Here is a 45,655-nt window from a genome sequence, read left to right as displayed (position 1 = left end):
GTGTGAATACCCATCCCGGAGCGCTAAGCGCTCCGGGATGGGCGCGTGTAACGGTCAGACTTTAGTTGCTGGCGCGTTGGCGGTATGACTCGGCCCTCCCTGACCCGCTCTTTGACAGCGCAGCAAGCGGCGTTCAATTTGCCCCGGCAAATGTGCCGCGTCCCTGGATCACTGATTGACGTCAGCGTCTCGGGGCTCACGCACTTGCAGCCTTCCTGCCATGCGCATATTCAGGGGATAAAAATCGGGGTTCACGCGGTATTTTTTTGTCTCTCGCCTATACTTGCAAAGACGTCAATATTGGGTTTGAACATCAAACAATGATTTATTTTTTACGCCCTACGGCATGATGTCGAATGACTAATTAATAGGTGTGGTTACTCCGGCTGTATATTGTGATTCCATGAAAGTTCAGGAGTGGCGCACATGCATATCACTTTTATCGGGAGCGTATTATGTCTTTCCTAAAAGATATCAGTATACGAACAATGATGTTGATAATATTGATTTTTTTTCTGATTGCATGGGGGGCTGCATCCAGTTATAGCCTTTATTCCTTGAGTAATGTCACGACGCTATTAAATAAAAGTGGTATTCAAAAAAATAGTTACTCCTATTTAGTCTATGGCAATGATCAATATTTCCGCTCGGTAACACGCATGGCGCGGGTAATGGATTATTTGCAATTTAATGATGCCAAAAATGCCCAGACAACACTGGATATGGCGAAGACAGCCATTGTTAATACCAAGGACGCGCTGGAGAAATTCAATAGCGTCGAGCATGTCGGTGTGGATGCGGAAACTGTCAGCGGTATGAGCAATACGTGGTCAGCATTATTGACGACAGCGATAGAGCCCATGTATGCCGCACTGCAACAGAATGATCTGGATAAATTCCGCGATATTTTCCGCAAAATTTATCCGCCCGCGAGTTGGGCGTTTGGCGATGCGGCGCAAAAATACACCAAACAAATCACCAGCACGGACTATGCGTCAGCGGTAACGGTTCAGAACAACTGGAACCGCAACGGTTTGATCGCCGCGATGATTGTCAGCCTGGTGATCTTTGTCATGGTGGAGCTCTACCTCACTCGTTATATGGTGAAACCGGTCAATCAAATCCAGGCGCATATGGCGCTGCTGAGTGCCGGGCGGCTCGATAAGGAACTGGCGACGTTCGGCCGCAATTGTGCCGGACGTATCATTCCGGATATCAATCACCTGCAGCAAAGCTTGAAAAAAACCGTAACATTGATTCGGGGAACGGCGGAAGCCGTTTATCAAGGGGTGACGGAGATTCGAGAAGGCAACAATGACCTTTCCGGCCGAACTGAACAGCAGGCGGCATCGTTGCAGGAAACCGCCGCCAGCATGGAGCAGTTGAGTTCTACCGTGCAGCACAATGCGGCGAATGTGCATCAGGCGACCCGGCTGGCGCAGGAAGCGAGCGAAGCCGCCAAGCAGGGCGGAAAAATTACCGATGATGTGGTGGGCACCATGGACAGTATCAGCGCCAGTTCGCGCAAAATCGCCGACATCACGTCAGTCATCAACAGTATTGCTTTCCAGACCAACATTCTGGCATTGAACGCGGCGGTGGAAGCGGCGCGAGCCGGTGAGCAGGGGAAAGGGTTTGCGGTGGTGGCCAGTGAAGTGCGTAACCTGGCGCAACGCAGTTCCCAGGCCGCCAAAGAGATTGAAACGCTGATTGCCGAGTCGGTATCCCGCGTGAGTACCGGCGCTTCACAGGTGAAACAGGCGGGTGAATCGATGCAGACGATTATTACTACCGTGGCGCATGTCAGCGATCTGATTGCCGAAATTGCTTCGGCCTCGGATGAACAGAGCCGCGGCATTATCCAGATAGGGCAGGCGGTGAATGAGATGGACGGCGTCACGCAGCAGAATGCGTCGTTGGTTCAGCAAGCGATGGCGGCAGCGGCAGCGCTGGAGGATCAGGCGCGGCAGCTGACGGAAGCGGTGGCGGTTTTCCATCTGGACGATGGGCGGGAAAGTCGTCCTTCGACGCCGATGCCCTCGCCGACGCTGCGTCGTCCTGCGCTGGCGGCGACAGCGGCGTTGCCGCCGGCCAAAAAAGCAGGCGGCAGCGACAACTGGGAAAAATTCTGAGATTCACTCCTGTGGAACGGCCGGCATTATGCCGGCCGTTATCTATCCGGCGAGCGTTTTCGCACGCGATAGCGCCCAGTTGAGGCTATTTCATCAGCGATGAAGCACAATCACTGGATAATCGCCGGGCACTTCGCTAGGCTGTGTCCCTTATTCGCGCAGGGGTTGACGCAGGCCGTTACCCGCGCGATAGCGGGTTCGGCGCGGCGCACCGCCAGAGTAGCGTTCAACGTCCGGCCCGGCACTACCGCCTGAAGTCTACAGGCATCTGGTTCGCCTCGCGGCCAGAATGAGTCACACCTGCCGGAGAAAAATAATGTCGTCAATATTGTCAAAAGAAGCAGCCCAGGTTCATGAGGCGCTGCTGGCGCGTGGTCTGGAGACCCCGTTGCGCGGCGAATTACAGGATGCGGAAACTCGCAAACGCCTGATTGCGCAGCATATGACCGAAATCATGAATCTGTTGAGCCTTGATTTGAGTGACGACAGTTTGGCGGAAACGCCGCACCGCATCGCCAAAATGTATGTGGATGAAATCTTCTCCGGGCTGGATTACGCCAACTTCCCCAAAATCACCATTATCGAAAACAAGATGAAGGTCGATGAAATGGTGACGGTACGCGATATCACGCTGACCAGCACCTGTGAGCACCATTTTGTGACCATCGACGGCAAAGCCACGGTGGCCTATATCCCCAAAGAGGGCGTGATTGGTCTGTCCAAGATCAACCGCATTGTTCAGTTTTTCTCGCAGCGGCCGCAGGTGCAGGAGCGTTTGACGCAGCAGATTCTGGTGGCGTTGCAAACCCTGCTGGGTACCAATAACGTGGCGGTCTCCATCGACGCGGTGCACTATTGCGTCAAGGCGCGCGGTATTCGCGATGCGACCAGCGCGACTACCACGACGTCGCTCGGCGGCCTGTTCAAATCCAGCCAGAATACCCGCCAGGAATTCCTGCGCGCGGTGCGCCATCACAGCTACTGAACGCGCGTGTAATGCGCCGGGCATCCGGCGCTCGGGCGGTGCGCAATAGCCCCGCCCGACGCTGAAAGACGTGGGCTTTTGTGCGCACGGTCACTACAATTTCCTCATTGTTCCCCTTTGCCGCAGGACATCATGTCGTCTTATCCGCCGCCTTCCCGTATTCCCATGCTGGATTTTGCCCGTGGGCTGGCCATGCTGGGTATTCTGTTGATGAACATCGTGTCATTCGGTTTACCCAGAGCCGCCTATCTGAACCCCGCCTGGAACGGGCCGCCTTCTACCGCAAACGCCTGGGCCTGGGCGCTGATGGACTTGGTGGCGCAAACCAAATTTCTCACGCTGTTCGCGTTGCTGTTTGGCGCCGGTTTACATCTGCTGATGCGGCGCGGTACCCGCTGGATCAACGCCCGCCTGTTCTGGCTGATGGTGTTTGGTCTGATTCATAGCGTCTTCCTCTGGGAGGGCGATATTCTGCTGGATTACGGGCTGATTGGGCTGGTTGGCTACAGCATGCTGCGTTATGCCGACAGCACCCGGATGCTGGCGCGTACCGGGGGGGTGATTTATGTGATTGGGCTCATGATGTTGGCGGTGCTAAGCCAGATCCTGAGCCCTGTCGGCGGTAATTTTTGGCAACCGGGGGCGGCGGAGGTGAGCTATGAAGCCTGGTGGCTGAGCCAGGGCGGCGCGGAAGCCTGGCTGAATCGCCTATCGCAGCTCAACGAAAACTTGCTGTCGTTGGGGCTGCAATACGGCTGGCTACTGACCGGCGCGATGCTGTTGGGGGCGGCGCTGATGCGCAGCGGATGGCTACGTGGCGCATTCAGCCCGCAGCATTACCGACGTATCGCGCGGTGGTTATTGCCGCTGGCCTTGCTGATCGATGGCGCGGGGGTGGTGGTGCAGTGGCGCTTGCAATGGGATTACCGCTGGTGCGGCTTGCTGCTGCAAATCCCCCGTGAGCTGGGGGCGCCGTTGCAGGCGATCGGCTATCTGGCGCTGTGCTACGGCTACTGGCAAACGCTGGCGCAATGGCGCATTACCCGCTGGATCGCCAATGTCGGCCGGATGGCGTTGAGCAGTTATCTATTGCAGACCGTGATCTGCACCACCGTGTTTTACCGTCTGGGTGGGTTTATGCAGTTTGAACGCTGGCAATTGCTATTACTGGTGCCGCCGATCTGGCTGTGTAATCTGTTGGCGGCGTGTTGGTGGTTACGCTATTTCCGGCAGGGGCCGCTGGAGTGGTTGTGGCGCGTGCTGACCCGTCAGGTGGCGGGCGAGCCGTCCGCCAGGGAGATGGAGTGAGGTATCCGCCGGACTCAGCGTGAGGCGGCGGGCGTTTTCTGGCGTAGCGGCGGTTCCGTGCGGTTGCCGAGATCAGGGATGAGCTCCGGCGGCACCGCCGGGTAGCCCGGCTCGTCGTCCGAAACCTTGTACTCAGTGGGGATGGGGATTTGCGGCCCCAGAAAGCGCGGCTCCCGCTTCAGTACGTACAGGTCGTACAGCATTGCCAGCCGGGCGCCGAATTCCCGCATGCGCACCGGCCAGATATCTTTTGGCGACGGCACGGCGAAGCATTGCGCCTGAATGCCTTTATGCAAGGCGATAAACAGCGCCCGCTCGCAGTGAAAACGCTGGGTGATGATGGTGAAATCATTGGTGTCGAAGACTTTGCGGGTGCGGACGATAGAGTCCAGGGTGCGGAAACCGGCGTAGTCGAGCACGATGTCCACTGGCTGAACCCCGGCGGCGATCAGATCGCGCCGCATGGTCATGGGTTCGTTGTAGCTTTGCAGCGAGTTGTCGCCGCTGAGCAGCAGGTAGCTGATTTTACCGCTGTTATAGGCGTTGAGCGCACCCTGAATCCGAAACAGGTAATACTGGTTGATGACGCCGGCCCGGTAATATTTGGCGGTGCCCAACACCACCCCGACCTGACGCGACGGGAGATCCTGCACGTCGTCGTAAATATAGGGCGCGGTGCGCCAACTGATGCAGCGGTCAAGCAGGAACGCGGTGCACGCCAGCACGAGCAGGCTGGTGAACAGTCCGAAAATCACGCGCTTCCACATGCCTCTGCCTTTGTCCGCTCGAAGGAAATCATCATGAGGCAAGGCTACTTTACCCGCCGTAGTGGTGCAAGGCGAACAGTCCGGAAGTAGCGGCTGTTGATGATTTTTAAACCAGGATGCGGATGCCGTATGGCGGAGGGATCACGGGCTGGGAGGGCCAGCCCGTCAGCAGGAAGGCGGTTATCCGCATCATGCAGGATAACGCTTAGATCAGGCTCCCCCACAAATCGTATTCGTCGGCGTGTTCAATCCTGACCGTCACCAAATCGCCAACGTTCACCCGTTTTTCGCCATTGAGGTAGACCGCGCCGTCGATTTCCGGCGCGTCCGCCATGCTGCGGCCAATCGCGCCTTCTTCATCCACCTCGTCGATCAGCACTTTCAGTTCGCGCCCGACCTTGGCTTGCAAACGCCGGGCGGAAATCTCTTGCTGCAACTGCATGAAGCGGTGGTAGCGATCTTCTTTGACCGCTTCCGGCACCGGATCCGGCAAATCATTGGCGGCGGCGCCGTCTACCGGGCTGAATTTGAAACAGCCGACGCGGTCGAGCTGCGCTTCTGTCAGAAAATCGAGCAGCATTTGGAAGTCTTCTTCCGTTTCACCAGGGAAGCCGACGATAAAGGTCGAGCGTAGCGTCAGTTCCGGGCAGATCTCGCGCCAGCGTTTGATGCGCTCCAGCGTGCGTTCGACCGCGCCGGGACGCTTCATCAGCTTGAGGATTTTCGGGCTGGCGTGCTGCAACGGGATATCCAGATACGGCAGGATTTTGCCCGCCGCCATCAGTGGGATCACCGTATCGACGTGTGGGTACGGATAGACATAATGCAACCGTACCCAGATGCCCAGCGTGGCTAATTGTTCGCACAAATCCACCATGCTGGTTTTGACCGGCTGCCCGTTCCAAAAGCCGGTGCGGTGTTTGACGTCGGCGCCATAGGCAGAGGTGTCCTGGGAGATCACCAGCAGTTCCTTCACGCCGGCGTCTTTCAGGCGCCGGGCTTCGTCCAACACGGCGCCGATAGGGCGGCTGTCCAGATCGCCGCGCATGGACGGGATGATGCAGAAGGTGCAACGGTGATCGCAGCCTTCGGAAATTTTCAGATATGCATAATGGCGCGGCGTCAGTTTCACGCCCTGCGCCGGCGTCAGGCTGGTGAACTGGTTATGTTCCGGCTTCGGTACATAGTGATGCACATGCGACAGCACCTGTTCATAGCTGTGGGGGCCGGTAATTTCCAGCACTTTGGGGTGCACTTCGCGGATCTGGTTTTCTTTGGCGCCCAGACAACCGGTGACGATCACTTTACCGTTTTCGTTCAGGGCTTCGCCGATAGCTTCCAGCGACTCCTGTACGGCGCTGTCGATAAAGCCGCAGGTATTGACGATCACCAGATCGGCGTCGTTGTAGCTGGGCACCACCTGATAACCTTCGGTACGCAGTTCGGTCAGAATACGTTCGGAATCCACCAGATTTTTCGGGCATCCCAGGCTGATAAAACCGATGCGATGGGACAAGGGCATGCCGGTGTCGTCGTTCTGGTCGGCCAGCGCTTTTTGCGGCGCGGACAACGTGGTGGTTTGTGAAGGATCGAAGGTGTTAACTGTCATAGCGTCTCGTACATCGGGTTGTGTAGAACAACATCCTGTTGAAAATGTTGTGCAGGAACAGGTTGAGCAGGAAAAACGCGGCGGATTATACCTGAATCGTCGTTAGGAAACAGTCCTTGCCGACTAAAAAACAACCAGCGGCGGCGGACTGACGGCGGGTTCGCCGGATAAGGGCTAAAAAAATGCAGGGAGAAGCCTCTCTCCCTGCGGTGAATTCAGCCGGTCGACGCCTGACCTGGCGTCTGTCGCCAAGGGTTACTGGCAGCGATAACTGCCGCTGGCCCGCACATCGCCGCTGCCGGTGTAAGCGATGTGTTGAGGGTAGCGACATAACGGCATGTGGATACTGCCGTCGCTGGAGCCGATGCCAATCGTTGAGGGCGAGATGCCTTTTTCAACCCAGTTGCGCAGCGCAGTGAACAGTTGATCCGAGCCGTTCAGGTATTGCGGTAACGGAACCCGCGAACTGACGATATTGCGACCGGTTTCCGGGTCGACCGATGAGCTGGCTTTCAGGGTGCTGTCGTGCGCCAACCCCGGAATCAGGTAAAGCCTGACGAATGGATCGACGGCGGCCTGTCCACCCATGGCGGCAACCACCCGGTGGTAATAGTTGATGGTTCCCTGCGGCATGATTTTTTCATCGGCCAGGCCGTGATAAATCAGTATCTTGCCTTTTACCGCACGTAATCCGCTGAGGTTGGGATCGTCGGTGTTGATGCGGCTGAAGGCTGTTTGTAGCCGTAGACCCTGGTCATAAGCATGCGCCAGTTCGGCATAGCTCAGTGTTTTCCAGCCATTTTTCCCATCGCCGCTCGCATTTTTAAAGCTGTCGCCAGCGATATCGGCGCGTTGCAGTTCCAGCGCCACCAGATCACTGGCGATCGGGAAGGCCTTTTCTCCCGCGAGCGAGGCCGGCAAATTGGTGCCGCGTGTTAATCCCCACCAGAGATGGTCGGGTTTTTTTAACTCGGGCCCGGCGGCATTGTCCCTAGCCGGATCGGGCGATGTGCCGGAGCGGGTTTGCCCGTACCAGATTTTATTGACCGCGGCGGCTTCCCGGCGGGTCAGACAGGCCGGATTCGCGCTGGTTCCCGTCACACCGTTTCCTGCCTCGTGTTGACAGAGTACGTCGGCATCTTTGGTGGGGTCATACCGGCATTGCAGCGGATCCAGTAAAAATCCCAGCCCCAGGGTATCGCAGGCGTTTACCGCCTTTCCGCTGACGTAGTTCAATTTCGCCGCCGCCATCGGCTGGTTCAGATCGCGCTGCATGACGATCTGGGGATAAAGCTCGCCGGTGATAAATTTTGTCCAGTTAATCGCCGGGGCGCCGGCAAGAATGCCGTCGAAATCCCGCGGGTATTTCTGTGCCAGCTTAAGCCCCTGGCGTCCGCCGGTGGAGAAACCGTCCCAGTAGGCATAGCGTTGCGCCGTGCCGTAGTAGGCCCGCACCAGCGCTTTGCTCTTGACCGCCATCTCGTGCAGGCTGCGTTCAGCGAAGTCCTGCCACAGGACGTCGTTGATTTTCCCATCCGGCAACATGGCGAATGAACCGTTATTCAGCAGGGTATGCCCGTGATCGGAGGTGACGACCACGTAACCTTGCTCGATTGCGGGAATATATTGCGGTCGCGTGCCGATTTGGGCGGGATCCGCGTGGACGCCACCGGCCCATCCACCGCTGCCCATCGCACGAATAATCTGGTTCCAGCGCTGCGGCTGCGGCAGCCAAATCTCGATGCCCATGCCGGCGGATGTCGACGGCGCGGCTTTATCTCCGGGCATTCCCGGCCCGATCACCAGTTTGACCAGACACACATCGACCGGCGCGGGCGGATAAGTCTGGGCGGCGGGGGTGTTGATATCGGGTAACGCCGTTGCCGATGATTGATCCAGCTTTAGCGTTTCGCCCTGTTTGAAGGACTTGACTGTAATGACGGACGTTTGCGCATCCGGTTTAAAATGGGTTTTAAGACTGTCATCACAGGCCAGGCCCGTAGCGGCCTGAGCCTGGGACAAACCGGCGGTTATCAGCCAGGCCGAAACGGCGCCAGCGGCTAGCCGGTTTGGATGGTGTCGGAACATAAACCTCTCCTCTTATTTTAGGGTACGTGTCTACCGTGTGAGGTGACGGTTTATTCTCAACATCCGCATGATATGAAACGAATTAAATTGCGCGGCGAGGCATTAGGCTGACTAATGGCTGGATATGCAAAACATGAACTCTCCTCGCAAAAAACGATGACCGGTCAATGCATAATCCCGCTATGTATGTCACGGGAACGAGATGATGCACGAAACCTCCTCCGTATTACTCAACCGGTTACTGGCCTGTGGGAAGTTTCGCCACATCCAGATCCTGCTCAAGCTGGCCGAATTGGGGAGTGTGCAGCGAACCGCCGACGCGATTGGCATCACGCAGTCATCGGTCACGCAGACGCTGGCGTATCTGGAACAACTGCTCGATATCCCGCTGTTTTTACGCCATGCCCGTGGCGTGACGCCCACACCAGCCTGCATGGCGTTTATCCCCGTGGCGCGCCACTTACTGCAGGGGATCAGCGATAGCGCAGAGTGCATTTCCGCTTATCGGCGTATGGGGGAAGGGGTGGTGCGGCTGGCGGCGTCCTCGTCGGCGATCAACGCTCTGCTGACCCCGTCGTTACCGCTGTTTCATGCGCAATACCCCACTATTCAGGTGCAACTGCGTGAAGCCGAGGGCGCGGATCAACTGCTGGCTATCTCCCGGCAAGAGGTGGATCTGGTGATCGGCCGTCGCCCCAGAAAGATGCCGGATGGTTGGTATTTCTCGGCGTTGCGGCCGGACAGGCTTATTGTTGTCGCCAGCGCGCAACACCGGTTGGCCGGCAGAGAGGTGGGCTGGAGCGAACTGGCGGAAGAAACCTGGGTTCTGGCGCCAGCCGGCTCATTGGTGCGCGAAAAGATGGATGAAATCAGCCGTTACTTTCCCTGGCCGCTCAGCGCGTATCCGCTGGTTACTCGCTCTATTTCCCTGTTCAAAACGCTGTTGGTGCAACATGATCTTGTCGCGCTGCTGCCGCTCAGCTTTATCGGCCATGCGATTGCCGCCGGCGAATTCTGCGAGCTGAAAATACCGCTGGTTTTCGATGTGGCGCCGATGGGGTACATGCTGCCCGGAGAAAATGGCCGTGATGCGGCGCGCCAGCTGGCCGATTTTCTGGGCCGCCGTTTTGTGTGCCTGAATGAAGCCGCGATGCCGCAGGCGGTGTGCTGATTTTTCCCGTCCCGGAACAGGGCGAAAAAACGCTGGAAAACGGCAACGGGTGGTGTGTGCGAGTGGTGGGTCTGACCGACGCTCAGCGTTCCGGTGGGGAGGGAGCGCGGCATCATGCGGGGCAGGGCCGGTGCGCCCATGTTGGGCGCACGTAGGGGAAACGATTAGCTCAGCGGCAGCATCACCGTCTGTTGAAAGGCCGGGCGCTCGGTCAACTGCTGGTACCAGCGCTCCAGATGTGGATGCGACTGCCGCGCGATCGGCATGTTGAACCAGGCGTAAGCGAAACACCCCAACGGAATGTCGCCGATGCCGAAATTGTCGCCGGACAACCAGTTCTGCCCGGCCAGTGCCGCATCGGCGACGGACAGCAGTTTTTCACAGTTCGCCTGCCCGTTGGCCACCGCTTGTAGATCGCGGTGTTCCGGCGCGGTGCGAATCAGGTTGATAAACACCTGACGGAATGATTCAGAAAAGCCGATGGCCCAGTCCATCCATTTTTCAGCCGCCGCGCGCGCTTTCGGGTCAGCCAGCCAGAGCGTGCCGGCGCCATATTGCGCCGCCAGATAGCGCACGATGGCATTCGATTCCCACAGCACCAGATCGTCGTCCTGCAGGCAGGGCACCAATCCGTTCGGGTTTAATGCCAGGTAGTCGGCATCACGGTTGCGGCCAAACTGCCCGCCAGCCGGGATCCATTCATAGGGTACATTCAGTTCCGCCGCGCACCAGCGCACTTTCTTCACGTTGGTCGAGTTGTCCCGGCCCCATACTTTCAGCATCACGCCACTCCTTATAACAATGAACGCCGCCGTCTGCCCGGATAGCCGCCGGCGGCACAAATCACGATGACCTACCCGATTAACACCTCACCCCCATCCATGGCTCCGCTTACCTTAGGCGGTGACGCCCCTCCATGCAACGGACGTTTTGGCCGCGGTAGAAAGCTCGGCAGGCGATGCAACCGCAGCATGGGAAATATGGATATAGCTTTTTTATATTTACTTATCCGGCTTATATTCCCAATAATAACCGTGGTTTATTCTTGCAGACAGGACAATATATAAATGATATTCCCCCATTCCTTGCGCGCTGCGCTGGCGGTGACGCTGTTGGCTTCCGGCGTTTCTTTGGCGATGGCGCAGAGCGATCCGCACACGATTATTTTCGGGGTAGCGCCCGGCCCGTATGGCGATATGGTCAAACAGGCGATCAAGCCTGAATTGGTCAAGAAAGGCTACAAGGTGGAAGTGCGCGAGTTCAGTGATTACGTTCAACCTAATTTGGCGCTGTCCAACGGCAGTATCGACGCCAACCTGTTCCAGCACTCGCTGTATCTGGAGAAATTTTCCGCCGACAAAGGGTTGAAGCTGACCCGGCTACTGACGGTGCCGACCGCCAGCATGGGGTTTTATTCCCATAAAATCACGTCGCTTGACCAGCTGAAGAAAGGGGATGTCGTCACCCTGTCGAATGATGCGACCAATCTGGCGCGCGGCCTGCGGTTTTTGCAGTCGCTGGGGTTGATCACCATTAAAGCGGACATTGACCCGACCAAAGCTTCCGAGAAGGATATTCAGGATAACCCGCGCGGGTTGGTGTTCCGTCCGCTGGAGGCGGCACAACTGCCGCGTACCCTGGATAGCGCCACCGCCTCGCTGGTGAACGGTAATTTCGCTATCGCCGCCGGGCTGAAGCTCTCTTCCGCGATCAAGCTGGAGACGCTGGATGAGAACCTGAAAAACGTCATTGCGGTGCGCACCGATGATGTGGACAAACCGTTCGTCAAGGATATCAAGGCGGCGGTGGAGTCCCCGGCGTATGCCGCCGTGATTGACGATCCCGCCAGCATGTTCAGCCAGTTCCAGCGTCCAGATTGGATGAAGGCGAAAACGCCGACACCTGCACAGTAATGGCTCACCCCTCATTGGAGAGGGCGTTGACAAGACAGCCGGTCATGGATCGGCTGTCTGTTTTTTTTCCGATCAGCAGCAGGAGTTTGCGGATAATGATTCAACTAGACAATATCTGCGTGGATTTCCCGCAGGGAAAACAGGCAGGTACGCGGGCGGTGGATAACGTCAGCCTGCATATTCGCCGGGGAGAGGTTTACGGCATCGTAGGCACCAGCGGCGCGGGCAAAAGCACGTTGCTGCGGACGATTAATCTGTTGCAGCGTCCCAGCAGCGGGCGCGTGGTGGTCAACGGCGTGACCATCAGCGATCTCAGTGGGCAGGCATTGCGCAATGAGCGGCAGCGCATCGGGATGATCTTTCAGCATTTCAACCTGATGCAAACCCGGACGGTGGCGCAGAACGTCGCGTTTAGCCTGCGGGCGGCGGGCCAGTCGACGCAGGATATCGCGCAACGGGTGCCGGAGATTTTGGCGCTGGTGGGGTTGAGCGATAAAGCCGGCTCTTATCCGTCGCAGCTTAGCGGTGGGCAGAAGCAGCGCGTGGGGATCGCCCGCGCCATCGCCAACCACCCGGAAGTGTTGCTATGCGATGAACCGACATCGGCGCTTGATCTGGAAACATCGGCGTCGATTTTGTTGTTGTTGAAGGAAATTAATGAAAAGCTCGGTATCACCATCGTGTTGATTTCGCACGAGATGAGCGTCATCAAATCGGTCTGCGACCGTGTGGCGGTGATGACTGGCGGAAAGGTGGTGGAAGAGGGCGATGTGTTCGATATTTTCGCCACGCCGCAGCATGAGTTTACCCGGCAGTTAGTCTCCCATACGTTGAATCTGGAACTGCCTGCGCGCCTGAAAGAGGAGTTGCAGGGGACGTTGCTGAAAATTCTGTTCGTCGGCGAATCGGCAGAGCAGCCGGTGTTATCGGATGTGGCGATGCGTTTCGGCGTTTCCGTCAACATTCTGCATGGCAAGATCGAGTATATCGGGCATCGCGCGCTGGGCATTCTGGTCGCGCTGCTGACCCACCCTTCCGATGCGGCGCTGGTGGCGCAGGCCGTGGAACATATTCGCCACAGAACGGCACAGGTGGAGGTGTTGCATGGCTGAGTTATTGACTGACCTGATTAACGCATTTGGCGAAACCTTTCAAATGGTCGGGATTTCTACGTTGCTGGCGATCCTCGGCGGGTTGCCGCTGGGGTTCCTGATTTATGTCACCGATCGGCATCTGTTTTGGGAAAACCGGTTCTGTTATCTGCTCAGCACGATAACGGTCAATATCATCCGCTCTATTCCGTTCGTCATTCTGCTGGTGTTGCTGCTGCCGCTGACGCAGTTCTTGCTGGGCAGCACGATCGGGCCCGTGGCGGCGGCGGTGCCAATGTCGGTGGCGGCCATTGCGTTTTATGCCCGGTTGGTGGATAGCGCGCTGCGCGAAGTGGATCCCGGTATTGTGGAGGCGGCGGAAGCCTTTGGCGCGAGCCCGATGCGCATCATCTGCACCGTTTTGCTGCCGGAAGCGCGCGCCGGGCTGTTGCGCGGCCTGACGATTACACTGGTCAGCCTGATCGGTTATTCCGCCATGGCCGGGATTGTCGGCGGCGGCGGCGTAGGCGATTTGGCGATCCGCTTCGGCTATTACCGCTATGAAACCCAGGTGATGGTGGTGACGGTTATTGCATTGGTGATTTTGGTGCAGATCGTGCAGACCCTGGGGGATGGGTTGTCAAAGCGGGCGGATAAACGCGAACGTCGTTAATCGTTGGATATAACCAGGCCACCGGAGACAGGTGGCCTGATATACCCGAAATATTGCTGGTTGCCGGTGCGTTGCTCTATTACTCGGTTCCTCTTTGATCCTGTGCTGTGACGCGCAATCCGCTGCATGATTTAACACCTCAGCCGGGTGTTATGCCGTAACCCGAATTATTTTGGTATTGTGAAAACATATATTCCGACAAGCGTGATAATTACTCAAGGAAAGAAATAATAGTATCGGCTACAATCGCTGTTGCTTTTCTGTTTTCCATATCGAGAAAATGGCCGGCATTAGGCACGATGTGAAATTGGCTTTTCGGAATATGGCTACCAATCTGTTTGACATCTTCGGCAGTTGTATATTCGTCCTTTTCTCCATTGAGAAACAGTGTTTCAATTTCTATTTTCTTAAACAGTTCAACATAGTCAGTCTCCTGAATAGGTAATACCTGTTCAATATGGAAACGCACCTGTTTCAACACCTCGCCATGCAGAGATGATAAATATTGGTAATTGAAATGTTTAATTAATGGAGGAAGATATTTCCCAACTTCCAGATTCAGCATTTCGGCGGCTTCACCGTAACGATCCTGTCGCATCAACGCGCGTGCGCCCTCGACATAGGCGCGCATCTTCTCATTGATACGCGGAGAAAACGAAGCCACGATCGCCTTCTTGATGTGGTTTGGATGCTGAGCCAGCGCCAGCAATGTCGCCAGCCCGCCCCAGGAAATCGAATAAATGTAATGCGGTTGGAGCTGCTCGATAATATCCAGCAGGATATCCACCTCATCCTCTTTGGTAATAATTTTGGTTAATTCGTTATGTGGGAGCGATTCGCCAATAAATGGCATATCAAAAAGGATAACGTTAAATTTTCCCGAGAGGCTCTTGACGGTACCACGAAAAGCCGTGGTGGTGGATAGCGCACCATTGACCATAATAATGGTCTCATTAGCTGGGTGGAAATTATGTTTCTCAACATAAACATTCCAGCCATGACAATTAATGATGTTCTTTTCTACACCCATAATCAAACTCCGTTTGTTTTTTCTTCCTGATGGATGACACTATCTGTGTTCAGCAGAATTTGCTCTATAGATAGATTCTTTTCTCTTCCGATGGTGATAAAAAATAAGGAAAAAAAGATATTTTTTTTATCTTTGATTGCGCGCTGATTTTGCCTTTATTTATTAACGACAAATTTATCACACTCTTCAAATTAGATAAATGTCACACAATTTATTCAGACTATTCCTCTTCACAAAATAAAATAATTCACCAAAAAAACTACCCTAAAATGGATGTCGTTGAAATTATGTGGCGCCTAAATAAAACTGGGCGTATTACGGACATGTAGTTAATGAGAGATTGTTTCTGAATGAAATTAGTTTTGGGTATTGGCGTCGTTAAGGCCGTCCGGTGGTTCGGATGGGGAGTTGAGCAGGATCCCTGCGTGGGTGCAGGGTAAATTGGCTGTTTTTTCAGCCTGTTCCGGTGGCGTCAACCGGTTCTACTTTCGTATCATGCTTAATGTTCCGGTCGTTCAACGGTGCGCCTGTGGTGGCGATGTTATGCTGACGGCTTGATGGTGATGTATTTAAGGCGCCGTTGATAATCTTTACAGAAGCGTGCTTTTCTTTCAGCGCGATGACGGGTTACTTTTGAAGCGGCCGGCAATTTTCCCTCATGTTTAATGACTCATGGACAGCGTGCGCATGAAGATAATGACACCATTCTATCGTGTTACTACCGTGGTGATGGCAGCTTCATTTCTGACCCTTTTTTCCCCATCGTCATACGCAGAACAACCCTCCGCACCACCGCAGATTGATGCCAAAGCCTTTATCCTGATGGATGCAACCAGCGGCCGCGTGTTGGCTGAACTGAATGCCGACGAGCGTCTTGATCCGGCCAGTCTGACCAAAATCATGACCAGCTATGTCGTGGGTCAGGCGATTAAAGCGGGCAAGATAAAGCCGGATGATCGCGTCACTGTGGGAAGCGATGCCTGGGCCAACGGCAACCCGTCCTTGCGCGGTTCGTCGCTGATGTTTCTTAAACCGGGCGATCAGATTCTGGTGTCCGATCTGAATAAAGGCATGGTGATTCAGTCTGGCAATGATGCCAGTATCGCGCTGGCCGATTACGTCGCGGGCAGCCAGCAGGCGTTTATTTCATTGATGAATCAATATGCCGCCTCATTGGGGCTGAGTAATAGCCATTTTCTGACGGTGCATGGGCTGGATACGCCCGGCCAGTACAGTACCGCCCGCGATATGTCGCGGTTGACGCAGGCGCTCATTCGCGATCTTCCCGATGAGTATGCGTTACATAGTGAGAAAGCCTTTACATTCAATAAGATTAATCAGCCTAACCGCAATCGCTTACTGTGGAGCGCCACATTACGGGTGGACGGCGTCAAGACCGGTTTTACTCATGGCGCGGGATACAACCTGGTGTCTTCGGCGGTGGAAGGCGGCACGCGGTTGATTGCCGTCGTGCTGGGATCGTCGTCCGATGCGATACGCTTTCGCGAGAGTGAAAAATTGCTGGCTTGGGGATTCCGTTTTTTCGAGACCGTCACGGTCGTGCGTACCGATGAGCCCTTTACCACTCAGCGCGTGTGGTTCGGCGTGGAAAATCGCGTCCGGCTGGGGGTAACGCAGGATGCCGCAGTGACAGTGCCGAAAGGCCAGGTAAAAAATGTGAAGGCCAATTTTACCTTGAATGCCCGGCCGCTACAGGCGCCGCTGAAGCAGGGGCAGGTCGTGGGAAGCCTTGATTTCACACTGGATGGCGTCGTGGTCGGGCAGCGGCCGCTGGTGGTGATGGACGAGGTGCCGGAGGCCGGCCTGTTGGGCCGGTTGTGGGACGCTATTCTGATGAAACTGTCCGGCTGGTTTGGCGGGCTTTTCTCCTGAAGTACCCGCCGACAGCCGATGTCGGCGGGCGTGATTTACGAGGCGTCCGGGATCAGCAGGCTGATACTGTTGGCCTTTAAGTGTTGCAGGTAGGACGCTTCCGGCATGTGGCTGGTGATCAGCGTATCGAACAGTGTCAGCGCGCCGATACGCGCCGGTTTGCGTTTGCCGAACTTACTGCCGTCCACCACCAGGATGACATGCTGGGAAAGCGACATCGCCCGATGTTTCATCTCAAGTTCCGCGAAGTTGAAACAGGTAGCGCCGGCCGAAAGGTCGATGCCGCCTGCGGAAATAAAGGCCTTGTTCGGGCAAATCTGATCCAGCTCATGTTGGCGGCCCAACGGGGTAAAAATGGCATTGTCGGGATGGAATTCCCCACCGCAGAGGATGACCCGGCCGTTAGGTTTGTGCTGCAACGCCAGAAACGTGTTCAGCGAGTAGCAGATACCGGTAAACGGTAGATCGTCGGGGATGGCTTCGATGATGAAGGTCGTGGTGGTACCGCAATCGAAAAATACGGTGTCATTAGCTTCAATCAATGAGGCGGCGATTTCACCCGCCGCGCGTTTCTCCGCGACATGTCTGGTTTGTTGATCGGAAACGAAATAACTGCTGGCGTTGCTGACTTTTAAATCGCTGACAACATATCCGCCGAGCAGCACTACTGCGGCGTCAGGCAAGGCGTTGAGATCTCGGCGCACCGTCATCTCCGAAACGCCCAGCAACTGAGCCGCATCTTTCAAATGTAGTTTGTCGGCCTTTTTCAATGCCTGGGCCAGTTTATTGATGCGTGTCGCACGGCGCATTTCCATGATTTTCCCCGATATAAATTCAGACGTGATTATCCGTTGTCTTCTTGTCCCGCGGAACTGCCCGTTAGTCGAGTCGGCGCTGGTTAGCCTCTTGCTTTCGGACGAAAAAACGGAATCTTGTTAGGTGACGTTGCAGCCCAAAATGTGAAGAAGGGATGCGGTGTATACGGCCGCCGATGTTTCGTGCGCGTGATATGACCACCGTAGAGTGATGTCCAAAATGACGTCCGACATACTGCGCGCCAATCGACAGCCGCAACGTAAGCTGACTGATGGGGTACTAATATAATCGCCGGAAAAGGGAATGAGCAAACCTGCAATGCAAAAGTTATAACGATCTTGCCGGTATTAGTGTGACTAATTTCCGTGATAGCCGTCACGTATAGTGATGACTTTCGCTGGAATAAAATGGGTTGCAGGAAAAACCGAGACAGATCCGCATCGCGAATAAGAAAAGGCCCGTTGTTCTTGAACCTCACCGGCGTGAACAACGGGCTCCTCAATTTAGGGATATCAAAGAAAAGCAGTGGCACTTATTGAGACTGCCGGTGCGAAGAAAAGTTCGCAAAATTTTAAGAAAAAACTGACATTGCTTTACAAAATCAGATCAGCCGGGCAATTGCGGCCAGATGATGACGATCAGCGAACCTGCCAGCGTCAGCAGGACGTTGGCGATGGCGTAGGTGCCGGCATACCCCAACGCCGGAATATTGCTCCGCGAAGCATCACTGATGATCTCCATGGCCGGCGCGCAGGTGCGGGCACCCATGATGGCGCCGAACAACAACGCCCGATTCATGCGTAGCACATAAGCGCCGAACAGGAAGCAAATCACCACCGGCAACAAGCTGACCAACAGGCCGGACAGCAACATCTGGATGCCAATATCCCCCAGACTGGTATTGATGGTGTTGCCCGCACTGAGCCCAACCCCGGCCATGAAAACCATCAGGCCAAACTCTTTCACCATGTTCAGCGCGCCTTGCGGTATATAGCCGAAGGTCGGATGGTTGGCGCGCAGAAACCCCAGCATGATGCCGGAAAACAGCAACCCGGCGGCATTGCCGATGCCGAAGGAGAAATTTCTGAACTGGAACGTGACCAACCCGACCATGATGCCGATGATAAAAAACGCACAAAAGGCCATCAAATCAGTGACCTGGCTGTGGATGGAAATAAAGCCAATCCGGTCGGCGATACTTTTGACGCGACGGGCATCGCCGCTGACCTGCAACACATCGCCTTTGTTGAGCACGACGTTGTCGTCGATCGGCATTTCAATCTGGCTGCGCACGATGCGATTCAGGAAGCAGCCGTGATCGGTCAGCTTCAACTGGCTCAGGCGTTTGCCAACGGCATTGTGGTTTTTTACGACAATCTCTTCGGTAACGATGCGCATATCCAGCAAATCGCGTTCGAAGACTTCTTTGCCGTCACGAAAATTGGGGTTCAGGCGCGCATGCGCGTCCGGATATCCCACCAGCGCGATTTCGTCGCCCAGTTGCAGTACCGCATCGCCATCCGGTGTGGCGAGGATGCCGTTGCGGCGGATGCGCTCAATGTAGCAGCCGGTCTGGCGGTAGATGCCGAGTTCACGCAGGTTTTTACCGTCGGCCCAAGCGACCAGCTCCGGGCCGACCCGATAGGCGCGGATGATCGGCAGGTAGATTTTGCGCTGACTGTCGGCGTCCAGACCACGCTCGCGGGCGATTTGCTGGGCGCTGGTCGGTAGATCCTGATGTTGCAAGCGGGGTAGATAACGGGCGCCGAAGATCAGGCTGACGAGCCCGATAAGGTAGGTCAGGGCATAGCCCAGGCTCAGATGTTCCTGCTCGACCGAAAGTAATGGGTTGCCGGTGAAGGCGGTGCGCAGCGTATCGCCCGCGCCGACCAGCACCGGCGTTGATGTCATGGAACCGGCGAGCATCCCCGCGCTTAACCCGATTCCCCAGCCGAACAGCTTGCCCAACAGCAGCGCGAGCAACAATGCGCTGCTGACCATCACCAGCGCCAGCATCAGGTAGTTTTTACCGTCGCGGAAGAAAATGGAAAAGAAGTTGGGGCCGGCCTCCACGCCGACGCAAAAAATGAACAGCATAAAACCCAGACTGAGCGCTTCGGTGTTGATGGCGAAATGCTGTTGGCCCAACAGGAGCGACACCACCAGTACACCGATGGAGTTGCCGAGTTGTACCGAGCCAAGCCGCAGTTTTCCCAGACAAAGGCCCAGGCTAAGCACCACAAACAGCAGCAAAATGTAATTCCCGTTTAACAAATCAGCGACGTTTATATTCATGGGATGTAACGTGTTGTTTACCGGTAAGTTCTTGATATAAAAAATAAAGTGGTCTAAATTTATCACATTATAAGGATTCTGTCCGCGATGAAACCATCACGGCAAAGAAAGGAATAGGCCTCGAACGTCATACGCTGGGTGATCTCCCCCATCGTGCCGCCAACGCCGGATAACAACCGCGTGACTGCGACGCACTTGGGCTGGGAACGCGGGTCTGGTCAGGCGGCGCCATTTTAGAACGTTCTCCTGCGGACAACCAGCGTGATAGGTGGGAATGTGCGTAAAATCACCACGTTGACCCCACATCAGGGATATCTGCGTCAATCGCCGGAAGTCATTGATTTGATGTCCGCTGGCGGTGATGGCGTTTCATCCATTTTGCGGAGGCGGCAGCATGACAAACAATAGAGGTTGGGTTGGTGTCGTTGGCTGTTTTGTACTGTTTATTCTGGTGTTTCTGAGTCAGAAAATGACGCTCTCCCGTGTCGCAATCAATGACGGGTTTCGGGGTGAGCCGGGCATGTTGCTGTTCCTGCTGCCGGGTCTGGTGTCCTGTTATCTGTCCGGATGTCGGCGGTTGAAATATACCTTGCTCGGCGCGTTGGCGGCGTCGTTGATCTGCCTGTTGCTGTTGCAAGTGCGGTGGAGCGAGCCGGTCTCGTTTTTGGCAGGAACTGGCGTATCTGGCGGGGGCGGTCTTCTGGTGCCTGTTGGGGGGGCTGACCTTTCTGTTTTTGCGGGCGGTGAGTCGGCACTATTTTCACTGACTTTGTTTCACTGACTTTGTTTCGTTGATTTTGTTTCACTGACTTTTATCACCAGCCTGCCGGTTTTGCTGACCAGCGGCGACAGGGGATGACGCACAAGAGATAGAGGCGCGCGTGGCGCCTCCGCGTCGTCCGATTACTGATACAGCCCCAGATGCTCTTTGGCATAGGCCTCAAAATCAGTACAACCGCCGATATGTTGTTCATCAAGGAAAATCTGCGGAACGGTCTGCACCGGTTTACCGACAGTCTTGGACAAATCGTCTTTGGTGATCCCCTCAGCGTGGATATCCACGTAGCGGAAACTGAAATCATCGCGATCCGAAGCCAGTTTTTCAGCCAGTTCTTTGGCGCGGACACAATAGGGGCAACCCGGTCGTCCGAAAATTACTGCGTACATGTGAACTCCTTACTTACTTTTGGAATCAGCATCGCGTGCATGCACATGCGATGCGAGTGAAATATCGTTATTCAGCCAACGCTCAGACGGCCCCGGCAGGTGGTCATTTATCGCGGGGCGCAGCCTATACATACAACGGCGCTACTATGCCTGCAACGACAATCAATAGAAAGCGGTCGATACCTGTCGCTGTCATCCATATTGACGATGATTCGCTGAGGAAACGTGCGCCGGCGCGTTGTCTGATGGGGGGAGTGACGTATAATCGCCATCTGTGCCGTAGTCTGCGGGGGAATGCCGGATTATTTGCCCGGTTTGCCGGATGATAACGACGCCGGTGACGCCCGCGCTGTGTAATTTCAACATTGTGTTCCAAGGATACCCGACGTGACGCCAACCATAGACCTGCTGTGCCGGCATCGTTCGATTCGCGCTTTTACGCCAGAACCGATTGGCGCAGCACAACGGGAGGCGATACTCGCCGCCGCCCAGAGCGCTTCCAGTTCCAGTTTTTTGCAATGCAGTTCGATCATTCGCATCAGCGATCCGATGTTGCGTCAGGCGCTGGCGCATCTGGCGGGCGAGCAGCCCTGGGTCGGGCAGGCGGCGGAGTTTTGGGTGTTCTGCGCCGATTTCTATCGCCATCAGCAGATTTTTCCGCAAGCGGAGTTGGGGATGGCGGAACAACTGTTGTTGGGCTGCGTGGATACCGCGTTGATGGGGCAGAATGCCCTGACGGCGGCGGAATCGCTGGGATTGGGCGGTGTGTTTATCGGCGGGATCCGCAACAACATGGCGGAAGTGACCCGACAACTGCAATTACCGCAGCAGGTGTTGCCGCTTTTTGGGTTGTGTCTGGGGCACCCCGCCGCCGATCCGGATTTAAAACCGCGTCTGCCTATCGGGTTGGTCTTGCATGAGAACCGCTATCAGCCGCTGGATGGTGAATTGCTGGCGGAGTATGACCAGCATATCGAGGCGTATTACCGCCATCGCGACAGCAATACGCGCCGTGAAAACTGGAGCGGGCATGTCCGGCGCACGCTGGGCAAGGAGCGTCGCCCCTTCATGCTGGACTACCTGCATCAGCAGGGCTGGGCCACCCGATAGTCGCGGAGCGCTATGAAGATTGCCATTTTATCGCGGGACGGTTCGCTCTATTCCTGCCAACGCCTCAGCACTGCGGCGGAAGAGCGTCATCACAGTGTTGAAGTCATCGATCCGCTCTCCTGTTATATGAACATCAATTCCGCCACGCCCTCGATTCATTATCAGGGGCGACAACTGGCGCATTATGATGCGGTGATCCCGCGTATCGGTTCGGCGATTACTTTTTATGGTACGGCGGTATTGCGTCAGTTCGAAATGCTGGGCAGCTTTGCGCTCAATAATGCCGCTTCGGTGATCCGCGCCAGAGACAAATTGCACTCGCTGCAACTGCTGGCGCGCCAGGGGATTGATCTGCCTATCACCGGGTTTGCCCATTCACCGGACGATACGGCGGATCTGATCAAGATGGTCGGGGGCGCGCCGCTGGTGGTGAAACTGGTGGAAGGCACCCAAGGCATCGGTGTGGTGCTGGCGGAAACCCAGCAGGCGGCGGAGAGCGTGATCGATGCCTTTCGCGGACTGAACGCCCATATCCTGGTGCAGGAGTACATTCGGGAAGCGCAGGGTAAGGATGTCCGCTGTCTGGTGGTGGGCGATCGGGTGGTCGCGGCGATTGAACGTCAGGCCAAACCGGGGGATTTTCGCTCTAATCTGCATCGCGGCGGTTCGGCGAAACTGGTACGGATTACGCCTCAGGAACGGGCAATTGCGGTCAAAGCCGCAAAAACATTAGGACTGAATGTTGCGGGTGTTGATATACTACGCGCCGAGCGTGGGCCGCTGGTCATGGAAGTCAACGCATCGCCGGGCCTGGAGGGAATAGAAACCACCACCGGCATGGATATCGCAGGGATGATGGTCGAATTCATTGAGCAGCATCACCGCGCTGTCCCCCGTTCCGCCAAGGTTCGGTAACACTTTCGGCCCTGGCGGCCTGCTCGTTCCCCTGCGTTTCGGCATCGCTGCCGGTGCGTTTCGTTTATCCGCAAGTCGGAATTTTTTCTCAAAGAGTCATTTAAAAGGCGGTCAATATGGATTCAATCATCGTCCCTGATTTGAATTTGCTTCGGCGGTGGCTGGATCAACTGGGCATTATCTATTTCGAGTGCGATTCCTGTCAGGCGCTGCATCTGCCGCATATGCAGAATTTCGACGGCGTTTTCGACGCCAAGGTGGATATTGCCGACAGCGTGATCCTGTTTTCCGCGATTGCCGAAGTAAAACCCACCGCGCTGATCCCGCTGGTCGGCGAGCTGAGCCAGATCAACGCCAGTTCGCTGACCGCCAAGGCTTTTCTCGATATTCAGGACGACAACCTTCCCAAGCTGATTGTGTGCCAGACGTTCAGCGCCGGCGCCGGTATGACGCTGGAACAGTTCCGCCACTTTATGCAGCAGGCCGAGCAGCAAGTCTCCATGGTGATCATGGAAGCCAGCGCCAATAATCTGCTGTTTTTAGGGGAGGAGGAAGAGAGCCCTGCTGGTCGTCTGAACTCGCCAAGTCTGCATTGATTACGTTACGTATCAAGCGCTGTCTATTAGATTTTCTTATTTTTGATAAACCGTATTTTATGCGGTTTATCACGCCATCTTGCCAAATATATTTCTGTGTTTGTGCTTTGCTGACGCAGCACATAGATAGAATCTGCATAAATAATCGATAAAACCCATTTTTTACGTTCCGGTATGGTGCGGTTGTAACACTGCGGTTATGCTTTATTTCTGTATGGAGTATGAGACAACCTGTTGTCTGGTTTGTTTAAAGATCAATCGTTTCAGTGATGAAATATGCCGGTACAGGGTTATTCATCTTGATGCGTGATAAACGCAGATGAAGAGCATTTTGTATCCGGTTAATGCGCTGTTAACCCCATAATTCACCGCCTGGAATGGAGGAAGGAACGGATGTTCACCCAACGTAAAACATGGCTTTCGGGTGTTTTAGCCGGCTTGCTGATGGCCGCGTCCGTCACCGCAACTGCGGAAGAAAAAACACTGCACGTTTATAACTGGTCTGACTATATCGCCCCGGACACGCTGGAGAACTTCCAGAAAGAATCGGGTATCAAGGTCGTTTATGACGTGTTCGATTCCAACGAAGTGCTGGAAGGCAAACTGATGGCCGGCAGCACAGGATTCGATCTGGTTGTGCCCTCCGCCAGTTTTCTGGGCCGCCAGATTAGCGCCGGCGTGTTCCAGCCGCTGGACAAGAGCAAGCTGCCAAACTACAAGAATCTCGATCCGGAGCTGATGAAGCTGATTGAAGAGCACGATCCGGGCCACAAATACGCCGTGCCTTATCTGTGGGCGACTACCGGCATCGGCTACAACGTGGAGAAAGTGAAGGCTGCGCTGGGCAAAGATGTGCCGGTCAACAGTTGGGATCTGGTGCTAAAACCGGAAAACCTGGAGAAGCTGAAAAGCTGCGGCGTTTCCTTCCTGGATGCGCCGGCTGAAATCTACGCCACCGTGCTGAATTATCTGGGTAAGGATCCGAACAGCACCAAGGAATCCGATTACAGCAAAGATGCGACCGACCTGTTGTTGAAATTGCGTCCGAGCATCCGTTACTTCCACTCTTCCCAGTACATCAACGATCTGGCTAATGGCGATATCTGCGTGGCTATCGGTTGGGCGGGTGATGTGATGCAAGCTGCCAATCGCGCTAAAGAAGCGAAAAACGGCGTGAATATCAGCTATGCCATCCCGAAAGAAGGCGCGCTGGCGTTCTTTGATGTCTTCGCGATTCCGAAGGATGCCAAGAATCTGGATGAAGCCTATGCATTCCTCAACTATCTGTTGAAACCGGATGTGATTGCCAACATCAGTAACCATGTGTACTACGCGAACCCGAACAAGGAAGCGACGGCGCTGGTGAGTGAAGAGGTGCGCGGCAACCCGAACATTTATCCGCCTGCGGATGTACGTGCCAAACTGTTCACGCTCAAGGTACAATCACCGAAAATCGACCGTGTGATTACACGTTCGTGGACCAAGGTCAAAAGCGGCAAATAGCCGTCGTCGGCCTTGATTCATAATCCTGCAAACAGGCGGCTTCAACACCGCCTGTTTGCGCTATTTGTGTTGCAGTCAAACGGCTGCGATTTTGTTCTGCTTCTGCCGGAGAGCAATATTAGTGAACGAAGCGATTCCCCGCCCTCAGCCCAAACTTCAGAAAGTAACCACCCCGTTGCTGGAGGTGCGCAACCTGACCAAATCATACGATGGGCAACTTGCGGTTGATGATGTCAGCCTGACCATTTACAAAGGCGAGATGTTTGCGCTGCTGGGCGCCTCGGGATGTGGTAAATCCACGTTACTGCGTATGCTGGCCGGGTTTGAACACCCCACCCACGGCCAGATTGTGCTGGATGGGCAGGATCTTTCCCTGGTGCCGCCGTATCAGCGCCCCATCAACATGATGTTTCAATCCTACGCGCTGTTCCCGCATATGACGGTGGAAAAAAACATCGCGTTTGGCCTGAAGCAGGACAAACTGTCGCGCGGCGAAATCCGTGACCGCGTCGAGGAGATGCTGACGCTGGTGCACATGCAGGAGTTCGCAGGGCGCAAGCCGCACCAACTTTCCGGCGGCCAGCGTCAGCGTGTGGCGCTGGCGCGCAGTCTGGCGAAACGTCCGAAGCTGCTGTTGCTGGATGAACCGATGGGGGCGCTGGATAAAAAGCTGCGCGACCGCATGCAGTTGGAAGTGGTGGATATTCTTGAACGTGTGGGGGTGACTTGCGTCATGGTGACTCACGATCAGGAAGAGGCCATGACCATGGCGGGCCGCATCGCCATCATGAACCGCGGAAAATTCGTACAGATCGGCGAGCCGGAAGAGATTTACGAGAATCCGACATCGCGTTTCAGCGCCGAGTTCATCGGCTCGGTGAACATGTTTGAAGGCATGCTGACCGAACGCCAGGACGATGCGCTGATCCTGCAAAGTTCGGGGCTGGTTCACCCGTTAAAAGTGAATTCCGATGTATCCATCGTGGATGGCGTGCCGGTGTATGTCGCGCTGCGTCCGGAAAAAATCATGCTGTGCGAAGAGGTGCCGGCGGACGGGTTCAACTTCGCCGTCGGCGAAGTGGTGCATATCGCCTATCTGGGCGACCTCTCGATTTATCACGTCAGGCTCAGCAGCGGGCAGATCATCAGCGCCCAGTTGCAGAACGCCGACCGTTTCCGCAAGGGCTCGCCCACCTGGGGCGACGAAGTGCGTCTGTGCTGGGATGCGGACAGCTGCGTCGTGCTGACGGTGTAACGGAAGGGGAAACGTCATGACAATGCTATCTGAACACCGCGAACCGCCGGGACAGAGTATGAGTCCGTTGCGCGCTATGTTGGCCCGGCTGCGGCTGGCTCATGGCCGTAAACTGGTGATCGCGCTGCCGTATCTGTGGCTGCTGTGCCTGTTCATGCTGCCGTTTCTGATTGTTTTCAAAATCAGTTTTGCGGAAATGGCGCGCACCGTACCGCCGTACACCAACCTGATGGAGTGGGCGGAAGACCGCCTGCAAATAAGCCTCAATATCGGCAACTATCTGCAATTGTTGTCTGACCCGCTGTATATCGACGCTTACCTGCAATCGTTGAAAATCGCGGCGGTTTCCACGCTGTGCTGTCTGCTGGTGGGCTACCCGATGGCCTGGGCGGTGGCGCACAGCCGGTCGTCCACCCGCAATATTCTGCTGCTGTTGGTGATCCTGCCGTCCTGGACCTCGTTCCTGATCCGCGTCTATGCCTGGATGGGGATCCTTAAGGACAACGGTATTCTGAACAATTTTCTGACCTGGCTGGGCGTCATCGACCAGCCGCTGACCATTCTGCATACCAATCTGGCGGTGTATATCGGGGTGGTGTATTCCTATTTGCCGTTTATGGTGCTGCCGATTTATACCGCGCTGACCCGGCTGGACTACTCGCTGGTGGAGGCGTCGCTCGACCTCGGCGCGCGCCCGGTACGCACGTTCTTCAGTGTGATTGTGCCGCTTACCAAAGGCGGCATCATCGCCGGTTCCATGCTGGTGTTTATCCCAACGGTAGGGGAATACGTGATCCCTGAACTGCTCGGCGGCCCGGACACCATCATGATCGGGCGCATTCTGTGGCAGGAATTCTTTAACAACCGCGATTGGCCGGTGGCCTCGGCGGTAGCGATGGTGATGCTGATCCTGCTGATTGTGCCCATCATCTGGTTCCACAAGTATCAGAACAAAGCGGCGGAGGATCAGGAATGAACAATTTACCGGTAGTGCGTTCGCCGTGGCGCATTCTGATTCTGGTACTGGGTTTTACCTTCCTGTACGCGCCGATGCTGATGCTGGTTGTCTACTCGTTCAACAGTTCGCGCCTGGTGACGGTATGGGCGGGCTGGTCGACCCAGTGGTACAGCGCGCTGTTTGAAGACTCGGCGATGATAAGCGCCGTGGCGCTCAGCCTGACTATCGCCGCCGCCTCGGCGACGATGGCGGTGGTGATTGGCACGTTGGCGGCGGTGGTGATGGTGCGCTTCGGTAATTTTCGCGGTTCTACCGGCTTTGCCTTTATGCTGACCGCGCCGCTGGTGATGCCGGATGTGATCACCGGCCTGTCGCTGCTGCTGTTGTTTGTTGCGTTGGGGCACGCCATCGGCTGGCCGGCGGAACGCGGCATGTTCACCATCTGGCTGGCGCATGTCACCTTCTGCTCGGCCTATGTCACGGTGGTGATCAGTGCGCGTCTGCGTGAACTGGATCATTCGATCGAGGAAGCGGCGATGGATCTTGGTGCGACGCCGCTGAAAGTGTTTTTCATCATCACGGTGCCGATGATTGCGCCGGCGCTGATTTCCGGCTGGCTGCTGGCGTTCACGTTGTCGCTGGATGATCTGGTGATCGCCAGTTTTGTGTCCGGGCCGGGCGCGACGACGCTGCCGATGCTGGTGTTTTCCAGCGTGCGCATGGGGGTCAACCCGCAGATCAACGCCCTGGCGTCGTTGATTTTGCTGGTCGTCGGCGTTATCGGGCTGATCGCATGGTGGTTTATGGCGCGGGCGGAAAAACAGCGGTTGCGGGATTTACGACGCGCGGTGCATAACTAACGCATTTTTCTGTTTTGTTTGCCTTTTTTCTGATAACGCCACCATACTTAGGTGGCGTTATTGTTTCAGGAGGAACACACCATTCTATACGGTAAAAAAGCGATCATGCGGCGTAGCGCGTTCGCGCCGGTGGCGGTGATGGTGGCGGGAATCGCGATTATTACCACCCGCTGCCTGAGGATCCTGCTGATGGTGGGAGAACTGGGTGTCAGCGAATTTGTCGACTGGCTAAGCAACAGCGCCAAAGAATGGGATACCACGCTGGTGTTGTTGGGGGCATTGGTGATCGTCAGCCTGGAAATTCGTTGCGGGTTTGCCGTGCTTTCCGGCATCAACTGGGGGCGCTGGTGCTTTCTGGCGGCGGAATGTTTGGTGACGGTGTATATGCTGACGGCGTCCATGGTTGACTTTTTACCGCCCGTATTTCATATCGGCGGCGGGACGACCGGCGAAATACTCAACAACCTTCTGCTACAACAACTACCCGATGCGTTGCTGATCTTGTTGCTGTTTATTCCCCGGCGCAGTCAGCGTTTTTTTGCCCAGCCGTCCTAACTTTCCCGTCTGCTGATGGTACAATCAGCCCCCTTTTGTGTATTGACGACAGATTTCAGCCTTCCCATGCAATGTACCCGCTATAACGACGGAACCTGCCGCTCCTGCCAGTGGCTGGAGAAAGACTACACGCAGCAGTTAGCTGATAAGCAGCAACACCTGCGTGGATTGCTGACCGGGCATCCGGTGTCGCAGTGGCTGCCGCCGGAGGCGTCGGCGGAAAGCGCATTTCGCAATAAGGCCAAGATGGTGGTGAGCGGCAGTGTGGAGCGGCCGCTACTGGGGATGCTGCGCCGCGATGGTACGCCGATCGACCTGTGCGATTGTCCCCTCTATCCGCAAGATTTTGCGCCGGTATTCGCGGTGCTGAAGCCTTTTATCGCCCGGGCCGGGCTGACGCCCTATAACGTGACGCGCCGCCGCGGTGAACTGAAGTATCTGCTGTTGACGCAAAGCACCCTGAGCGGCCGTTTCATGCTGCGCTTTGTCGTGCGATCTGAAGCCAAACTGGCTCAACTGCGCGCCGCCTTGCCCTGGTTACAGCAGCAATTGCCGCAGTTGGCGGTGATCTCCGCCAATATCCAGCCGGTACATCAGGCCATCATGGAGGGCGAGCAAGAGATCCCGCTGACGGAACCGCAGGCGCTGGAGGAGCGGTTTAATCAGGTGCCGCTGTACATCCGGCCGCAGAGCTTTTTCCAGACCAACCCTCAGGTTGCTGCCCGGTTGTATGCCGCCGCCCGTGCGTGGGTGGCGGGGTTGCCGATCGGCAGCCTGTGGGATTTGTTCTGCGGGGTAGGGGGATTCGGGTTGCATTGCGCCAGTCAGGAGCGGGCGCTGACCGGCATTGAAATCAGTGCGCAAGCCATTACCTGTGCGCGGCGCTCGGCGGAGCAACTGGGGTTATCGCAGGTGAACTTTGCGGCGTTGGATTCCACCCGTTTCGCCGTCGGCGAAAGCCGGACGCCCGATTTGGTGATCGTCAATCCGCCTCGTCGGGGGATCGGCGCCGAATTGTGCCAGTATCTGGCGCGCATGGCGCCGCCCTGCTTTACTCCAGTTGTAACGCGGAAACCATGGCGCAGGATATGGCGCATCTGCCGGCGTATCGGGCGGTGAAGGTACAATTATTCGACATGTTTCCCCATACCGCCCATTACGAAGTGCTGGCGTTATTGCAACGGTCATCGACGGCTGGCCTACCGGGGGCGTTTTTTCATTCCCAACAGGGTTAGCGCGCAGAACGCCGCGCCGACCAGAAAGGTCGCGGCGGCGCCCCAGTAGCTCCACAGTACGCCGGCGATCGTGCTGGCCAGCAGCAAGGCGATGCCGCTTATCAGGTTGAACATGCCGTAGGCGGTACCGCGCAGGTCAGCCGGCGCTTCGTCGGCGATCATGGCCGCCAGCAATCCCTGCGTCATCCCCATATGCATGCCCCACAGTGCCACGCCCAACAGCAAGCCGAACCCATGTGTGCTCCATGCCAGCACGATATCCGCCAGAATCAGCACCACCAGCCCGGTTTGCAGCAGCGCACGGTGGGATACGCGATCCGCCAGTTTACCGAAGGGGTACGCCGAACAGGAGTAGACCAGGTTCATCGCCACCATGACCAACGGAATCAGCGGCAAAGGAATGTTTAATTGCTGTGCCCGCAGTACCAGAAACGCCTCGCTGAAGCGGGCGAGGGTGAAAATGGCGCCGGTGCCGACCACCCACCAATAACCGGCGCCGAGGCGCTTGAGGTTATCGCGGCGGATCGGATTGGCGCGTGGGGCGACGCGGCGGGGTTCCGGCTCGTTCAGGCCAAAAAACAGCAAGGCGATGGACAACAGACCGGGGAGCGCGGCGACCCAAAAAATGGCCCGAAAATCATTGTGCCACAGCAGCATCAGACCGACGGCGATCAGCGGCCCGGCGAAAGCGCCGAATGTATCCAGCGATTGGCGCAGCCCAAAGGCCGCGCCGCGAATGTCCGATGGCGTAATGTCCGCCACCAGCGCGTCCCGAGGGGCGCTGCGGATCCCTTTGCCGATGCGATCCAGCAGGCGGGCGCCGAGCACCATTCCGAGGGATGGCGCCAGCGCGAACAGTGGCTTACTGAACGCGCCCAGCCCATAGCCGAATAACGCCAGCCCTTTACGTTTGCCGAGATAGTCGCTCAGTACGCCGGAAAATACCCTGACGATGAGCGCGGTGGCTTCCGCCAACCCTTCCACCAGGCCGATCAGCATCACGCTGGCGCCCAGCGTCGATGTCATAAACAGCGGCAACAGGCTGTGAATCATCTCGGAGGAGATATCCATCAGCAGGCTGACGCCGCCCAACACCCATACGCCTTTCGGAATGCGGTTTAGGGTCGATAAGAGTGGAAACATAATGTGCGCCCGGTTCGGTGGATCGTGGTGCTGGCAGTGATGCAAAGTGCAGAGCCTAGCAGGTTGCGCGTCAGGTGTCAGGCGGTGTTGCCGGTGAGCCCGCGGCACCTGTCCGGGCGGCGGGCTCTGAGGGTTATTGCTGCGGGAACCACTTGTCGTTGATGGCTTTGTAGGTGCCGTTGGCCTTGATGGCGGCCAGCGCGTTATTCAGTTTTTCCAGCAGCGCCTGGTTATCCGGCCGTACCGCAATGCCGAGGCCGATACCGAAATAGGCTTCATCCGTCACTTTTTCGCCGACGGTGGCCAGTTCCGGGTTGGTTTTCAGCCATTCATTGACTACGGCGGTATCGCCGAATACGCCGTCAAGCCGGCCATTTTTCAGATCGATCAGCGCATTCTGGTAGCTGTCGTAAGGCACGGTCTTCACTTCCGGATGTGTGTCCTGCAGGTATTTCTGGTGAGTGGTGCCGTTTTCCATACCGATACGTTTACCTTTCAGATTCGCCAGCGAGTGATACTTGCCTTTTTGCGCGATCACGATGGCGGAGTTGGCGTAGTAAGGCTGGGTAAATGCGACTTGTTTACTGCGTTCCGGGGTGATGTCCATGCCGGAGATCACGGCGTCGTAGCGGCGGAATTTCAGCGCCGGGATCAGGCTGTCGAACGCCTGATTGGTGAAGCTACAGGTGGCCTGTATCTGTTTGCACAGCGCATTAGCCAGATCGATATCGAAACCGACGATCTGGTTGCCGGCATCCAGGGATTCGAACGGCGGGTAGGTGGCGGAAGCCGCGAAACGCACCGTCTCGGCAGCGGTGGCACTCAGGGTGAAACCCGCCAGCAGGGCGGCAAGGACGATTTTTTTCATGATCACTCCAGTCTGTTTTTGTGCATTCGTATTACGGCGTGTCGCCAGTGGAGACACCATGCCATCAATAAAATACATATGCAAATATTATGATTAAAAATTCAATAATCTGGCGTGGGCTTGGTGGGACTGAAATAATATTTATATTTTATAATGAGATAATGAAGGCTGTGATGGCGGCAGGGTAGGGTACTGAATATTATTTCATCATAAATGAATGTTATGTTAATGCTGACAGGCGCAACGACGCCCTGGCGACAGGGCGTCGAAATGCTCAGGCGCTACGTTGCTCGAAGGCCAGCGCGCGACGTTCGAGAAGGCGCATCAACAGCGTCAACAGGCCATTGACGCACAGGTAAACGATACCGGCGGCGCCGAACACCAGCACATCATACGTCCGGCCATACAGCAGTTGCCCGTGGCCCATCACTTCCATCAGCGTGATGGTATACGCCAGCGAAGTACCTTTGAACACCAGCACCACTTCGTTGGAGTAGGAAGAGAGCGCGCGCTTGAAGGCGAACGGCAGCAGGATATGCAGCGTGTCGCGTCGGTTCATGCCGAGCGCCGCGCAGGATTGCCACTGCCCGGCCGGAATGGCGCGTACCGCGCCGTAGAACAGCTGAGTGGTGTAGGCGGCGCTGTTGAGCGCCAGCGCGCTAACGGCGCACAGCCAGGGTTGGGACAGCAGGCTCCACAGCCAGGGGATCTGGCGGATGGACTCAAACTGACCGGGGCCGTAGTAAATCAGAAAGATCTGCACCAGCAGCGGTGTACCGGTGAACAGCGTGATATAGACCCTGGCCAGCGATGAGAGCAGCGGCGTCTTCAGCGTCAGGACCACGGTCAGCGCCAGCGACAACACCAGCGCAAGCAGCAGCGAGGCGATGGTCAGCCACAGGCTGGTATGCAGGCCTTTGAGCAATTCGGGTATGTAACCGAGCATCAGGACGGCCTCCGTTCAAAGCGCGTAGCGCGGGTTTCGATGCGCTGTAGGATCGCCTGACTCAGCAGGGTGATCGCCAGATAGATAGCCGCGGCGATCATGTACCAGGTAAAGGGTTCCTGCGTGCGGGTGGCGATGCTTTTGGTTTGCAACATCAGATCGTTAACGCTGATCAGCGACACCAGCGCGGTATCTTTGAGCAGTACCAGCCACTGATTGCCGAGGCCCGGCAGGGCATGGCGCCACATTTGCGGCATGATCAGACGCCGAAATATCACGCTTTTGCTCATACCCAGCGCCTGGCCGGATTCCCACTGCCCGCGAGGAACGGCTTTGAGCGCGCCGCGCAGGGTCTGAGAAGCATATGCCGCATACAATAACGCCAGTGCGATGACCCCGCACAGGAACGGGCTGACCTCGAAGTTCTCGATATTCAGCTTCACTGGAAACTGCACTACGCCCAGATTGAGGGTAAAGCCATCCGCCAGCGTCAGCAGCAGCTGGGAGGAGCCGAAGTAGATAAACAGCACCACCAGAATTTCCGGCAGGCCGCGTAACAGCGTGACCAGCGCCGTGCCGCAGGCCGCAACCGTTTTCCAACGGGCGGTTTCCCACAGGGCGAACAGCATGGCCAGCGCCAGCCCCAGCATCAGGGCGCAAACGGCAAGGCCGACGGTCATCCCGGCGGCGCTTGCAAGAGGGTGAAGTTCAATCATTAGCGTCGGATTATTGCTGGAACCATTTCTTATAGATGGCCTGATAAGTACCATCCTGCTTGATTGTGTTCAGCGCGGCGTTGAATTTTTTCACCAGTTCGTCGTTGTTCTGGCGCACCGCGATGCCCAGGCCAATGCCGAAGTAGTCTTTATCCGCGACTTTGTCGCCAACGGCGGCCAGGCCCTGATTCTGTTTTAGCCATTCGTTGACGACCGCCGTGTCGCCAAACACGGCGTCCAGACGGCCGTTTTTCAGATCCAGCACCGCGTTCTGGTAGCTGTCATAAGGCACGACCGTGATGTCTTTATGCTTATCCAGCAAGAATTTTTGATGCGTGGTGCCGTTCTGAACCCCGACACGTTTACCGCTCAGGGCGGCGACATTCGCAATCTTGTCTTTCTGGGCGATGAACATCGCCGAATTTTCATAGTAAGGCTGGGTGAAAGAAACCTGCTGCTGGCGTTCCGGGGTGATATCCATGCCGGCGATGACCGCATCGAAACGGCGGAATTTGAGGCCGGGGATCAGGCTGTCAAACGCCTGGTTGCTGAAGGTACAGGTGGCCTGAATCTGTTTACACAGTGCATTGGCCAGGTCGATGTCGAAGCCGACGATCTGGTTGCTGGCGTCCACGGATTCAAACGGCGGGTAGGACGCTTCGGTCGCGAAACGAAGGGTGTCGGTGGCGGAGGCGGAAACGCTTAATCCGGCCAGCAGGGCCGCGAGGATGATTTTTTTCATGATTATTCCTGATAATGTCAATGAGACAGATAGCCAGCGAATTCGGGTGTCTGGGGCTGAGTGAAGTGCGAGGCGTCGCCTTGTTCCACGATACGGCCATTTTCCATGTACACCACACGGCTGGCGGTTTTGCGTGCAAAATCCACTTCATGGGTCACGATAACCTGCGTGATGCCGGTTTCGCTCAATTCCTGAATGATGCTCACCACCTGGGCGGTGATTTCCGGATCCAACGCGGCGGTCGGTTCATCGAACAGCAGTACGTTGGGTTCCATCATCAAGGCGCGAGCGATCGCTACGCGCTGTTGTTGACCACCGGACAGGTGCAGCGGATAACGGTCGGCGAAGTCGTTCAGACGCAGGCGGGTCAGCAATTTTTCGGCGCGGGCGCCGGCGTCCTGGCGAGTTAACCCCAACACCCGACAGGGCGCTTCCACCAGATTTTGCTGCACGGTGAGGTGCGGCCATAAATTGTATTGCTGAAACACCATGCCGACATGGCGGCGCAACTGGCGAATAGCGTCTTCGCCGGGGGCGTCGCGGAAATCAAATTGGGTGCCGTCAATCGCCAGCGTACCGGAACGCGGCATCTCCAGCAGGTTAAGTACCCGCAGCAGCGAGCTTTTTCCCGCACCGCTGGGGCCCAGCAACACCAGGGTTTCCCCGGAAGGACAATCAAGAGTGATGTCAGACAGCGCCTGATGTGCGCCATAAAAACAGTTAATGCCGGTTAGTTGAATACTCATGCGTAAGAATTGAATAGACATTGATGCCGCAGATGGTAGCGTCGGCAGGATACTTCTGCAATCGCCCCGGCCCAAAAATTGCAATTACACGACTTTTTGTTGATCTACCAGCACAAAATTGTGCGGCATGGTGAAAGCGGATATCGTTCAACATCGTATCCACCCTGATGCGGCGCGGCTTTCGTCGCGGTGTTCCGCCTTGCCGTTGTGTTTCATCCTCTGCGCCCAGCGGGCCGACCTGCTGCGCAGCGCCCGCCCGGAGCCGCCTCCCGCACTTCCCCGCCGTGAACACGTTTCCCTGAATAACACGAAATGTTGACCCGGCCCTTGTCGCCCCTGTTTTTCCGGTAAACGCTGTCCATCCGCCGCCTTGGTGTGAGAAAGTGTGCCGGGCTGTCGCCTGCGATAAGGCGGAATATGGCCCTCCCGGCTGACAGTGAAGCCGGCGGCCTTGACGACACAGGAAAGGGAGCGAGCATGATGCAGTTAACCACCACCCCGACGCTGGAAGGGTATGCCATCGATGCCTATTGCGGCGTCGTGACCGGCGAGACGATTCTGGGGGCGAACATTTTCCGTGACCTGTTGGCTGGGCTGCGGGATATCGTCGGCGGCCGTGCCGGCGCTTATGAGCATGAACTGCGCCGGGCGCGGGAAATCGCGATGCAAGAAATGGAACAGCAGGCGCTGGAGCTGGGCGCGAATGCGATTGTCGGTATCGATATCGACTACGAAACCGTGGGTAAAAACGGCAGCATGCTGATGGTGTCCGTCAGCGGAACCGCTGTGAGGGTAAGCCGTCTGTGAACATGATGCGGCGCCTGATAACGGCAGCGTTGTTGTTGACGATGCTGTCCGGTTGCCAGATGTCGGATTCCCGTACTGATGAAGGGCGCTATGTGCTGGAACAGGCGGTGAAGGCGCGTTCACACTCGTCACGAGTGCAGTTTCTGGTGATCCATTACACGGTCGGCTCGTTTCCTCAGGCGTTACAGGTGCTGACGGAAGATGAAGTGAGCGCCCATTACCTGATCCCCGCCGTCCCGCCGCTGTACCACAGCAAGCCGATGGCATGGCAGTTGGTGCCGGAGTCGCAGTCCGCCTGGCATGCCGGCGTCAGCCATTGGCGCGGCTACAGCCACCTGAATCAGGTTTCGATTGGGATCGAGCTGGAAAATCCCGGCCAGCGGGATACCGCCTCCGGGGCTGAGTGGACGCCCTATCCTGCGTCACAGATCGCACTGGTGGCGGATTTGGCGCGCGATATCATTCGTCGTTACGCCATTGCACCGCCGAATGTGGTGGCGCACAGCGACATCGCGCCGCAACGCAAAACCGATCCCGGCCCTTTGTTTCCCTGGCAGGCGTTGGCGGAGCAGGGCATCGGCGCCTGGCCTGACCCAGAGCGGGTGGCGTTCTATCTGCAAGGCAGAGCGCCGCATGCGGCAGTAGACCGCCGGACGCTGCTGGAAAAGCTGGGGCGTTACGGGTATGAGGTGACGGAGGGGATGAGCGCTCGCCAGCAACAACGGGTTATCGCCGCGTTTCAGATGCACTTTCGCCCACAGCGGGCCGACGGGCAACCGGATGCGGAAACCGACGCCATGGTTGATGCATTGCTGGAGAAGTACGGCGCATCGCGCTGATCCCGAGGGCCGTGTTTAGCGATTCCTGAGGGCGCGTTTAGCTATCGCCGGGCAAGCTGTTGTCAGGGTCTGGCAATTCCGCCTCTTCCGCCAACTGCGCAATCCGTTGGGTCATGCCGCGAAAAATGAACACATGGATCGGGGTCATCAGGTACCAGTACAGCAGGCCTTTCCACCCGTCAGGATGCCACCAGGCGTGGATGCCGACGATGCGGTAGGTGCCTCGTTCGTCGATGGTAAAGGTCAATCGTCCCAGCCCGGGCGCTTTCATACCGAACAGCAGGTTCAGGCTATGAGGCGGTTGCACGGCGAGCGCCCTCCAGCCATTGATGTTATCGCCGGTGCGTAACTCATTACGCGCCGGCCGGCCATACACCACTTGATTGCCGCACAGATCGTCGATCCGTGCGCGTATCCGCCATAACCGGTTGGCATAAAAATAGCCGTCCGCGCCGCCTACGCGCTGCGTCACATGCCAGATCGCTTTGCTGCTGGCGACGGTTTTCTGACTAAACCCGACCCGCTTGGGATAAAAAGCAAACCCAGGGCGCCAGCGCGCACGGGCAGTGGCGTCGAATCCCCAGTCCGGGTGGCTCATTTCGTCTATTGCGCTGTTGAGCGCGGCGGCGATGGCGTCGTCAACGGTTTGCAGGCGTTGGGGAATCAGCTGTTGCAAGCTGTTGTCAGTCATCACGATATCCTGTTGCTGGCTGGCGATTAAGGCGTGGATAAACGGACGCGGCAGCGAAGTGACGGCCTGGAGGAAACAACGGGACAGCGCATTGAAAGACAGCGGCAGCGGGATGACCCATCGGCGTTTGCCCGCCAGACGGATAAAGCGCCGTAACAGGCTGATATAGCTCACGAAATCTGGCCCGGCTGCTTCCAGCACACGGTGTTCGGCTGTGGGATGGCGCCGAATTTCATCCAGGTAGTGCAGCAGGTTGTCCAGCGCGATGGGGGATGATTTCGCGCGTGTCCAATGCGGCGGCATGAGTATGGGCAGATGCTCGACCGCGCTGCGCATCACTTCAAACGCGACGGAGCCGGGGCCGATGATGGGGCCGATGCGTATCTCCGTCACGGGAATGCCGCAGTTGCGTAAAATATCGCCGGTCTGCTGACGGGCATGGGCGTATTCGGATAACAACGGCGGTGATGAGGAGACGGTGCCGAGACAGATGATCTGACGGACATGGCTGGTGCGTAGCATGTGGCGCAGGTTTTGCGCCGACTGACGTTCGCGATCGACGAAATCCGGCCCGTCTTCCATATTGTGGAACAGGTAATAGAGGGTCTCCGCCTGCCATAGCCCTTCCGGTAAGGTGTGGGGTTTCATCAGATCGAGATATTCGTTGCGAACCCCGGGGAGCGCCAGCGCGGACAGGCGTTCGGGGTGGGACGATGCGGCGATGACCGGCTGCCCTTGCCGGCTTAGCCAGGCGGTCAGGTGACGGCCGATATAGCTGCTGGCGCCGAGAATCAGCACGGGGTTGGGATGGGTGTGGGCCATGATGCTCTGCTCCTGCCTGAGCGGACAACCTGAAAAAGCATGCCCATATTGGATGAGATGGTTGTCGTGCGCAACTGGTTTACGCCGCGGCAGGCAGGCGCCGCGGCGGACGGTATCGCTGACGCGGATACGGACGGTTATGCCAGAACGATGTCGCCCTGCAACTGACAGCTACAGGCCAACACATAACCTTGCGCCACCTCTTCCGGGGTCAGCGTCATGGTGCTGGTGGTGGTGTACTGCCCGTGCAGTATCCGGGTTTTGCAACTGCCGCATACGCCGGCGCGGCAGGCGGCATTGACCGGCAGGTTGTGGCTTTCCAGCGCCGCCAGCAGGCTGACGCCCACCGGTACTTTCACCTGCCGCAGCGGATTGCGGATCGTCATGGTGAGGGTATTGTCGTCGTCAATGTCTTCCACCGGCTCTGCGCCGAATTGCTCTTTAAAGAACCGATCCGGGCCGACGCCCAATTGTAAGCTCAGGGTCTGCGCCAGTTTCATATAGGGGTGCGGGCCGCAGGTCATGACGGTACGACGGGCGATATCCGGCACCTGCTGTTGCAACACGGTTTCCGTCAGCCGGCCGCTGAGAAAACCGACGGCGGCGTCCTGTTCGGCCATCAGCGTCAAGCGCAACTGCTGCGGATAGCGTTGGCTCAGCGAGCGCCACTCATCGGCAAAGATCACCTGCTGCGGATCCCGCACGTTGAACATCACCTGAACATCGACTTCCGGTCGCATCGCCAGCAGCCAGCGCGTCATGGCCATGATCGGGGTGACGCCGCATCCCGCCGCCAGCATCAGGTAACGATCGCTGACCGCCCGGCGGCAGGTGAATTCGCCCTGGGCGTCGGAAAGCCAGAGGTAATCGCCCGGTTTAACCTGTTGCGTCAGCCAGGTGGAGCCGAGCCCGCTCTCCAGTCGGCGCACTGTCAGCGTAATAAAGCGGCTCAATCCCGGCGAAGAGGACAGGGTATAGGCGCGCAGGGTATCGGCGCTGCCATCGATGCTGACCAGCGCGTACTGGCCGGGTTGCCAGGGGTAAAAATCGTGGCTTATCAGCGACAGCGTCCAGACATCCGACGTTTCCTGATGGAGGCTGTGTACCTGCATACGGTTGGGACACGATGGCGTAGGCATGGTCATGTCTATTCTCCTTGATTCTGCCCAACGGCCTGCTGATGGGCCGTTGGGCGACGGCCGTCAGGCGGTCAGAATGGCGTCCAGATCCTGTTCCACCGTGGTGATGGGGCGCATGCCGAATTTCTCGTTCAGAATGGCCAGCAGATTCGGCGTCAGGAAGGCGGGGGCGGTCGGGCCGGTGTAGATGTTCTTCACGCCCAGCGCCAGCAGCGTCAGCAGGATGACGATCGCTTTCTGTTCGAACCAGGACAGCACCAGACTCAACGGCAGGTCATTAACGCCGCAACCCAGTTTTTCCGCCAGATTCACCGCCAGCATGATGGCGGAGTAAGCATCATTGCACTGACCCACATCCAGCAGACGCGGTAAACCTTCCAGCGTACCGAAATCCAGTTTGTTGAAGCGGTACTTGCCGCAGGCCAATGTCATGATCAGGCAGTCGTTCGGTACGCTGCGGGCGAAATCGGTGTAGTAGCTGCGCTCCGTGCGGCTGCCGTCGCAGCCGCCGATCAGGAAAACATGGCGCAGTTTTTTTTGTGCGACCAGATCGATCACGGTATCGGCGGCACTGAGTAGCGTCTGACGACCGAAGCCGACGGTGATCAGGTGCTCGATTTCGCTGTAGGGGAAGCCGGGCAACTGCTGCGCTTGCGCGATGACCGCGCTGAAATCGTCGCCCTCAAGATGTTTCGCACCCGGCCAGCCGACGATGCTGCGCGTCCAGATGCGGTCGGTGTACTGGCCGACGCTGGGGTCGATGATGCAGTTGGAGGTCATCACGATCGGCCCCGGGAATTTGGCGAATTCCGTTTGCTGGTTCTGCCAGCCGCTGCCGTAGTTCCCCACCAGATGCGGGAATTTTTTCAGCTCCGGGTAGCCGTGGGCCGGCAGCATTTCGCCATTGGTATAAATATTGATGCCGGTGCCCTGGGTTTGTTCCAGCAGCATGCGCAGATCTTTCAGGTCATGGCCGGAAATCAGGATGGCTTTGCCCGCAACCGGGCGGACATTGACTTGCGTCGGTTGTGGGTGCCCGTAAGTATCGGTTTCGCCGCGATCCAGAATCGCCATGACGCCGAAGTTCATTTTGCCGATGGCCAGCGCATTATTCAGCAGGGTTGCTACATCGGTTGGACGAGTGCCGAGCCAGGCCATAAAGGCATGGAATTCCGCATACAGCGCGTCGTCGTACTGCCCCAGTACATGGGCGTGTTCCATGTAGGCCGCCGCGCCTTTCAAGCCATAGAGACACAGCATACGCAGGCCGTGGATATCATCGCCGATGGCGGCCTGATCCTGATTCAGTGCGAACTGGGCGGCCTGATCACGCAGAACGGCGATATCGTCGCCCGCCAGTTCCAGCGTGGCCATCGGGTGATCGACGTTGACCGAGGCGTCCAGCAGGCGGCAGCGCGTCGCCAGGGAATGACGCAAGGCGATCGCTTCTTTGGCATAGCCGATGATGCGCTGGGAATCGAAGTTAACGTTGGTGAGCGTGGCGAAGAAAGCACGTGGGGTAAAATGGTCGATCTCGTGGTCGACGATGCCTTGCGCTCTGGCCTGCAGCGCCCAAGCGGAAAGCCCCTGCAGCACGGCGACCAGCAGATCCTGCAAGTCGGAGGTTTCGGCGGTTTTGCCGCACATGCCTTGCGCATAGGCGCAGCCGTTGCCGGCAGGGGTTCGGATGGTCTGTTCACATTGCACGCAGTACATGATGACGTCCTTTTAAAGTTGTATTTTAAATGCCATTTATAAAGTAATCCGGTTGACGGCGACCAAAAAGGTTTTTTTGATGCAACTTTAAGTAAGTTTGACATAGCGCAATTTTGCGTCGCGGATGACAATCACTTGCATTTGATATCCATAACGGCGGTTGGCTGAAATTTGCCCGGTTATAGCGTCATTGCATGCGCACCCAGGCATATCCGGGGATGGGGGCTTGACCCTGCCGTGGTTTTGTCGTCATGCTCATAATGCATATGCAAAAGGAGGGCACGGATGTATCTGGAAAGAATCGATATTCTGGGATTCCGTGGGATCAACCGTTTGTCGCTGACGTTGGATGACAACACGGTGCTGATTGGCGAAAACGCCTGGGGCAAATCGAGCCTGTTGGATGCTTTGTCGCTTTTGCTGGCCCCGTCGTTGCCGCTCTACCATTTCGACCTGCAGGATTTCCATTTTACGCCCGGCGATGAAACCAGCCGGGAACGCCATCTGCAAGTGATCTTCACGTTTTGCGAATCTGCCCCCGGCCACCATCTGGCGCCGCGTTACCGGTCTCTTTCTCCGGTCTGGATCAAAGGGGAGAGTAAACTGCACCGCATTTTCTATCGTCTGGAAGGCGAAGTGGACGAAAGCCAGGCGATCTTTACCTGGCGTAGCTTTCTGGATGCGGGCGGTCATGCTCTGCCGCTCGATAATATTGATTGGCTGGCCAGCGAGGTCATTCGTCTGCATCCGGTGTTGCGCTTGCGGGATGCGCGGTTCATTCGCCGTTTTCGTCCCGGTACGCTGGTGCCGGCCATCGACAACAACGAACGGCTTGCGCATCAGATTGAAACCCTGATGCGCGAGCTGGCGCAGAATCCCAACCGGCTGACTGACCATGAACTGCGGCAGGGGATGGTCGCCATGCGACAACTGGTCGAACACTATTTCTCCGAACAGGGGGCGGCGCCGAACGAACGGCACCATTATCGGCATGCGCGTGCCGGCAACGGCAAGGCGTGGCGTTCGCTGGATACGATCAACCGGATGTTTGCAGGGCCGAACAGTCGTAGCCGCCGTATTATCCTGCTCGAGCTGTTTTCAACGTTGTTGCAGGCCAAAGGCTCCATCGCGCTCGATCCACATTCTCGTCCCTTATTGTTGATTGAAGATCCGGAAACCCGGCTGCATCCCATCATGCTGTCAGTGGCGTGGGGGCTGCTGAACCAACTGCCATTGCAGAAAATCACCACCACCAATTCGGGCGAATTGTTGTCGCTGGTGCCGGTGGAGCAGGTGTGTCGCCTGGTGAGGGAGTCGGCCAAGGTTGCGCCCTATCGGATTGGGCGTCAGGGGATGAGCCAGGAGGACAGCCGCCGTATCACCTTCCATATCCGCTTCAACCGTCCGGCGTCGTTGTTTGCGCGTTGCTGGCTGTTGGTGGAGGGGGAAACGGAGGTCTGGATGCTCAGCGAAATGGCGCGGCAATGCGGCCATCATTTTGAGGCGGAGGGGGTGCGGGTCATCGAGTTTGCGCAGGTCGGCCTCCGGCCGTTGCTGAAATTTGCTTATCGCATGGGGATCGAATGGCATGTGTTGGTGGATGGCGATGACGCCGGGAAGAAGTACGCCGCCACGGTGCGTAGCCTGTTGCAAGCGCAGGGAGAAAGCGAACGCGACCATCTAACGATACTGCCGGCGTTGGATATGGAGCACTTTATGTACCGTAACGGTTTTAGCGGCGTTTATCACCGCATCGCGCAACTGCCGGAGCCAGTTCCGTTATCGATGGCGAAAGTCATTACGAAAGCCATTCATCGTACATCCAAGCCCGATCTGGCGATTGAGGTGGCGATGGCGGCCGCCGAACAGAGCGAAGCGGCCATCCCTCAACTTCTGCGCACTCTATTCTCCCGTGTCTTGTGGCTGGCTCGCGGCCGGGCCGACTGAACTAGGCCGGCCTCGCGTCCGAGTTATTTTTCTGACGACACGTTGCGGTAACGTTGTTCCGCCACGGTATCCCCACAGGGGAGGGCAATACGCTGGGGGGTTAAAGAAAAATGCCGACCGCTTGGCGGCCGGCACAGGTGTTTGTTTTTTACCTGGTATCAGGAACTAAAAAAGAAAACCAGAATGCGTGGGGTGAGTTCAGGCGACCGTTTCGCCGACCACCGGCACGATCAGACTGGCATGATTTCCTTTAGGCCCCTGGTGCACGGTGAATTTTACTATTTGCCCGGCTTTTAGCGTCCTGTAACCATCCATCTGAATCGTCGAATAGTGAGCGAAGATATCTTCTCCGCCGTCTTCAGGACAAATAAAGCCAAAGCCTTTGGCATTATTGAACCATTTAACAGTACCCGTCTCCATGCATTTCCATCCTTCGCTAGAGTATTCTCTAAGGTGAGGTTAATTGGTTAAGGAAACCCCGGATTGATTAAAACAGCAACAATCCAACCTCACACTCTAGTGAAATCACTTTGGCCGTCAAGCACCCTTTCCGGGCCTGTTGTCGCAAGTTTGTGAAAATTTGATACAGATAACGCTATTGATACGACACGTTGCCGTTAATGAGATATGCCGTCGGCGGCGTGCGGGAAAGCCCCGGGCGACGCAATTACGGGACACACCTTCTGCAGGCGATGATACAATGAAATCAGGCGCGTGACCGCGGATGACGGTCGACGGAAGATGAAGAACCGGGTCGGATTAAGAGATGGCAAATCACAATACAGGGCCGCAAGTCGAAGGCCAGACGAAAGATCTTCATGAGGAGGCGCTACAGCCGCCTTCTATGTATAAAGTGATACTAAACAATGATGATTACACGCCAATGGAATTTGTTATTGACGTTCTGCAAAAGTTCTTTTCTTATGATATTGAACGTGCAACGCAACTGATGCTTACGGTTCACTATCAAGGCAAAGCCATCTGTGGTGTTTACAGTGCGGAAGTGGCTGAAACCAAGGTGGCGCAGGTGAATCGTTACGCCAGAGAGAATGAGCATCCGTTGCTCTGTACGCTGGAAAAGGCCTGAATCAAGGCAATTTATTGGGGGAGGTGCCTATGCTCAATCAAGAACTGGAACTCAGTCTCAACATGGCTTTTGCCAGAGCGCGCGAGCACCGGCATGAGTTCATGACCGTGGAGCACTTGTTGCTGGCGTTACTCAGTAACCCCTCCGCACGCGAGGCGCTGGAAGCCTGTACGGTGGATTTGGCCGCGCTGCGCCAGGAGTTGGAAACCTTTATTGAACAAACTACGCCGACGCTGCCGCAAAGCGACACGGAGCGGGATACCCAGCCGACGCTGAGTTTCCAGCGCGTATTGCAGCGCGCGGTGTTTCATGTTCAGTCGTCGGGGCGCAGCGAAGTGTCCGGCGCCAATGTGCTGGTCGCCATTTTCAGCGAGCAGGAGTCGCAGGCGGCTTATCTGCTGCGCAAGCATGACGTCAGCCGGCTGGATGTGGTGAATTTCATTTCACACGGTACACGTAAAACGGAATCCGGGGGGCCGTCGGCCAGCGCGGAAAACCCGGTAAACGAAGAGCAGGCCGGAGGCGAAGAACGTATGGAAAACTTCACCACCAACCTTAACCAGCTTGCCCGGGTAGGGGGCATCGATCCGCTGATTGGCCGCGATCGCGAGCTGGAACGCACCATCCAGGTATTATGCCGTCGTCGTAAGAACAATCCATTGCTGGTCGGGGAGTCCGGTGTCGGGAAGACCGCCATCGCCGAAGGGCTAGCCTGGCGTATCGTGCAGGGCGACGTACCCGAAGTCATGGCGAATTGCAGTATCTATTCGCTGGATATCGGTTCGCTGCTGGCCGGCACCAAGTACCGGGGTGATTTTGAAAAACGCTTCAAGGCGCTGCTGAAGCAGCTGGAGCAGGATCAAAACAGCATTCTGTTCATCGATGAAATTCATACCATCATCGGCGCGGGCGCCGCTTCGGGCGGTCAGGTAGATGCCGCCAACCTGATCAAGCCGCTGTTGTCCAGCGGTAAGATTCGGGTGATAGGTTCGACTACCTATCAGGAATTCAGCAATATCTTTGAGAAGGATCGCGCGCTGGCCCGGCGTTTCCAGAAAATCGACATCACCGAACCCAGCGTGGATGAAACGGTACAGATCATCAATGGGTTGAAACCGAAGTACGAAGCCCATCACGATGTCCGCTATACCGCTAAAGCGATTCGTGCCGCGGTTGAACTGGCGGTGAAATATATCAATGATCGCCATTTGCCGGACAAAGCCATCGACGTGATTGACGAAGCGGGTGCGCGTTGCCGTCTGATGCCGGCCAGCAAACGCAAAAAAACCGTCAATGTGGCGGATATCGAATCCGTGGTGGCGCGTATTGCCCGCATCCCGGAAAAAACCGTCTCCGCCAGCGATCGCGATGTACTGAAGAATCTCAACGACCGGCTGAAAATGTTGGTATTCGGACAGGACACGGCGATTGAAGCCCTGACCGAAGCCATCAAGATGAGTCGTGCCGGGCTTGGCAGTGAGCGTAAACCGGTGGGGTCGTTCCTGTTCGCCGGTCCGACCG

General features: G+C 56.6%; 39 protein-coding genes and 2 pseudogenes (1 of these 41 running past the window's edge). 23 read left to right on the top strand and 18 right to left on the bottom strand.

Annotated features, from left to right (window positions below):
- Positions 1-455 precede the first annotated feature (455 nt).
- The 3 genes from DPA2511_RS11870 (at position 456) to yeiB (ending at position 4,425) form a co-directional block, all read left to right on the top strand.
- Positions 456-2,132, top strand: a complete 1,677-nt coding sequence (locus tag DPA2511_RS11870; RefSeq protein WP_015853998.1) for a methyl-accepting chemotaxis protein — start codon at positions 456-458, stop codon at positions 2,130-2,132.
- 316 nt (positions 2,133-2,448) lie between these two features.
- Positions 2,449-3,117 (top strand): GTP cyclohydrolase I FolE, encoded by a 669-nt coding sequence (gene folE / locus DPA2511_RS11865; RefSeq protein WP_015853997.1) that lies wholly within the window; start codon positions 2,449-2,451, stop codon positions 3,115-3,117.
- Between the two features lie 132 nt (positions 3,118-3,249).
- Positions 3,250-4,425, top strand: coding sequence for a DUF418 domain-containing protein YeiB (gene yeiB, locus DPA2511_RS11860; RefSeq protein ID WP_015853996.1), 1,176 nt, complete (start codon positions 3,250-3,252; stop codon positions 4,423-4,425).
- Positions 4,426-4,439: 14 nt separating this feature from the next.
- Here yeiB and sanA read toward each other — a convergent pair whose 3' ends face one another.
- The 3 genes from sanA to DPA2511_RS11840 all read right to left on the bottom strand — a co-directional run bounded on the left by sanA (position 4,440) and on the right by DPA2511_RS11840 (position 8,889).
- Positions 4,440-5,192 carry an outer membrane permeability protein SanA gene (sanA, locus tag DPA2511_RS11855; RefSeq protein WP_015853995.1) on the bottom strand — a complete coding sequence of 251 codons (753 nt, stop codon included), beginning with the start codon at positions 5,190-5,192 and terminating at the stop codon, positions 4,440-4,442.
- A 205-nt stretch (positions 5,193-5,397) separates the two neighbouring features.
- Positions 5,398-6,801, bottom strand: a complete 1,404-nt coding sequence (gene rimO / locus DPA2511_RS11845) for a 30S ribosomal protein S12 methylthiotransferase RimO (RefSeq protein WP_015853994.1) — start codon at positions 6,799-6,801, stop codon at positions 5,398-5,400.
- Positions 6,802-7,056: 255 nt separating this feature from the next.
- Complete coding sequence (locus DPA2511_RS11840) at positions 7,057-8,889, bottom strand: tannase/feruloyl esterase family alpha/beta hydrolase (RefSeq protein ID WP_015853993.1); 1,833 nt, start codon at positions 8,887-8,889, stop codon at positions 7,057-7,059.
- A 202-nt stretch (positions 8,890-9,091) separates the two neighbouring features.
- Between DPA2511_RS11840 and DPA2511_RS11835 the strand changes: the two genes are divergently transcribed.
- Positions 9,092-10,060, top strand: a complete 969-nt coding sequence (locus DPA2511_RS11835; RefSeq protein WP_015853992.1) for a LysR family transcriptional regulator — start codon at positions 9,092-9,094, stop codon at positions 10,058-10,060.
- A gap of 164 nt (positions 10,061-10,224) precedes the next feature.
- Here DPA2511_RS11835 and DPA2511_RS11825 read toward each other — a convergent pair whose 3' ends face one another.
- Positions 10,225-10,842 carry a glutathione S-transferase family protein gene (locus DPA2511_RS11825; RefSeq protein ID WP_015853991.1) on the bottom strand — a complete coding sequence of 206 codons (618 nt, stop codon included), beginning with the start codon at positions 10,840-10,842 and terminating at the stop codon, positions 10,225-10,227.
- Between the two features lie 285 nt (positions 10,843-11,127).
- Here DPA2511_RS11825 and DPA2511_RS11820 point away from each other — a divergent pair, with 285 nt between their 5' ends.
- The 3 genes from DPA2511_RS11820 to DPA2511_RS11810 all read left to right on the top strand — a co-directional run bounded on the left by DPA2511_RS11820 (position 11,128) and on the right by DPA2511_RS11810 (position 13,737).
- A complete protein-coding gene (locus DPA2511_RS11820) occupies positions 11,128-11,973 on the top strand; it encodes a MetQ/NlpA family ABC transporter substrate-binding protein (protein WP_015853990.1) in 846 nt (281 codons plus the stop codon).
- Positions 11,974-12,068: 95 nt separating this feature from the next.
- Complete coding sequence (locus DPA2511_RS11815; protein WP_015853989.1) at positions 12,069-13,085, top strand: methionine ABC transporter ATP-binding protein; 1,017 nt, start codon at positions 12,069-12,071, stop codon at positions 13,083-13,085.
- Entirely contained in the window at positions 13,078-13,737 is a 660-nt protein-coding gene (locus DPA2511_RS11810) for a methionine ABC transporter permease (protein WP_015853988.1), read from the top strand. The genes DPA2511_RS11815 and DPA2511_RS11810 overlap by 8 nt, the downstream gene beginning before the upstream one ends.
- 211 nt (positions 13,738-13,948) lie before the next feature.
- On the opposite strand, the gene DPA2511_RS11805 is transcribed toward DPA2511_RS11810, so the two are convergent.
- Entirely contained in the window at positions 13,949-14,767 is an 819-nt protein-coding gene (locus DPA2511_RS11805; RefSeq protein WP_015853987.1) for an alpha/beta fold hydrolase, read from the bottom strand.
- A 687-nt stretch (positions 14,768-15,454) separates the two neighbouring features.
- Between DPA2511_RS11805 and DPA2511_RS11800 the strand changes: the two genes are divergently transcribed.
- Positions 15,455-16,660: a serine hydrolase gene (locus DPA2511_RS11800; protein WP_015853986.1), complete on the top strand. Its 1,206-nt coding sequence runs from the start codon at positions 15,455-15,457 to the stop codon at positions 16,658-16,660.
- 35 nt (positions 16,661-16,695) lie between these two features.
- On the opposite strand, the gene deoR is transcribed toward DPA2511_RS11800, so the two are convergent.
- Both deoR and DPA2511_RS11790 read right to left on the bottom strand, forming a co-directional pair.
- The gene (deoR, locus tag DPA2511_RS11795; RefSeq protein ID WP_015853985.1) at positions 16,696-17,475 is read right to left on the bottom strand and encodes a DNA-binding transcriptional repressor DeoR; all 780 of its coding nucleotides are present in this window, start codon (positions 17,473-17,475) and stop codon (positions 16,696-16,698) included.
- Between the two features lie 607 nt (positions 17,476-18,082).
- Complete coding sequence (locus DPA2511_RS11790; protein ID WP_015853984.1) at positions 18,083-19,771, bottom strand: aspartate:alanine antiporter; 1,689 nt, start codon at positions 19,769-19,771, stop codon at positions 18,083-18,085.
- A gap of 394 nt (positions 19,772-20,165) precedes the next feature.
- On the opposite strand from DPA2511_RS11790, the pseudogene ybjM reads away from it, so the two are divergent.
- A pseudogene (gene ybjM, locus DPA2511_RS21655) lies at positions 20,166-20,538 on the top strand (inner membrane protein YbjM).
- Between the two features lie 136 nt (positions 20,539-20,674).
- On the opposite strand, the gene DPA2511_RS11780 reads toward ybjM, so the two are convergent.
- Entirely contained in the window at positions 20,675-20,938 is a 264-nt protein-coding gene (locus DPA2511_RS11780) for a GrxA family glutaredoxin (RefSeq protein ID WP_015853982.1), read from the bottom strand.
- Between the two features lie 387 nt (positions 20,939-21,325).
- On the opposite strand from DPA2511_RS11780, the gene nfsA reads away from it, so the two are divergent.
- The 9 genes and pseudogenes from nfsA (at position 21,326) to rlmC (ending at position 29,925) form a co-directional block, all read left to right on the top strand.
- Positions 21,326-22,048 carry an oxygen-insensitive NADPH nitroreductase gene (gene nfsA, locus DPA2511_RS11775; RefSeq protein WP_015853981.1) on the top strand — a complete coding sequence of 241 codons (723 nt, stop codon included), beginning with the start codon at positions 21,326-21,328 and terminating at the stop codon, positions 22,046-22,048.
- 12 nt (positions 22,049-22,060) lie between these two features.
- On the top strand, positions 22,061-22,963 hold the full coding sequence (gene rimK, locus DPA2511_RS11770) for a 30S ribosomal protein S6--L-glutamate ligase (RefSeq protein WP_015853980.1): 903 nt from the start codon (positions 22,061-22,063) through the stop codon (positions 22,961-22,963).
- Between the two features lie 116 nt (positions 22,964-23,079).
- Complete coding sequence (locus tag DPA2511_RS11765; protein ID WP_015853979.1) at positions 23,080-23,559, top strand: YbjN domain-containing protein; 480 nt, start codon at positions 23,080-23,082, stop codon at positions 23,557-23,559.
- A gap of 393 nt (positions 23,560-23,952) precedes the next feature.
- Positions 23,953-25,062 (top strand): spermidine/putrescine ABC transporter substrate-binding protein PotF, encoded by a 1,110-nt coding sequence (gene potF, locus DPA2511_RS11760; RefSeq protein WP_015853978.1) that lies wholly within the window; start codon positions 23,953-23,955, stop codon positions 25,060-25,062.
- A gap of 121 nt (positions 25,063-25,183) precedes the next feature.
- Complete coding sequence (potG, locus tag DPA2511_RS11755) at positions 25,184-26,317, top strand: putrescine ABC transporter ATP-binding subunit PotG (RefSeq protein ID WP_015853977.1); 1,134 nt, start codon at positions 25,184-25,186, stop codon at positions 26,315-26,317.
- A 16-nt stretch (positions 26,318-26,333) separates the two neighbouring features.
- The gene (potH, locus tag DPA2511_RS11750) at positions 26,334-27,293 is read left to right on the top strand and encodes a putrescine ABC transporter permease PotH (protein WP_015853976.1); all 960 of its coding nucleotides are present in this window, start codon (positions 26,334-26,336) and stop codon (positions 27,291-27,293) included.
- Positions 27,290-28,135, top strand: a complete 846-nt coding sequence (potI, locus tag DPA2511_RS11745) for a putrescine ABC transporter permease PotI (RefSeq protein WP_015853975.1) — start codon at positions 27,290-27,292, stop codon at positions 28,133-28,135. The genes potH and potI overlap by 4 nt, the downstream gene beginning before the upstream one ends.
- Before the next feature lie 105 nt (positions 28,136-28,240).
- Positions 28,241-28,690: a YbjO family protein gene (locus tag DPA2511_RS11740; RefSeq protein ID WP_153247147.1), complete on the top strand. Its 450-nt coding sequence runs from the start codon at positions 28,241-28,243 to the stop codon at positions 28,688-28,690.
- Positions 28,691-28,756: 66 nt separating this feature from the next.
- Positions 28,757-29,925, top strand: a pseudogene (gene rlmC, locus DPA2511_RS21650) (23S rRNA (uracil(747)-C(5))-methyltransferase RlmC).
- Here rlmC and DPA2511_RS11730 read toward each other — a convergent pair.
- From DPA2511_RS11730 to artP, 6 genes are all read right to left on the bottom strand, one after another.
- Complete coding sequence (locus tag DPA2511_RS11730) at positions 29,890-31,068, bottom strand: MFS transporter (protein WP_015853973.1); 1,179 nt, start codon at positions 31,066-31,068, stop codon at positions 29,890-29,892. The pseudogene rlmC and the gene DPA2511_RS11730 sit on opposite strands and share 36 nt — an antisense overlap.
- 133 nt (positions 31,069-31,201) lie before the next feature.
- On the bottom strand, positions 31,202-31,936 hold the full coding sequence (gene artJ / locus DPA2511_RS11725) for an arginine ABC transporter substrate-binding protein (RefSeq protein ID WP_015853972.1): 735 nt from the start codon (positions 31,934-31,936) through the stop codon (positions 31,202-31,204).
- Positions 31,937-32,210: 274 nt separating this feature from the next.
- Complete coding sequence (artM, locus tag DPA2511_RS11720) at positions 32,211-32,882, bottom strand: arginine ABC transporter permease ArtM (protein ID WP_015853971.1); 672 nt, start codon at positions 32,880-32,882, stop codon at positions 32,211-32,213.
- Complete coding sequence (gene artQ, locus DPA2511_RS11715) at positions 32,882-33,598, bottom strand: arginine ABC transporter permease ArtQ (protein ID WP_015853970.1); 717 nt, start codon at positions 33,596-33,598, stop codon at positions 32,882-32,884. The genes artM and artQ overlap by 1 nt, the downstream gene beginning before the upstream one ends.
- Positions 33,599-33,608: 10 nt before the next feature.
- A complete protein-coding gene (gene artJ, locus DPA2511_RS11710) occupies positions 33,609-34,340 on the bottom strand; it encodes an arginine ABC transporter substrate-binding protein (RefSeq protein ID WP_015853969.1) in 732 nt (243 codons plus the stop codon).
- Between the two features lie 17 nt (positions 34,341-34,357).
- Positions 34,358-35,086, bottom strand: a complete 729-nt coding sequence (gene artP, locus DPA2511_RS11705; RefSeq protein WP_194250199.1) for an arginine ABC transporter ATP-binding protein ArtP — start codon at positions 35,084-35,086, stop codon at positions 34,358-34,360.
- A gap of 480 nt (positions 35,087-35,566) precedes the next feature.
- Between artP and DPA2511_RS11700 the strand changes: the two genes are divergently transcribed.
- Positions 35,567-35,893 (top strand): heavy metal-binding domain-containing protein, encoded by a 327-nt coding sequence (locus DPA2511_RS11700; protein WP_023638341.1) that lies wholly within the window; start codon positions 35,567-35,569, stop codon positions 35,891-35,893.
- A gap of 2 nt (positions 35,894-35,895) precedes the next feature.
- Positions 35,896-36,732 carry an N-acetylmuramoyl-L-alanine amidase gene (locus DPA2511_RS11695; RefSeq protein ID WP_023638340.1) on the top strand — a complete coding sequence of 279 codons (837 nt, stop codon included), beginning with the start codon at positions 35,896-35,898 and terminating at the stop codon, positions 36,730-36,732.
- Between the two features lie 37 nt (positions 36,733-36,769).
- On the opposite strand, the gene DPA2511_RS11690 is transcribed toward DPA2511_RS11695, so the two are convergent.
- The 3 genes from DPA2511_RS11690 to hcp form a co-directional block, all read right to left on the bottom strand.
- On the bottom strand, positions 36,770-38,245 hold the full coding sequence (locus DPA2511_RS11690) for a DUF2867 domain-containing protein (RefSeq protein ID WP_015853965.1): 1,476 nt from the start codon (positions 38,243-38,245) through the stop codon (positions 36,770-36,772).
- A 137-nt stretch (positions 38,246-38,382) separates the two neighbouring features.
- The gene (gene hcr, locus DPA2511_RS11680) at positions 38,383-39,390 is read right to left on the bottom strand and encodes an NADH oxidoreductase (protein ID WP_015853964.1); all 1,008 of its coding nucleotides are present in this window, start codon (positions 39,388-39,390) and stop codon (positions 38,383-38,385) included.
- A 57-nt stretch (positions 39,391-39,447) separates the two neighbouring features.
- Entirely contained in the window at positions 39,448-41,100 is a 1,653-nt protein-coding gene (hcp, locus tag DPA2511_RS11675; RefSeq protein WP_015853963.1) for a hydroxylamine reductase, read from the bottom strand.
- Positions 41,101-41,385: 285 nt separating this feature from the next.
- Between hcp and DPA2511_RS11670 the strand changes: the two genes are divergently transcribed.
- Positions 41,386-43,047, top strand: coding sequence for an ATP-dependent endonuclease (locus tag DPA2511_RS11670; protein ID WP_015853962.1), 1,662 nt, complete (start codon positions 41,386-41,388; stop codon positions 43,045-43,047).
- Positions 43,048-43,245: 198 nt separating this feature from the next.
- Here DPA2511_RS11670 and cspD read toward each other — a convergent pair whose 3' ends face one another.
- The gene (gene cspD / locus DPA2511_RS11665; RefSeq protein WP_015853961.1) at positions 43,246-43,467 is read right to left on the bottom strand and encodes a cold shock-like protein CspD; all 222 of its coding nucleotides are present in this window, start codon (positions 43,465-43,467) and stop codon (positions 43,246-43,248) included.
- A gap of 346 nt (positions 43,468-43,813) precedes the next feature.
- On the opposite strand from cspD, the gene clpS reads away from it, so the two are divergent.
- Positions 43,814-44,134: an ATP-dependent Clp protease adapter ClpS gene (gene clpS, locus DPA2511_RS11660; protein ID WP_015853960.1), complete on the top strand. Its 321-nt coding sequence runs from the start codon at positions 43,814-43,816 to the stop codon at positions 44,132-44,134.
- A 29-nt stretch (positions 44,135-44,163) separates the two neighbouring features.
- A protein-coding gene (gene clpA, locus DPA2511_RS11655; protein WP_015853959.1) for an ATP-dependent Clp protease ATP-binding subunit ClpA crosses the window boundary here: on the top strand, positions 44,164-45,655 show its 5' portion. It continues 788 nt past the right edge of the window; the window shows 1,492 of its 2,280 coding nt (coding positions 1-1,492); it begins with the start codon at positions 44,164-44,166; the stop codon falls past the right edge of the window.

This window comes from Musicola paradisiaca NCPPB 2511 (genome assembly GCF_000400505.1).
Lineage (GTDB): Bacteria > Pseudomonadota > Gammaproteobacteria > Enterobacterales > Enterobacteriaceae > Musicola > Musicola paradisiaca.
Note: the sequence above shows the minus strand (reverse complement) of the source record. Positions and strands in the feature narration are given on the sequence as shown.

What these genes read in the sequence shown, in the direction of transcription:
- DPA2511_RS11820 (WP_015853990.1), top strand. Translation starts at nt 11,128, where the DNA reads ATGATATTCCCCCATTCCTTGCGCGCTGCGCTGGCGGTGACGCTGTTG.
- DPA2511_RS11730 (WP_015853973.1), bottom strand. Translation starts at nt 31,068, where the DNA reads ATGTTTCCACTCTTATCGACCCTAAACCGCATTCCGAAAGGCGTATGG.
- artM (WP_015853971.1), bottom strand. Translation starts at nt 32,882, where the DNA reads ATGCTCGGTTACATACCCGAATTGCTCAAAGGCCTGCATACCAGCCTG.
- potI (WP_015853975.1), top strand. Translation starts at nt 27,290, where the DNA reads ATGAACAATTTACCGGTAGTGCGTTCGCCGTGGCGCATTCTGATTCTG.
- DPA2511_RS11690 (WP_015853965.1), bottom strand. Translation starts at nt 38,245, where the DNA reads ATGGCCCACACCCATCCCAACCCCGTGCTGATTCTCGGCGCCAGCAGC.
- DPA2511_RS11790 (WP_015853984.1), bottom strand. Translation starts at nt 19,771, where the DNA reads ATGAATATAAACGTCGCTGATTTGTTAAACGGGAATTACATTTTGCTG.
- DPA2511_RS11870 (WP_015853998.1), top strand. Translation starts at nt 456, where the DNA reads ATGTCTTTCCTAAAAGATATCAGTATACGAACAATGATGTTGATAATA.
- DPA2511_RS11805 (WP_015853987.1), bottom strand. Translation starts at nt 14,767, where the DNA reads ATGGGTGTAGAAAAGAACATCATTAATTGTCATGGCTGGAATGTTTAT.
- DPA2511_RS11810 (WP_015853988.1), top strand. Translation starts at nt 13,078, where the DNA reads ATGGCTGAGTTATTGACTGACCTGATTAACGCATTTGGCGAAACCTTT.
- folE (WP_015853997.1), top strand. Translation starts at nt 2,449, where the DNA reads ATGTCGTCAATATTGTCAAAAGAAGCAGCCCAGGTTCATGAGGCGCTG.
- cspD (WP_015853961.1), bottom strand. Translation starts at nt 43,467, where the DNA reads ATGGAGACGGGTACTGTTAAATGGTTCAATAATGCCAAAGGCTTTGGC.
- artP (WP_194250199.1), bottom strand. Translation starts at nt 35,086, where the DNA reads ATGAGTATTCAACTAACCGGCATTAACTGTTTTTATGGCGCACATCAG.
- yeiB (WP_015853996.1), top strand. Translation starts at nt 3,250, where the DNA reads ATGTCGTCTTATCCGCCGCCTTCCCGTATTCCCATGCTGGATTTTGCC.
- rimK (WP_015853980.1), top strand. Translation starts at nt 22,061, where the DNA reads ATGAAGATTGCCATTTTATCGCGGGACGGTTCGCTCTATTCCTGCCAA.
- DPA2511_RS11825 (WP_015853991.1), bottom strand. Translation starts at nt 10,842, where the DNA reads ATGCTGAAAGTATGGGGCCGGGACAACTCGACCAACGTGAAGAAAGTG.
- hcp (WP_015853963.1), bottom strand. Translation starts at nt 41,100, where the DNA reads ATGTACTGCGTGCAATGTGAACAGACCATCCGAACCCCTGCCGGCAAC.
- potH (WP_015853976.1), top strand. Translation starts at nt 26,334, where the DNA reads ATGACAATGCTATCTGAACACCGCGAACCGCCGGGACAGAGTATGAGT.
- DPA2511_RS11670 (WP_015853962.1), top strand. Translation starts at nt 41,386, where the DNA reads ATGTATCTGGAAAGAATCGATATTCTGGGATTCCGTGGGATCAACCGT.
- artQ (WP_015853970.1), bottom strand. Translation starts at nt 33,598, where the DNA reads ATGATTGAACTTCACCCTCTTGCAAGCGCCGCCGGGATGACCGTCGGC.
- clpS (WP_015853960.1), top strand. Translation starts at nt 43,814, where the DNA reads ATGGCAAATCACAATACAGGGCCGCAAGTCGAAGGCCAGACGAAAGAT.
- DPA2511_RS11695 (WP_023638340.1), top strand. Translation starts at nt 35,896, where the DNA reads ATGATGCGGCGCCTGATAACGGCAGCGTTGTTGTTGACGATGCTGTCC.
- DPA2511_RS11700 (WP_023638341.1), top strand. Translation starts at nt 35,567, where the DNA reads ATGCAGTTAACCACCACCCCGACGCTGGAAGGGTATGCCATCGATGCC.
- artJ (WP_015853972.1), bottom strand. Translation starts at nt 31,936, where the DNA reads ATGAAAAAAATCGTCCTTGCCGCCCTGCTGGCGGGTTTCACCCTGAGT.
- DPA2511_RS11800 (WP_015853986.1), top strand. Translation starts at nt 15,455, where the DNA reads ATGAAGATAATGACACCATTCTATCGTGTTACTACCGTGGTGATGGCA.
- DPA2511_RS11740 (WP_153247147.1), top strand. Translation starts at nt 28,241, where the DNA reads ATGCGGCGTAGCGCGTTCGCGCCGGTGGCGGTGATGGTGGCGGGAATC.
- sanA (WP_015853995.1), bottom strand. Translation starts at nt 5,192, where the DNA reads ATGTGGAAGCGCGTGATTTTCGGACTGTTCACCAGCCTGCTCGTGCTG.
- DPA2511_RS11835 (WP_015853992.1), top strand. Translation starts at nt 9,092, where the DNA reads ATGATGCACGAAACCTCCTCCGTATTACTCAACCGGTTACTGGCCTGT.
- DPA2511_RS11765 (WP_015853979.1), top strand. Translation starts at nt 23,080, where the DNA reads ATGGATTCAATCATCGTCCCTGATTTGAATTTGCTTCGGCGGTGGCTG.
- DPA2511_RS11780 (WP_015853982.1), bottom strand. Translation starts at nt 20,938, where the DNA reads ATGTACGCAGTAATTTTCGGACGACCGGGTTGCCCCTATTGTGTCCGC.
- artJ (WP_015853969.1), bottom strand. Translation starts at nt 34,340, where the DNA reads ATGAAAAAAATCATCCTCGCGGCCCTGCTGGCCGGATTAAGCGTTTCC.
- deoR (WP_015853985.1), bottom strand. Translation starts at nt 17,475, where the DNA reads ATGGAAATGCGCCGTGCGACACGCATCAATAAACTGGCCCAGGCATTG.
- DPA2511_RS11840 (WP_015853993.1), bottom strand. Translation starts at nt 8,889, where the DNA reads ATGTTCCGACACCATCCAAACCGGCTAGCCGCTGGCGCCGTTTCGGCC.
- rimO (WP_015853994.1), bottom strand. Translation starts at nt 6,801, where the DNA reads ATGACAGTTAACACCTTCGATCCTTCACAAACCACCACGTTGTCCGCG.
- potF (WP_015853978.1), top strand. Translation starts at nt 23,953, where the DNA reads ATGTTCACCCAACGTAAAACATGGCTTTCGGGTGTTTTAGCCGGCTTG.
- DPA2511_RS11815 (WP_015853989.1), top strand. Translation starts at nt 12,069, where the DNA reads ATGATTCAACTAGACAATATCTGCGTGGATTTCCCGCAGGGAAAACAG.
- hcr (WP_015853964.1), bottom strand. Translation starts at nt 39,390, where the DNA reads ATGACCATGCCTACGCCATCGTGTCCCAACCGTATGCAGGTACACAGC.